The organism is Chryseobacterium sp. JM1, assembly GCF_000737715.1.
Classification (GTDB): Bacteria; Bacteroidota; Bacteroidia; order Flavobacteriales; family Weeksellaceae; genus Chryseobacterium.
In genome coordinates this window covers 173,015-230,685 of sequence record NZ_JPRN01000002.1, presented here as the reverse complement: position 1 = coordinate 230,685, position 57,671 = coordinate 173,015, and the positions used below count along the sequence as shown (strand labels likewise).

Below are 57,671 nucleotides of genomic sequence, written 5' to 3'. Positions count from 1 at the left end.
TATTTTTCGCTTTGCCCTCATAGCCGTAGGAACCGGTCAGTTCGTATGGCAGGAAGCCTCCCTTAGCTTTTTATGGATGGTCATTGGCGGCGCGGGAATTGGTCTCGTGTTGGGGTGGATTTTCGTACAGGCTCATAAAAAACTCCCTACAGACGCCTCTTCTGATATTGCCATGACCCTTATAGAACCCTACATTATGTATTGGGTGGCAGAGCAGTTTCACAGTTCGGGAGTACTTGCTGTAGTCTGCGGAGGCCTGTTTATGTCAACAAGACGGCTCATATTTTTGAATAGTGCCAGCAGAATAAAAGGACACAGTGTGTGGGAAAGCTTTGTATTCATCCTGAATGGGATCGTTTTCTTACTCATCGGTCTCGAGCTTCCTGAAATTGTAGGAGGTCTGCGTTCTGAAGGAATTCCTTTAATGACAGCCATACAATATGGGATACTGGTAACCGCTGTTCTTATTCTGGCAAGAATCATCAGTGCCTATGCGGCCATGGTGGCTACCTATATCTTTCGGCCAAGTGTTGCTCCAAGGGCATCTACCAGAAGGAGAAGTCTGCTCATGCCTCTTTTTCTTGGTTGGACGGGGATGAGAGGTGTGGTTTCTCTGGCAGCGGCACTTGCTATTCCTATTACCCTTAGCAATGGTGAGCCTTTCCCTAACAGAAATTTAATATTGTTTATCACATTTGTGGTCATCCTGCTTACTTTATTGGTACAGGGCCTTACTTTGCCTTATATTATCAACAAAGGAAAAGCATTTCGGGATTTTATGAATGAAGAGGAAGAAGAAAAGACCAGATTGAAAATAAAGCACGAACTGAAACAGCACGTCTATCAGTTCCTTAAAACAAAGCACGAAAACGAACTTCAGGGACATGCGGGAGTAGAAAGAATGCTGAAACACTGGGAAGAAAAAACAAAAGCCAATGATGACGGCTGGATGAATGAAAAAAATAAAATCATCTTTGTTGAAATGCTGGAAGTGCAGAGACAATATCTTTCAGAACTGAATAAAGATGTTACCATCAATGAAGATGTGATCCGTCAGCAATTGTATCAGATTGACCTTGAAGAGGAGCGTCTGAAGATGATCTAAACTGAGAACCCGGCAGCAAATTGTTTGTAACAGTCCCCCTTAATTACAAAAATATTAATTATCAAAATTCTTCGGTTTAAGATCCTCTGATACTACATCAGAGGAATATTTCCGTTTTTCTGAATAAAAAACGATGATTAGAATATTGGATTTGAATTTTTCCTCCCTTGTCTCTTAAAAAGCGTATTGTATCTGGTAAAAATGATATTGATATTAATTATATCAACTTTAATAATTGATTTGATATAAAAAGTATCTAATTTTGTAACGTGAACCGAGCAATTGTACATATGGACCTGGATACATTTTTTGTATCCTGTGAGAGGCGTAATAACTCGCAGCTTGACGGTATTCCCTTAATCATAGGAGGGGGCGACCGTGGAGTGGTGGCCTCGTGTTCCTATGAAGCAAGAAAATTTGGGGTTCGCTCAGCGATGCCAATTCGTATGGCGTTAAGGCTTTGTCCCGATGCAAAAGTGATTCGTGGCGATCATGAAATGTACTCTAATTTATCACATACGGTTACGGAAATTATTCAGGAAAAAGTTCCTGTAATGGAAAAAGCCAGTATTGATGAATTTTATCTCGATTTATCCGGGATGGATAAGTTTTTTGGATGCTATCAATGGACAAAAGAAATTGCTGAGGCGGTTACTAAAGAAGCCGGGCTTCCCATAAGTTTCGCGCTGTCAACGAATAAAACCGTTTCCAAAATTGGTACCGGAGAAGCAAAACCCGTTGGGAGAATGGAGATCAATGAAATGGAAATTAAGCCATTCCTAAACCCCCTGTCAATCAAAAAAATTCCAATGGTGGGTGACAAGACCTTTCAATTGTTATCAAGAATTGGAATCCGTACCATTCATACATTGTCAGAAATGCCGGTTTTGGTCTTGCAGCAGATGATTGGCCTTAACGGAAAAGAATTATGGAAAAAGGCCAACGGAATTGATGAAAATCCTGTAGTTCCTCATTCCGAAAGAAAATCTATATCAACTGAAAGAACTTTTACCTCCGATACCATGGATATGATAGAACTGAAAAGACTGATCTCGGGAATGGCAGAACAGCTGGCTTATCAGCTGAGACAGGAAAAATGGTTGACATCAACGGTTGTTATAAAAATACGTTATGCCAATTTTGATACGGAAACCAAGCAGAGCAAAGTATCCTACACATCTGCCGATCATACTTTGTCGAGAGTGGCATTGGACCTTTTTAATAAAGTCTATACAAGGAGAATGAGGCTTCGGCTCGTAGGCTTGCGGTTTACAGGATTGGTACATGGGAATCATCAAATGAATTTATTTGAAGATACCGAGGAGCAAATGAGCCTGTATCAAACGATGGATTATATCAAAAACCGTTTCGGTGCCGATGCTGTAGGACGGGCCTCCGGATTCGATTTCGGAAAATAAGGTTTAAATTTTTCAACATGTTTATTAATTGTCATTCCTTTCACAGTCTCCGTTACGGAACTTTATCAATTGAAGAATTGGTAAGGCAGGCGCATGAACTGGGGGTAAAGCAATTGGTATTGACTGACATCAATACAGTGACCGGAATCTATGATTTTAAAAAAGCATGCGAAGATCTGGGTATAAAGCCTATTCCCGGAGTTGAGGTCAGAAAAGACGGAAAACTTCTGTACGTGGCAATTGCCAGAAGGTTTTCAGGAATTGGTGAAATTAATAAAGTAATCACTGATCATAATTTTGATGATAAAGAACTCTTTGAAACGGCACCTGAATGTAAAGAAGTATTTGTGGTGTATCCGATGAGTAATATTCCTGCAGAATTGAAAGCGAATGAGTTTATTGGAGTCAGAATAGAAGAGTTAAACTTTCTGATCCGTCCGGAATACAAAAAGTATATTTCTAAAATGGTCGTCCTTCATCCTGTTACTTTCAGCACAGATGAAGAATATGGACTGCACAAAATCCTCCGGGCTATTGACAATAACATATTGCTGTCAAAATTAACAAAAAGAGAGGTTTGTCGTCAATCTGAATATTTCATTTCCGAACAGCATATTGTAAAGACATTTGAGAGATATCCCCAAATTATTGAAAACACAAAGAACATTCTTGAACAATGTGATTTTGAATTTGATTTTAAAAAAGTTAAGAACAAACAGTTCTATACAAAATCTAAAGAATCTGATGTACAACTTCTCCGCAGGCTGGCGTATTTAGGTTTGGAAAAAAGATACGGATTCGGTCATGAAGTGGCTCAAATAAGAGTTGAGAAAGAGCTGGGAGTTATTGATGAACTCAATTTCTGTTCTTACTTTCTGATTACCTGGGATATTATCCGTTACAGCAATAAGATGGGGTTTATGCATGTAGGGCGGGGAAGCGGAGCGAATTCAATAGTCAGTTACTGCTTGGGAATTACCGATATCTGTCCGCTGGAGCTGGATCTGTATTTTGAAAGATTCCTGAACCTGAACCGGAAGACACCACCGGATTTTGACCTCGACTGGAGCTGGCAAAACAGAGATGCCATCTTGGAATACATCTTTGACAGATATGGGAAAGAACATGTCGCCTTTTGTGGAACCAATGTCGAGTTTAAATACAGATCTATTTTCAGAGAAGTAGGTAAGGTATTCGGTTTACCCAAAGAAGAGCTTGATGATTTGTCGAAAAAACCGATGGAGAGCCATGACCGGAATTCAGTGGTACGACAGGTTCAGAAATACGGTAAATTATTGGAAAAGTTTCCTAATCAAAGAAGTATGCACGCATGCGGAATTTTGATTTCAGAAGAACCTATTACCCATTATACAGCATTAGAAATGCCTCCCAAAGGATTCCCGATTGTTCAGTTTGATATGAACGTAGCAGAAGATATTGGCCTTGAAAAGTTTGATATTCTTTCACAAAGAGGTCTTGGGACCATTAATGACACTGTAAATCTGGTTAAAAAAACAAGAGGAATCACCATTGATATCCGGGACACAACCTTGTCAAAAAATGAAGAACAGGCAAATGAATACTTAGCGGTAGGAAAGACAATCGGATGTTTTTATATAGAATCTCCGGCCATGCGTGGGCTTTTAAGAAGACTGAAATGTGACAATTACAGAACCCTCGTCGCAGCTTCTTCCATTATCAGACCGGGAGTCGCACAAAGTGGAATGATGCGGGAATACATTTTCAGGCATAATCATCCCGATCAGTTTGAATATTTTCATCCGGTGTTTGAAGAACATTTGAAGGAAACCTATGGCATTATGGTGTATCAGGAAGATGTGATTAAAATTGCCCAGTACTTCGGAGGGCTGTCTTTAGCAGATGGAGATATTCTGCGAAGAGCCATGAGTGGGAAAGGCCGCTCTATTCAAAAGCTACAGGAGGTAAAAGATAATTTCTTTGAATTGTGTAAGAAAAAAGGGCATTCTGAGGCGTTGACGGCCGAAGCTTACCGGCAAATTGAATCTTTTGCCGGATATTCTTTCTGTAAGGCACATTCAGCATCGTATGCCGTGGAAAGCTATCAGAGTCTTTATCTGAAAGTATATTATCCCTTAGAATTTATGGTTTCTGTGATCAATAATCAGGGAGGTTTCTACCGCACTGAAGTGTATATCCATGAAGCAAAAATGTCCGGAGGGAATATCCAGACTCCTTGTGTGAATACAGGTGAATATCAAACCACACTGAAAGGAGCAGATGTTTATTTGGGTTTAATGCTTTTGGAAGGGCTGGAAACACGAATTGCTCATGCAATTGTTGAAGAACGGGAAAGAAATGGAGATTATAAGTCACTAGAAGATTTTATCAGACGCATTTCCATTGGTATTGAAACCGTACAGATTTTAATTTTTATTGGAGCATTCAGATTTACGGGTAAACCCAAAAATGAATTGCTGGTTGAAGCGCGGCTGTTATTAGTCAATTTTAAACCCGAAAATAGGGGGCTTATGTTAATTGAAGAACCTGTTCAGGAATTTAAATTACCTCAATTAAAAAGAGAAAATTTCGAAGATGCTTTCGATGAAATTGAACTCATTGGTTTTCCGGTTTCCTGCAGTCCATTTGATCTGCTACAGACGAAATACAGAGGTTCTGTTTTTGTAAATAATTTATTGAAATTTCACAAAAGACAGGTGAAGATGCTGGCTTATCTGATTTCAAGAAAACATGTTCCTACTAAAAAAGGGACGATGTATTTTGGAACCTGGATAGACGTCAATGGTGAGTATTTTGATACTGCCCATTTTCCCGATAGTTTGAAGCAATATGATTTTCAGGGAGGAGGGTGTTATTTGCTTTTAGGAACGGTGGAAGTCGATTTTCATTTTCCAACCATCACCATCCATAAGATGGCTAAAATGCCCATGATTCCTGATCCCCGTTATGCTTATGATAAAGAAAAGCAATATGATATTCACAGGCAAATTAAAGAAGATGTGAGTATGACATCCAGAAAGCCTTATCCGCAGGCACATGAGATTGGGTTGCCAAGAGGACGTTTAATATAATGTCAGCTTCCTTAAGGTTTTTGGTACTTCCAATTTCTGGATTTTCCCTCTGCAAGCCATTCCAAAGCCTGTTCCATTCTTTTGTTTCTGGTTGCTTCGGTTTTGGCCTCGGTGATCCAGTTGATATACTCCTTTCTGAAAGACGGAGATCCTTTTTCAAAAACCTCTGAAGCTTTTTTATTCTCATTCAAAGCAGCCTGAAAATAATCGGGGACCTCGGTTTCCACTTTGGACGGTGCCGCTTTTTTCATAGTAACACCCATATCGGTAAGTTCCATAGCTTCTTTCATCATTTTTTTAAGCTGAACTTTAGAGGGAAGATCCTCCATTTTAGTAAGCTTTCCTAAACTGAACATTGAACTTTTTTCGGCGGTCGTTTCCATTTCCTTTAACGTTTTCATCTCCCCATGTAACCAGAATCCAAGGCTGCAATATTGTTTGAAAGAGGTAACGGAACATAGAATTTTTCCCTTGTACATAAAAGTGGGAAATTTCCACTTTATAGCTTCTTCTGCTTCGGGACAGCATTCATGAACGATTTCCCGTAGATAGCTTAAAATGGGTTGTGCAAAATCAGGGGATTTTTCGATGTATTCATCAACCTGTATATTGTATTTTTCCATAGTTTTTTACTGAAATAATTGAACGGATTCATTGACAAGGAATTTCACCTGATCCGGTCTTCCCCTGTCATTTTTAGGGTTGTTGCTGTAGCTTCCGGTTCTTACGATCACCATATTGTGTTCCGGAATCATAATGATATACTGCCCCTGTAATCCAAGGAAATAATAATGTTTAACGGGATTATCATGATTGATCCAAAGTCCCATTCCATAGATATCCTGAGATTTTTCAGTAGGCGTTCTCATCTGCTCGATAAAATCCAGGTTGAGGATTTGTTGTTCCCCAACTTTTCCATCATCTAAAAAGAGCTGTCCCAGTTTCGCATAATCTCTCGCATTCGAGTGGATGCAGCAATATGTTTTTTCCATCCCGTGATTGTCGGTGCTCCACGAGGCGTTCTGTTCCATTCCCATCGGGATCCAGAATTTTTCGGATAAATAGCTGGCTAATGTTTGATTCAAAGCCTTTTTTAAAGCAAATCCGAGAAGTTGAGTCGCTCCGCTTTGATATTGAAAACGGGTACCGGGCTGTTCCTGAAATCTTCTTGAGAATACGGCTTTGACGAGGTTTCTGCCGTAATACGCTTTGGCATTGGGCAGAAATGGATTATTGTAATCCTCATCCCAGTCGAGTCCGGCCTCCATCTGCGCTAAATTCTTAAGCGTAACCTCACTTCCGAATTCTTTTTCTTTAAATTCAGGATAGAAATCAGAAAGCCTGTCATCTATATTTTTAATGATACCCTCTTCCAGTACTTTCCCTAAAAGCATTACCGTAACAGCTTTTGCCATTGAAAAAGAATTGGTCTGAGAAAGCTGATTGTAGCCGTCCCAATACTGCTCATGAAGGATTTTTCCGTTTTTTATAACCACAAAAGCTGCGGTTTTGGAATGTTTCAGATTTTCAAGTACATGTTCAGGCAGTTCCTTCTTGTTGTAGTCAGGATCTTCCGTCCAGAGTTCCGGTTCCTCCGTAGCGATGAGGTTTCCCGGAAAAAGCTTTCCATCATCGATGTAGGCGCTGGATCTTCCTTTAAGATACGTTTTCGAAATTCCGCTGAATAAATAGTCGTATCCCAAAAGATAAACTGCGGCTACCCCTACGGCTGCTCCGCCTATTACATATTTTAATGCCTTCATATGATCATGAGTATCAGTCTCAAACAAATTTAAAATAATTTTGATAAGAAAAGGAGAAAGGAACGGTAAATAAACTATTTTTGCGATTATTGATGAAAAATATGACCAGAAAACTCATTGTATTCGTGTTTTTCATTTTTTCAGTGATGGGAGCCGCCCAGACCTATAAAATGATCGACACCGCAGACTATTTGCAGAGAAAAGAATTTTTAAAAAGTTTTGCCGGAAATAACGAAATTTTTATAAAAAAATTAAGATCGCAGTATTCCGGGAAGACTGGTTCTGAACTGTCTAAAATCTATAAGGAATTCGGCACTGATTTTGAAAAACAGGTGAAAAACAAAGATTTTATTTTTAAATCTGAATTTGAAACGGAAATAAAATCCCTGATCCAGCGCCTGAGAAAAAATAATCCCAGAATTCCTCAGGATCTTAAAATTTTGGTAGCAAGAGATAATACACCCAATGCCTATTGCCTTGCGGACGGAACTTTTGTCATCAATATGGGACTGTACAACTGGCTGAATGGTGAAGACCAGATCGCTGCCGTGATTACCCATGAATTAGGTCATAAGATCGATGAACATTCCCTAAAAACATTTTTAAGCATTATCGAACAGAATCAGCTGGATAAAATAACCGTACAGAACCTGAAAGAAACGACGGAAAATCGTAGTCAGACCCAGAATAAGAAAGCTTTTGATATCCTTAAAAACCGTGCGTATAAAAAAGGCGTGGAAAGAAGAAAGCAGGAAATGCAGGCAGATTCGCTGGGCTACGTGATCTTTAAAAACAGTGATTTTAAAAAGAATGAATATGTAAACGCGCTTCAACGACTGCAGGATTTTGATACCATTTCTCCGCGCCAGCTGAAGATAGAAACCTATAAGATGCTTTTTGATCTTCCGAAACAGGCCTTCAATGAAAAATGGATGAAGAAGGAAGATTTCTCACTGTACAATTACAATTTTTATAAAGAAAAACTGGATAAAGACTCGCTGGCCTCGCATCCCGAAATGTCCAGGAGAATTGAAAATCTGAAAAAAATATTTCCTGAACTTAAACCATCGGTGGAATCGGAAAAACCTTCTGAGACTTTTACAACTCTGAAAAAAATGGCAAGAATGGAGATTCTTCCCAATTATTTTCACTCCGAAGATTACGGGTTGGGAATTTATGCCTCAATGCAGTTTCTGCAGGATGGAGAAGAGGACAAGTATTACAAAGGCTGGTTGGGTAAATGTTTCTCGAAAATATACGAAGCCAGGAAAAATTACAACCTGAACCGTTATCTGGACAGGATAGAACCTAAAAATCAAAGTGAAAGTTATCAGCAGTTCCTGAACTTTATGTGGAACCTGAGTCTTGATGACATCAAAAATATAGCAGACTTTTACCAAAGCAATTACCAAATAAAAGAATCCTGATGCATCATCAGGATTCTTGTTTTTTTAATAGTTCAGTTTTTCTAAACGGAGCTTATTGAATTTTTCTTTTTCGTTGTATTCACGGAGGAGAATGTAGCCCTCTTTTCCTACGTAGGGCGTAACGGCGTAATTGTCTTTCTCAGAAATAGGAATGATTTCCTGCTTGAATTTTCCATCGATCACCGTATTAATGAAAAGGTTCCATTTTTTCTGTCTGGTGACTTCATCTTTCTGATAGTCGCGGTAGAAGAATACTACATCTTTTCCACCGTTGAGGTATTGGGAGAAAAGGTAATCGCTGTTGACCCATTTTGACTTTTCTTTCTCAAAAACCTGGATATTTTTAATCTTGAAATCCTTATCCGTATACACATAAACGAGATCCGTCGTTTTAGGAGCATTGTACTGTCCGGCAGGTTTGTATTTTTCTGTAAGAATTCCTACACTTCCGTCATTCATAAAGTACATATCTTTGGTTTGAAGCATATAACCGCTTTCTACCATACCATTGGTGTTGATTTTCGGAAGATAGGACGCAAAATCCGGCTTGAAATTGATTTGTTTTGTATCTACCGTAAAATCTGATTTGTTCACCATCATTCTGGCATATCCAATATAATCATTCTTGGCAAAATTTCTTCCCAGAAGAACAATCTTGTCGTCAAATGTCTTATCATTATCAAGGCTGCTGTCATAGCCCACAGCGAAACTGTCGATGAGGTCTATGGTGGTGTCGGAAAGTCCTGTAATCGGCTTATTAGAGGCTTCTTTTCCTGTCTTCATATCGATTACGACCATGCTGAAAGATTTTTTATCGTCGTCCTCCTTTTTCATGATGCAGTACATGTATTTCTCGTCTCTGTCCAGAACGGATAAGGTGGAGAAAACCTTTTTGGTACCATCAGTATTGTATTTATAGCGCCACAATTCTTTTTTATTATCATCGAATTTAATGATGCTGTTGTTGTTCACATACTTTCCGAAGTCTTTGTATTCTACGGCAAAGTAGCCACCTTCTTTTACTTCTCCAACCGCGGAAACATAATTGTAACCCTTTTCCTTTTTCTCTTCCCGGTTTTCTTTACGCTGTGCTTTCCAGTTTTTAGGCTCGTTAATTTCCTTGAATGTTCCGTCTTCAAGATAATCGTAATATACTTTTCTTTTGATGGTATTGGTTTTCGGATCGATGACCATAGAAACCGGAGTGAAGACCTCTCTTGATTTTACCAGAGAATAATCCATCATGGAAGGTCTTAAGATGATCTGTCCCTTAAAGTCAACATATCCGCGGTAAGAAGCGGCTGTAATGTCGCCTTCAAATTCTTTATTGGCAACAGGATTAAGGTTTTTATCCAGAATTACATATTCGAATTTCTTGGTTCTGTCACCAGTTTTTCCGTAAGAATAAAGGGATACATAACCGTAAAGATTGTCTTTGTCATCGAAGAGGGCATTCATTCCCACATGATCACCGGCAGCCAGTGCAGTAAGGTCCTGAGTCTGGGAATAAGCCAGCATCTGAACAAGCCCGAATACCAGTAAACTTATTTTTTTCATAGTTATTATTTTGCCAAAAATAATAAATTAACGAATACGCCGGAGAAGTTTCATTTTCTTTATTCATTTTCTAAATAAAACAGTTGAGCAGAAAAGGTTTTATCTGATGATGAATTTTTCTAAATATTAAAAACCTTATAGATCTCGAAGACCTATAAGGTTTATATGATGAATATTAATAGAAAGAATCAGCGTTATCTGCAGGATCAGCGAGCGTTAAAAAATCTCATGCAGATTGTACAGATTAAACAGATATTTATGCTGATAAATAGCAATAAAAAAGCCCCAAGTAATGGGGCTTTAGTCTATAGTTTAGAAAGTAAATTTCTGAAGTTTGTTTTTTCGTCGATGATTCTTCTTAATTCAGAAACAGGAACTCTTTCCTGCTGCATCGTATCTCTGTCTCTTATGGTCACTGTGTGATCTGTCAGAGAGTCGTGGTCGATGGTGATACAGTAAGGAGTACCGATCGCATCCTGTCTTCTGTAACGTTTTCCGATCGCATCTTTTTCTTCATAGAATAAGTTGAAATCATATTTCAGGTCGTTGAAGATCTTTTCAGCATATTCAGCAAGACCATCTTTTTTCATTAACGGAAGAATCGCTGCTTTGATTGGTGCCAATGCCGGTGGTAAAGATAAAACTGTTCTTTCTGAACCGTCTTCCAATACTTCGTCTTTAAGACAGTGTGAGAAGATAGAAAGGAATAATCTGTCCAGACCTACAGAAGTTTCCACTACGTACGGTACATAGTTTTCGTTTCTTTCCGGATCGAAGAACTGAAGTTTTCTTCCTGAGAATTCTTCATGCGCTTTTAAGTCGAAATCTGTTCTGGAGTGAATTCCTTCCAGTTCTTTGAAACCGAATGGGAAATTAAATTCAATATCAGCCGCTGCATTCGCATAGTGGGCCAATTTCTCGTGATCGTGGAATCTGTAGTTGTCATCTCCTAAACCTAAAGCAAGGTGCCAGTTCAGACGTTTTGTTTTCCACTGTTCGTAGAATTCAAGTTCAGTTCCCGGAGCTACAAAAAACTGCATTTCCATTTGCTCAAATTCACGCATTCTGAAGATAAACTGTCTTGCAACAATCTCATTTCTGAACGCTTTACCGATTTGTGCAATACCGAAAGGAAGTCTGTGACGTGACGTTTTCTGTACATTCAGGAAGTTAACGAAGATACCCTGAGCCGTTTCCGGTCTCAGATAAAGATCCATGGCGCTGTCTGCGGAAGCTCCAAGTTTCGTTCCGAACATTAGGTTGAACTGTCTTACTTCCGTCCAGTTTTTAGAACCTGTGTCAGGATCAGCGATTTCAAGCTCTTCAATTAAAGCTTTTACATCAGCAAGGTCTTCATTTTCCAGAGATTTGGCCAGTCTTGAAAGAATAGCCTCTCTTTTGGCGCGGTATTCCAGAATTTTTGGATTCGTTGCTACAAACTGAGCCTTATCAAAAGAGTCACCGAATCTTTTCGCTGCCTTTTCAATTTCTTTATTCTCTTTATCTTCAATTTTCGCGCAGTAGTCTTCTACCAGAACATCTGCTCTGAAACGTTTTTTAGAATCTTTATTGTCAATCAATGGATCGTTGAAAGCGTCTACGTGGCCTGATGCCTTCCATGTGGTAGGGTGCATAAGGATCGCGGAATCAATACCCACAATATTTTCGTTAAGCTGTACCATAGCTTTCCACCAATACTGTTTGATATTGTTTTTTAATTCGGCACCGTTCTGTCCATAATCATAAACAGCGGATAAACCGTCATAGATCTCACTGGAAGGGAAAATAAAACCATATTCTTTAGCGTGAGAAATCACTTTCTTGAAAACATCTTCTTGCTTTGCCATAATTTTTTTACGTCTGATGTGCAAAAATATGAATTTGGATTCCAAATTCATGAAATTCAATAAAAAAAGCAGAAAAAAAGCTTTTGAATATCTGTTAAGAAGAATAAGTTTTTAAGAACGCCAGTTTTCTACTTCTGACCATAAACATAATAATGAATGTATAAATATTGATTATAACGCGACAGCTTTTGTCGTTTTCCGCATTCATATTTGCTTTAATAGATAATGTAAGTTTTAAAAATCAATGATTTCCTTGTATATAAATCAGATTTGTAATCAGTAAAAACACACCAATGAACAGAAAAAAATATTTTCAAGATTATGATGATTTTTACGAAGAGAGCCAAAGAATGCTTTGGGCTTTTCAAAATAAAGTATTGAAAGAAATTCCGCAGCAAAACAATTCATTAGCCAAAGCCACGCAAACAGCAGATAAGGTTAGCAATATTTCAGAATCATTTTCGGATGTTACAGACTGGATCACAGATGAATATGTTGATCTGGAAGCTTTTGTTCTTAGAATAAAGGCAGCAAACAGTGGAATGAATGATTATCAGTTTTCTTATAATCCACAAGAATTAGAATCCAACATTGAGCATAAAAGTGTTCAGAATAAGAATAATGGATTTATTCAACTTAAGATATATAGAAACCCTAAAATAGGCAATGTAAGTGTTAAATGGAAAGATTCACGGATCACCCAAAAAATAGATCTGCGCAATAAGAAAGTCTATTACAGGCTGCATTTCTATTATGTAAACAGCCGGGAAACAGCTTTTGTTCTGGAGACCTTCTTGTATCAGGACTTCAGAGATCTGAATATACTACTAAACTATGGAGATGTGGATCAGTACGAGGCAGATTATAATTACTTTCTTCAAAATTTCGCCAATGCTTTGCGCAATGAGAAAAGTGCAGAAAGACTAAAATTTATCTATGAAAATATTCCGGAATCCATTTTGTCAGGTATTTCCCGTTTTGTAGATCATGAAGTGTTTTTTGAGCATCTGGATATTCTTTCAAAAGATGATGATTCTGATATCTTCAAAGACAGCAGTACAGCGGTGATACAGATCTTCAAGGCATTTGGAAACCCAATACCTATTCTGAATTATTTCAGGGAGAATCCTTCAAAACTGAACAGAATCTATTATAACCTGGATAAAAGCAGTGAACATAACGGAAAGCTTTTAAGTAACCGTATGATTCTTGCCAATATCATGTTAGTTCTTTCAATATTTTCGAAAAATGTCCAACAAAAGAAAACAGCCCAAACTTTTACGATTGGAAAAGGATTTAAAATTAACAGTACTATTCTGGAGGGCGGAATTTTCCAGAATAATGATGATAATTACCGGGATACTTTTTTCCTGCAGCAACAGAAAGAAGAACAACGGAACGTAAAAGTTATTCCAAAAGAGGGTGATCCTGATGAGAAGGAAACTGTAATCACTGATTTAGACGACGGAACACAATATCACCCTTTAGATATGGTGTACCTTATTGATATTAGTGGTGAAAAGGAAGTCTCTTATTTTGTTCCTGCTATTTATATAAAAGCACTGGCAGATGAACAGGAATGGGAAGTTGTGTTACAGAATATTCGGATAGCAGCGGATATTGTAGCTGTGATTCTCGGAATATTAACCCTCCCAACAGGGAATCCATATTTTCTTTTACTTGCTATTGCTGATATTTCCCTTGCAGGAGCGGATTTTACGATACAGGCTTTTAAAGAAGAAATTTTGAAGTATGAAGGAGGGAAAGAGTTTTTGGAGGTTTGGGAGAAAATATATGTCTATGGAGGTTCTGCTTTAATAGCAGCTAATATTGCAGGAGGTTTTTATTTAGGAGCAGCCAGAATTCTTACTAAAATAACGGAAGGAGAGGTTAAAAATTATTTGAAGTCTTTAGTTATCAAAGTTGTTTTAGAAACGAATATTACTAATTTTACAGAAGACTCTATAAAATTATTGTCTTCAGGTAAAGAAGCTTTTTTTGATTCTAATTACCTGCTAAGACTGGTTCCAGTACAAAGGCTTATAGATAAAGGTGTTCTTATAATTTCCGGAAAAGCTGTTGAAAGCAAAAGCTATCTGAAAGAGTACGTTTTTATTTATAAGGGAGAGAAAATAGCTGCCGGTTCTGCTGCTGAGGTGAATAAAAAGCTTGCTGGAGCATTGAAAGCAGGCGCTAAGGATGAGGAGATTACGGCTTTTCTGGATAATTTAGAAAGACTTTCTAAAATAGAATCGGGAGAAGCATTCAAACATCTTTATGAAGTTCTTCCTCTACTTAATAAGAAAATAATAACTTTTGATGGTAAAGAAGTTTTAGTTGAAGTATCGAATACACATTGTGTAAATATGGTTATAGCAGTTGATGAGTACCTAAGAACAGGAAAAATTTCATTAGCTCTTCCTTCAGGTAATCAAAAGATTGAAGTTCTATCCGATTTTTACAACAAAAAATATAATAGATTTACATATTTTCAAAGGATTGATATTAATCAGCAGTTAAAATTAAAAATGAAGGAAGGGGAAATGGGAATTATATTTGGAGAAAGAGATTATCCTGAAATCGGACACGTCTTTAATGTAATTAAAAGAGAAGGGAAATTATATTTTCCTGACGGGCAAGCAGGTAAAGAAGCAAATCTTAATGATGGGTTTATATTTTTTAAATATTTAAAATTAGAATAACTATGTATACAGAGCAAGAAATCTTGAAAATAGCAAAAGAGTATGTTTTAGACTCAGAAAAAGTATTTAAAATGCCAATGATTTTGTTAGAATTATATACTATAAAGAAAAGTTATGGATATGTCTTTTTTTATAATAGTAAAAAGAAGTTTGATAATCCAGAAAGTGAGACTGAAATTTTAGGGAATGCCCCGTTCATAGTTGAAACTAAATCAGGCCGAGTAATTGAATTAGGAACAGCAAGGTCTTCTGCATATTACATAGAAGAATACGAAGCAGGCAGATGGCCGAAATAAATATAGCAGACTACTTTTTTTGTAGTCTGTTTTTCTTTAAAAAAAGTAATGAAAGAAGGAGAAAGAGGAATTATTTTTGGAAATAGGGGGGCTGAGATTCCAGGACATGTTTTTAATGTCATTAAAAAAGATGAAAAGTTTTTATTTGTGGATGGACAAAGTTGGGGTAATGCTAACTTAACAGATGGTTTTATATCATTTAAATATTTAAAAACGAATTAATATATGCTAACAGAAAATGAAATATTAGAAATTGCTAAAAAGTATATCGCTTTGATTGAAAAAGAATCAAAAATAGAGATAGTACTTATTGATAAAAAAATTGCAAAAAAATCATATGGAACTATCTTTTTTTATACAAGCAAAAAATGGCTTGAAACAGGAGATGATAGATATGCTATTGCTGGAAATGCTCCTTTTCTTATAGAAAGTGAAACAGGAAATATTATTGAATTTGGTACTGCTCATATGCCTAATTATTATATTGAAGAATATGAAGCTGGAAGATGGCCAAAATAAATACAACAGACTGCTTTTTTAGTCTGTTTTTATTTGCAAAGTAAATAGAAAAGAGAATTATTTTGGTTTATAGGATACTAAACCTAAAAACATAGGAGGCTAACACTTACGGGCAACCTCCTTTTTCTTCCTTAACGGTAAGGTTTTATGTTAATAGTCTTAAAGATTAAACATATTACGCGGGCTTTAGAAACTATAAGTAATCCCAACACTGTTTCCGCTAAGGTCAAGTTTATACGAGGTTGTTTTCGTTTCGCCTGTACCACCAGTCTGATTCTGTGTATTGATAGCCTTTTTCATGTTTTTTCCTGAGCTTATGGCAAAAGGAATTCCTATTCCGATGGCTCCCAGACCGATTCCTACCAATCCCCAGCCGCTTTTATCTTTTTGTTTATAAGCAACACCGTTATGATACGCCGTTTTCGTCCTGAATATTTCTTTAGCCAATCCAAACCCTACAAAACCACCACCTATAGCTCCAAAGATCTGTGCTATCGTACCGTTGGTATTCGCTTTTTTCATGTAGCCTAAAGCTTCAGGGTTAGTGAATACCTTTTTGTATTCAGAGAACTTGAATTTCTGATCTCCTTTGATAAAAAATTCACGGTTATTCTTCCCAAGTTTAAGAGAATCTGAAACCTGTGCAGAGGTCGAAATAAAGAAAAAGGCCATGAATAAGGCCGAAAATAATAGTTTCATAAAGTAATTTTTCCGCGAAAATAGAAAAATAAAATAAATATCTGCAAAACCTCGTATTCTTTTCAGGAGCCGGGAACCTGCTTTCGCTACTCGCTCTTTTTTGGATTTGGCGCGGCGGCAGAGCCGCCGCGCCAAATCCAAAAAAGGAGCTCAAACATGCCGCTCGATCAGGGCTAAATCGGTCAAAAATATCTACTTTTGTCCCATGTTAGAAATTCTGTATCGTGACGAGCATATTATCGCCATCAACAAACCCAGCGGATTACTGGTACATAAATCTTTTTATGCGGGAGAAGCTGATACTTATGCTATTCAGGAATTGAGAAACCAGATTGGACAAAAAGTGTTTCCTGTGCATCGGTTAGACCGGAAAACTTCGGGTGTCCTGCTGTTTACTTTAGATAAAGATACCCTTAGAATAATGAGCGAGCAGTTTGCATCGCGCAACGTGGAGAAAAAATATCTGGCCATTCTTCGGGGTTGGACAAAAGAAGAAGAAACGATTGATTATGATTTAATTAATGAAAATGAAGTCAAACAAAATGCAGTTACGTATTACCGTCTTTTGCAAAAATCAGAAATCAATTTACCTTTTTTAAAACATCAGACTTCAAGATATTGTTTAGTGGAAGCTACTCCTGAAACGGGAAGATTTCATCAGTTGAGAAAACATTTTAAACATATTCTGCATCCTATTTTAGGTTGTCGTAAACACGGTTGCAATAAACAGAATAAATTGTGGCTTCAAACATTTGGCATTACCAAGATGACACTTCACGCCCATCAATTGGTTTTTAGTCACCCAACTTCTAATGAAAGAATTACGGTAAATGCCACTATAGATGAAGAGTTTAAAAGAGTAGGAGATATTTTGAATTTCGATTTCAGCGCGTATTCATAATTTAAAAACAAAGCTTAAATGTCAGCTTCATCAAATCAATTTGTTGATTCATTATTTGTTCACTCAAAATAATACATCTTAAATTAAAATCTTTGCGAAAAAAATATCTCGCAGATCCCTCTGATATTATTATTAGTGTCATTTGTGAAAACCATTCGTGCTATTTGTGTTGAAACTATCTCACATCAAGATTTCATTTATTTTAAAATGAGTATTTTTGTAAAACTTTTTTTCAATGTACAAAAGTATCATCAGACCCATTCTCTTCAAATTTGATCCCGAAGAAGTTCATCATTTTACATTTTCAATGCTTAAAAAATTTGGATTTCTTACCAAATTATTTTTTCCAAAACCTATTGAAGACAAACGTTTGGAAAGAGAAGTTTTCGGATTGAAGTTTAAAAATCCTGTAGGATTGGCAGCCGGTTTCGATAAAAACGCCGTCCTGTTCAATGAGCTGGGAGATCTTGGTTTCGGATTTGTAGAAATCGGAACCGTAACACCAAAAGCTCAGGCAGGGAATCCTAAGAAAAGACTGTTCCGTCTCATTGAAGATGGTGGGATTATCAACAGAATGGGATTCAATAATGATGGTCTTGAAGCAGCAATCGAAAAGCTGAAATCCAACAAAGGAAAAATAATCATCGGAGGAAACATTGGAAAAAACACCCATACAACCCCTGAAAATTACACCCAGGATTATCTGGACTGTTTTGAAGGCCTTCATCCCCATGTAGATTATTTTGTATTGAATGTAAGCTGCCCGAATGTGGGAAGCCACGCCAAGCTGGAAGATGTAGACTATCTACGTGAACTAATTACGGAAGTAAAGAAAATCAATCAGTCAAAATCGGTACAGAAACCCATACTACTTAAAATTGCCCCAGATCTTAATAACGCTCAGTTAGATGAAATAGTTGAACTGATTGCAGAGACAAAGATTGATGGTGTGATTGTTTCCAATACCTCTGTCAACCGCGAAGGTCTGAAAAGCTCTCCTGAAGTTTTAGAACAGATAGGAAATGGCGGACTGAGTGGAAAACCCATCCGTGAAAGAAGTACAAAAATGATCAAATACCTTTCCGATAAAAGCAACAGAGCGTTCCCGATCATTGGAGTAGGAGGAATTCATTCGGCTAAAGATGCGATCGAGAAATTGGATGCAGGAGCTAGTCTGGTACAACTTTACACCGGATTTATCTATGAAGGCCCGGAACTGATCAATGAGATCAACAAAGAAATTTTAAAGAGAGCCAGCAGGCTTCCGAGATAAAGTAAAAAGAGAGCTTAAGGTTCTCTTTTTTATTTTGCCTTTACGACAGAGGCATTTTTTATATCTACCGTAAGACTGTACGCTGCTGTAGATGAGGATTTTTTAATTTTATACTTTAAAATTTTCCGATCCTGGGATTTTGTTTCTGTAGTGTCATAAATGTTTTCCAGACAGCTTTCAGTCAGGAATTCTTCATAGTTTTTATAATTCCAGTCTTTGGTGAAGTACAGAATTCTGTAGCCTTTTTCCCCTTCGCTGGCCCCGCATCTTCCGCATGCATTGAAATTGGAAGAATGTTCAAAATATAGTAAAATACGGTTTCCATTGTCTCCTGATGCATAAGAAATCAATTGGTTTCCTCCATGTTTATTAATGAAATCAAACGTATTGATCTTTTTGTTGTTGGGTAACGTCAGGTAATTGTTATAACGGTAAATCATATCATTTCCGGTAAACAGTTTGGCCGGTTGTGTTTTTTTATCCATATAAAAGTTCCCGGTGATAGAATTTTCTTTAGGGTTATCTGTCGTAAAAGTAATAGACTCTTTGGGATTCAGGGCTTCCGCAATTTCTGCAGTTTTTTCCACTTTCTGAGGCGAAGTGATCTGATCTTTCAACAGTTTGGAATTCTGCTTTTGTTTGTTTCCAAAATGGTATAAAGACAGTTTCCCATAATCATAAATACCCGTCAGAGGGATCTTTTTCTGATATTTATCGTAATAATACCAGCCGTCTACAAAATATTGATACAGGCTGCAATCTGCAATCCCTGCGAAATGAAGCTGCATGGTAACGGGAACTCCCGCAATTTCGCCTTTGAAAATCTGTGAGGAATCGGTTACGGCCTTGAGTTCAACCTTCTGGCAGAAACAGAGGACAAAAAGAGGGAGGAATAATGTAATAAAAAGTTTTTTCATGGTTTGGTTGGTGAATAGTTTTTTAAATGAAGAAGTTGGCAATGGTGTAGATGATCAGTCCCACCAATCCGCCGACGAGTGTTCCGTTGACCCGGATAAACTGCAGGTCTTTTCCCACTTCCAGTTCCAGCTTTTCGCTCAGTTCTTTGCCCTGCCAGTTTCCAACAGTAGAGCTGATGAGGTTTCCGAACTGATGGGTATTTTTAAGGATATATTTGTAAGCCGTCACTCTGACCCAATGATCAATTTTATTCTGAAGATTTTCGTCCGTTTTTAAATTTTGGGAAAATTCATTCAGATTTTTAGTAAGATAGCCTTTGAGTGAAGACTGATCATCCTGAAGCTCTTTCATTAATGTTTTCTTGATAGAAATCCAGATATCACTGGAATATTCATCTAACTTATCACTTTTCAGAAGACCGTTTTTAATGGTTTTAAATTCATCATCCCATTTCGGATCTTCCTTCAGATCAGTAGAGAATTCATGGATTTTTTGAGTAATCAGATTGCGGATTTCATGTTCCGGATCTTCTTCTATTTCTTTGAAAAAATCTGAAAGCCCACTTGCAATTTTATCAGCGATTTTATTGTCAACAAAAGACGGTATGAATGAATAGCTTCCCTTTTCAACGCGTTCTTTGATCATTTCATCATTCTCGATAATATATTCTTTGATCTGTTTGGAAAGATTGGTAATGATTCTCTGATGATCATTTTTCTCCAGAATATAAGTGATCCCGTTTCCAACCACTTTATTCAGCTTAATGTCATCCGTCATTTCAGAAACTTTCTTGCTGATAAACTGGCTTACTGAAGTATCATCAAGCTTATTGAGAATGTCCAGAACAATGTCCGAAAGATTCCTGATCAGGATATCCTGGCTTTTTTCCTTCGCAAGCCATTCGCCGACAAAGTTTGAAATTTTAAGCTTCTGGATATAAGGACGGATATTTTGTGGCGAAAGAAAATTGCTTACCACAAAGCTGCCAAGATTGTCACCTAACCTCTGTTTACTGTTTTCAATAAGATTCGTATGCGGAATCGGAAGACCCAGCGGATGCCGGAATAAAGCGGTCACCGCGAACCAGTCTGCCAAAGCCCCTACCATTGCTGCCTCGGAAAAAGCCCTTACATAACCTAACCAATGCGAAGGGTTTGATTTCTGAAGGAGCGTAGTGGCAATGAAAATAATGGCCATCAGGACAAATAATCCGGTGGCAAATGCTTTATATTTTCTCAGTTGTTTTCTTTTGGCTTCATCATTCATATTCTCAAATTTACTAAATTTGGTCATGAGATGAGTTTAATTGAAAGTAAAACTCATCATGAAATGTTTAACTTTCATTATATTATTAATCATTCTGCAGGCGTGTCCGCAGAAATTTCAGCCTGTTAAAACTGTTCCTATGGAAAATAAAGAAGCAAAAAACAATCCATACTACTCCAGAACCGATACTTCAAAACTGGATATTCCCAACGAAGAATGGAAAAAAATCCTTGCTCCCGACTTATATGCAATATCGAGAGAAGCTGCTACGGAAAGAGCTTTTACCGGAAAATACAATGAGTTTGATGAGATCGGGGACTATTATTGTGCCGTTTGCGGTAATCATCTGTTCCGGTCCACTTCGAAATTCAGCAGCAGCTGCGGATGGCCAAGCTTTTTTGAAGCCGATAAAGAAGGCGTATATTACAAAAGAGATACAGCCTACGGAATGGAAAGGGTAGAAGTGCTCTGCAAACGATGTGATTCCCATCTGGGACATGTTTTCGATGATGGTCCGAAACCTACGGGACTTCGGTATTGTATGAATTCTGTCAGCCTGGAATTTGTTGGAGATTCAGAGAAATAAGCCCTTTTAATTCACGAAATCAGGAAGTTAAAGTTTCTTAAATTCAGTTAAACTTTCCGCGTTTATAACAGGCTGGTAATTATGTTTTTATAATTTTGCCTCACTAATTTGGAATTTAATAGTATTGAATGAGAGGAATTTATAGTGTATTAGGCCTTGTTTATATGGTCACGACTTCATTCTATCTTTCGCCGGGAAAGGCAGCAAAGACTGGGAATGTGAATACAGCAAAAATTGAAAAAGTAGCTGACACGAAATCTGAGAAGACTGCCGCCAAAGCATCTTCATCAGAAGAATTGTACAAATCAATTCCATTTGATCCTGAGCATGAATTGAATTATGAAGTATTCTCAAAAGCATTAACAGGATTTGAAAATTTAAAAAAAGCAGGATTGCTGAATCAGGACTCGCATTTATTGACTATCTGCGATTTTTCTATGTCTTCGAATACAAAAAGACTTTGGGTGATTGATACCAACGAGAAAAAGGTACTGTTCAATTCACTGGTAGCACACGGAAAAAATACAGGCGAAGAATTTGCTGCGAATTTTTCTAATACGGAAAGTTCGCTGCAGAGCAGTTTGGGATTTTATATCACGGATGCCACTTATCAGGGAGACAACGGATATTCTTTGAAACTGCTGGGAATGGATAAAGGATTTAATGATGCAGCCTACAGAAGAGCGATCGTAATGCACGGAGCAGATTATGTAAGCGATGAATTTGCATCAATGCACAAAAGAATCGGAAGAAGCTGGGGATGTCCCGCCGTACCGAAAGCATTGACACAACCCATCATTAATACCATAAAAGGACGTAACTGCCTTTTCATCTATTATCCCGATCAGAAATACCTTTCTTCTTCGGAATGGCTGAAATCTTAATTGAGAGTAATAACCGTATAAAAATAGTATAATTTGAAAAGCACAAGCGATTCTGTACCTGCCATAAGGTTACTTAATAATCCCGATGGCACAAGTACTTTCGAGATAGGAAAAATTCCTACTTTGAAGCAGATGAACATAAAAACTTTTTGGATCAGTACTACTACTGAAGAATGGGAAAAAGAAGTGCACACTGCCCCAAGAAAGCAATATGTAGTAACGCTGAAAGGAAAGATCCGGTTTAAGGTAAGTAATGGTTCCACATTTCATATCGAACCTGGAATTATCCTTCTGGCAGAAGATGTAGAGGGCGAGGGGCACAGTTGGGAAATAGAAGAAGGAGAACAATGGGAACGGTTATATATTCCAATGGCAGACAATGCGGATGATTTTTTTATACTGGATTCTGAGTAAGAATCTGCCATCTCAAGTAAGAAAGGTAAAAGCAAAAAGCAGTCAATTTTGACTGCTTTTTGTTGTTTATTGGGTTTCTATCCTGATGATTTTCTTTCCGTTTTCTCCCAGATAATGAGCAAGTAATTTATCGAATACTTTGTAACCGTTATCTGAATTGGTGAAAATCAGAAGTCCCTGTTTGGTTTTCGGAAAAATCATCGTAAGGCAAAATGTTCCTGAGTCAGAACCACCATGTGACAATGCATATTCTCCATTACCCAGGTCGTAAATAACAAAGCCTAATCCATAGTATTTGTTTTTCCTGGTTTGAACCTGTCTTTTCATCATCTGCAGATAAAGATCATGGTTAAGATGTCCTCCGTTAAGAATATCAGCGAGAAAGTTTCCATAATCTTCTACTGTTGTGTGCAGATCATCAGCTGCATTTTCCAATTTATTTTCCTCTGTTTTATAAGGTTTTCCATTTTTGTCGTAGCCTGTGGCAAATCTGTTTTTATCTGTGTTTTCATCCCAAATATAATTGGTGTCATTCATTTTTAGAGGTTGAAATATAAATTCTCTTGCTAATTGTTCCAGTGGTTTTTTGAATTTGTTTTCAATGGCTTTTCTCAGATATTCAAAACCTTCTCCTGAATATTGAAATTTTGTTCCCGGGTCAAAATCAAAACTTAATTTTTTGTTTTCTTTCATGTATCTCCAGTTGGGAAAGCCTGTTTGATGACTTAATATTATTCTTGTCGTCAACTGTTTGTTCCTTGGATCATTGGCTATATCCGGATCGGTCCAATATGTATAAACCGGTTCATCAAGATCCCATTTTCCTATATTCACCAGATGTAATGCTACCATTGCAGTAATTGGTTTGGTAAGTGATGCTACATTGAAAATCGTATTGTAAGGTGCTGAAATATTGTCTTTAGTTTTTCCGAATACTTTAATCTGTTTTAATGTGCCGCCTTCTATAATGCCAAGCCCAAGAATGGGAACTTTAAGTTCGTGGAGCCAATTTTCAATTTCTTTATCACGATCAAAAATTGAATCTGTAATGTAATGGCTGCTTACTTTTTCTGCCTGAGCATTGGTATTCGTAGAAAACATGAGGAGAAATAATAAGGTAAAATAAAAGAGTTTTGTCATTGTCTTATTTTTTTTGACAAAGATTAGGTTTCTTATTTTTAGCACAAAAAATAGAACCTGACAAAAACCCGACAATCATCCGACAAGGTTATATGAGGCTGAAATTCAGTTTGTAAAGAAGTTCTTTGTTTCTGTCTATTTCAGCTGAGTTTCTAAGGATAATAAAAATATTGGACAGGAAAATCAAGATGATCATGATAATCGTAAGGGCAGGTCCGGGTTTTAAGAAGATGCCCAATAGAAATGTGACAGGTGCAAATATGGTCCAAATGATCTGAACAGAAATTATTTGCTTTACGATGGCGTTTTTCTGTTTTAGTTTAAACATCAGAAAAAGAGGGACCAAAATATTTAATGGAGGTAGAAACATACAAGGGATAGAAGAAAGATTGATCACCTTTATTAAAGAATAATTCGCAGGAATTTGATCTTCTTTAATTTCAAGATCTTTTGTCTCGATTTCTATGTTTTGAAACTCGCTTTCGGTTGTTTCTAAAGCTTTGGCCAAAACCCGAAGCGTATGACCTTTTGGTTGGGTTCCTGCTTCTATCCGTTGTATTGTCCTGACAGAAATACCAGAGCTCTCGGCCAACTCTTCCTGAGTCAGATTTTTTCTCTCTCTTATTTCTTTCAATTTGGACATGTTACTGTATGTATAGTACGAAATTAATTAAATTTCTTGAAAACCAAAGTCGCATTGTGTCCTCCGAATCCAAAGGCATTGCTTAGCGCGAAGTTGATGTTCTTCTCTTTTGCTTCTCCAAAAACGATATTCACATCCTTAGGAATGCTTTCGTCGATAGTATGAAGATTGATTGTAGGTGGAATAATTCCCTTTTCTACAGCTTTAATAGAAAGAATAGCCTCCGCCGCACCTGCCGCACCCAATAAGTGTCCGGTCATGGATTTTGTTGCACTGATATCAAGTTTTTTGTTTCCTCCGAATAATTTGCTGATCGCTTTTAATTCTACCAGGTCTCCCAGCGGAGTAGACGTAGCGTGAGGATTAAGATAATCAAGATCATCTAAATTGGCTCCTGCTTCTTTCATAGCCAGCTGCATCGCTTTAATCGCGCTCACTCCATCCGGATGAGGTGCCGTCATGTGATAAGCATCTGCAGTCATAGCAGCACCTGCCAGTTCAGCATAAATCTTAGCGCCTCTTGCTTTGGCGTGCTCATATTCTTCAAGAACAAGGGCTCCTGCACCTTCACCCATGACAAAACCGTCTCTGTCTGTGTCATAAGGACGGCTTGCGGTGGTAAAATCATCATTTCTGGTAGACATGGCCTTCATAATGGAGAAACCTCCTACAGAAGCCGGTGTCACAGCAGCTTCAGAACCACCACTGATGATTACTTTGGCCTTTCCAAGACGGATATAGTTGAAAGCATCCATTAATGCTGTATTTCCCGTTGCACAGGCTGAAATTGTAGTGTAATTGATTCCCTGAAGACCAAACTTCATAGAAATCATTCCCGAAGCCATATTGGCGATGAACTTAGGAACAAAGAAAGGATTAAACCTTGGTGTCCCGTCACCTTCTGCAAAATTCATGACTTCAGTTTCAAAGGTGAGCATACCGCCCTGTCCGGTTCCCCAGATCACTCCGGTATCAAACGGATCCATTTTTTCCAGTTCCAGTCCGGAATCCTGAATAGCTTCTGTGGAAGCATACATCGCATATTGTGAAAACAGGTCGCTTCTTTTTATTTCGTTGTGGGTCAGGTGAATTTTCGGGTCAAAGTTTTTCACTTCACAGGCGAAGTGTACCTTAAATTTTTCTGAATCAAAATGGGTAATTAAACCTGCGCCGCTCACCCCGTTAATACTGTTTTGCCAAAAATCTTCGACATTGTTCCCCAAAGGCGTCACAGCGCCCATTCCTGTAATGACAACTCTTTTCATATCTAGTTATTAATTTTGAATAGATTAGAGGTTCCCCTGGCAATCAGTCTTGTTTTGTCTGCGTTCCATATTTCGCATTGCGCATTGACAAACTGCCGGCCTCTTTTTATAATTTTCGTTTCGGCTACAATATTATCATTTTCTTTTGCAGTTGAAAAATAATCGATCACATTATTGATGGTTGTTATGAAAGAATTTTCGTTCAGAGAGAACATCGTGGCTCCAATGATGTCGTCAACGATGGCTGCGGTTACCCCGCCATGAAGATTTCCTATCGGGTTCAGCCATTCCGGTCTTACTTTATACCGGAACTCGAGATGTCCTTCTTCCACAGAAAGTACAATAGGATTGAGCCATTTCATAAACGGTGATGGTGACTGGTCAAACTCCTTTCCGATGAATTGCTGCAGTTGTGCTAATCTGTCCATATTTTTTGTTTTATTTTTCTAAAATCATAGTGACACCCTGTCCGCGTGCTGCGCAGATGGAGATAAATCCTTTTCCGTTTCCTTTTTCGTGGAGCAGTTTGGCCAGAGTACCGATAATTCTTCCACCTGTAGCTGCAAAAGGATGCGCTACAGCAAGACTTCCGCCTTTTACATTTAGTTTGCTTCTGTCAATTTTTCCCAATGCTTTTTCCAGACCGAATTTTTTAGCGAGATCATCATTTTCCCAAATCTTGATGGTGGCCAGAACCTGAGCGGCAAATGCCTCATGAATTTCATAATAATCAAAATCTTCAAGACTCATCCCAGCCTTTCTAAGCATTCTGTCAGCTGCAAAAACGGGCGCCAGAAGCAGATTTTGCTTGTTTGCCACATATTCAATTCCTGCCACTTCTGAGAAAGTTACATACGCTAAAATAGGAAGGCCATTGGCATTTGCCCATTCTTCGCTGCCCATTAAAACGGCTGATGCACCATCTGTAAAAGGTGTTGAATTTCCGGCGGTCAATGTTCCGTTTTCTTTATCAAATGCAGGTTTCAGCTGGGAAAGTTTTTCAATGCTAGTATCTCTGCGGAGGTTATTGTCTTTATCAAGGCCGAAAGCAGGAATAATCATATCATCGAAAAATCCTTCGTCGTAAGCTTTAGCCATATTCTGATGACTTTTTAAAGCCAATTCATCCTGTTCTTCGCGGGAGATGTTGTAATATTTGGCTGTGATCTCTGTGTGTCCACCCATCACCAGACCTGTTTTGGGCTCCTGTCCTTTGTAGGGAATCGGCATCCAGTCTTTCAGTCTTGGGCTTAGAAGCTGTTTTAACTTTCCAAATACTGATTTTTCTTTATTGGCTTTTAACAGGGCTTTTCTTAATCTTGGAGCAGATTCAAACGGGATGTTACTCATGGCTTCTACACCACAGGCAATGCCGCTTTCTATCTGTCCCAGTGCAATTTTATTTCCAATATAAACGGCAGCTTCAATTCCCGTATCACAGGCTTGCTGAAGGTCGCATGCAGGCGTTGCAGGATCCAATGCTGTATTCATTACGGTTTCTCTAATGAGGTTGCTCTCGGAAATATGTTTGATCACAGCTCCTCCGGCTACTTCACCCAGAAGTTTTCCCTGTAAATGATACTTGTTGATCAGTCCGTTGAGCGCAGCTTCCAGAAGTTCCTGATTATCCAGGTCCGCATAGGCTGTATTGATTCTTGAGAAAGGAATTCTGCTGTATCCTACGATAGCCACTTTTTTTGTTTCCATATTGAAAAATTTATGAGGGAAGTATTTTTAATTCTTTGTCGATCATGAATAATATCCTGTCTAAAGCCATATGCAGATATTTTTCTTCTTCTGTGGTTTTGGCAAGCAGGATTCCGCCTTCTACCATCATGATGAATAATGATCCGTATTCGTCTGAATCTATGGTCTGATGGATCTCTCCGTTGTCCTGCCCGTCTTTAATGACGGATGCTATTTTTTTGATCCAACCTTCAAACGATTGGGTCACCTGTTTCTTCAGACTGGGAAAAGTATCATCAGCTTCTGTGGCTGCGTTCATCAAAGGACAGCCTCCGTTTTCAAAGACTGTTTTCCAGTTTTTCCGGTAAAAATTGACAAATGCATTGAGTTTATCAATGGTCGTTGGAAACTCTTCTCCTAAAGATCTGGCCATGTTTTTGGATAACAGGCTGGAATTGTATTTGTAAACTTCCAGTGCCACTTCATCTTTGTTGCCGAAGTTTCCATAGATGCTTCCTTTGGTCAGACCTGTAGCTTCCGTGATGTCAGATAAAGACGTAGACGTATAGCCTTTAGTATTGAACAAAGACGCTGTTTTCTCAATGATAAACTGTTTGGTCTTTTCTGCTTTTGACATTTAAGTGTTTAATTTCAATGCAAATATACAAAAATATACCGATTGGTATATTTTATTTTAAAATAAAACCCGAGTCAAATCATAACCCAGATTTTTATAATTTACATAAAAACTTTACTCTTTATGTGTCCAGCCTCTTTGAGTTGCTAGTCCTTTTAAACGCTTTGCCTTCTTTTTTATTTGATTAGTATTTTCAACCATACTGTAATCTATAATTGAATGGCCATCAAAAGGATTATTGTCTTCCTGTACTTTTAGATCTCCAATAGAATCTACTTCAGAAACAGTAACTGATAATACCCCTGCCGATTGAAGAGTTGCAGTGTAATGTGTAAAAGATTGTTCAGCAGAAAACTTTTCACCATTATAAACAGATAATTTTTTATGATCCTTTTCAGAGGGGGTAAATGCTAATGAAGCAATATTGTTTTCTGCTAAGAATGCTTGCGAAGAAACTGTATCATTTTGAACCCAAGATGGATGTATTTGTCTATGTAATAATGTTTTTTCAGTCATCAAATAATATTTTTTGAGATGATGTCATTAATTTCTTCCCAGCTAGAATCAATGCTTAAGTCAATTCTTTTTTGAAAATCCTCATTATCATTATTCATATCAAAATAAAGTAATTCTGCATTTAAATCATGTAAACTCACTTCTAGGGAAATTTCGATATCGTTTTTTTTCCATTCGAGTACAATATCACCATTTAACGTGGGAAATATTGCAGGAAGCTGTAAATTGGAGTTGAAATAATTTTTGAAATAACTTTCAAAAATGTTGGTTTTTTCTCGGTCTAAGGCCTTACCCTGTACTCCATCGTACCATTTTTCTTCTAACAAAAGAAGATCTTGTAATCTTACATTAACATCATAAGGGTCTAATATATCCATTGATTGTATATCTTCAATATGTACAAGTTTAAATTGTTCATTATATACACCTGTGGCTTTTAACGATACTAATGTTTTATTTTCATATTCTTGAAATGCTAAATTGATGGTATCAAAAAAATCAGTGACTATCGGATGCTCAAAAGTTGAACTATTTAATTCGATATTAAAAATTTGATTTTTTTTATCAATTGAAGATATTAGAACATTTTCATGAATAATCTCGGAATATCCAAGTTTTTCTTTTCTCGATAGTAATATCTTTCTTCTGGTATTTCTACTAAATTTGACATTTCTTATTGAAGAGTTTAAAAAATCAATCGATTCATCTTCTTCTAAATTTTTACCAATTCGATTAAAATAATTGAGAAATTTACTGTCAATAGTCGCCGACTTACCAGAATTTGCATCTTCAACTAATTCAAAAACCTTATCTCTGGCTTTTTCAAAGTAACTAAAATACTCATCATTAGCAACCTGTATAGTAGGGTTTGTAAGACTTGTTGTAACAGCAATTAATATTTTGGTGATCGTACTCCCCTCTTCAATTTTAGAAAGTTTTAAATATACATTATCAGAAAATCCCTTGGGAACTCTTTTTCTCTTTGGATTCTCTTTAAGATATATTGTTTTTGCAAGTTCAAAAATTAACTCTTCAAAAGCAGAAAAGTCTTCCATAAGGCTAACTGGAAGTGTGTGGTCATTGAAACGATGACCTTCGAGTTTTGGCGATATAAAAATTTTTTCTGTTGACATATCTGCTTAAAATACAAATTTATACAAATTTAACTCTTGGCAAAAAAATTGAAATGAAATTTTTGAACAGTATTATTTATCCAAATATGAAAATAATATACGACAAAACCTGTCGTATATTATTTGGAAAATTCTAAGCATTTTTATTGTTGCAAAGTAGCATTCAAAGTAATTTCAAAGTTGAAAGCTGCACTCACCGGGCATCCTTCCTCTGCTATTTTAGCGAATTTCTGGAATTCTTCTTCTGAAATTCCCGGAACTTTTGCCGTTAAAGTCAGTTCAGATTTTGTAATTTTTCCTACGCTTGGATCAAGAGTGATGACGGAAGTTGTTTTTAATTCTTCAGGAGTGAAACCTGCCTGAGAAAGTTCAGCACTCAGTTTCATCGTGAAGCATCCTGCATGTGCAGCAGCAAGAAGTTCTTCAGGATTGGTTCCCACTCCGTCTGCGAAACGGCTGTTGAAAGAATACTGGGTTTCGTTTAAAGTTGTACTTTGAGTAGTTAAATGTCCTTTACCTTCTTTGATGTTACCGTTCCAAACGGCTGTTGCGTTACGTCTCATAATGTTTGCTTTTTGTTATTTTTAATATATTGATTTTGATGATACAAAGATAGGGTGGTCGGAAGCCGGATTCAATAGATAAAAAGGATTAAATATTGTACTTTTTTCCCGACGTGTAGTTTTTCTTGAAATTAGCGGGTGTATTTCCCGTTTTATTGGTGAAAAGCCGGTTGAAATAAGCCGGATCCTCATAGCCGAGATCATACGCGATTTCTTTCACAGGTTTATCGGTGTAGAAAAGGAGTCTTTTCGCTTCCAGTAAAATTCGGTTGATGATCAACTGGTTGGGAGATTCTATATTCAGGCTTTTAAACTTATGTGTTAATGTTTTCGGAGCCATATGAAGGAGCTCCGCATAATCTGCTACATTATGTTTTTCTCTAAAATGAATTTCCAGATACCTGCTGAAGTCTCTGAAAACATCCAGTTCAGTGCCCGGAATTTTCACCGTATCATTATTAAGATGCTGCTTTTTCCAGTTTCTGGTCGCACGGATGATGATCTGTTTTACATACGTACGGATCATTTCCTCAGCAGAAGAATCTTTCCATTGTAGCTCATCTTTTATATGCTGGAATAAATTTTTAATGTCGGAAGTTTCAGAATCGGTCAGCTCTACGAAAGGAATTTCAAATACATTATGGAAAAGAAGTCCGTCACAGGCTACTTCTTTATCATGAATTTGGATGCAGTAAAAATCACGGTTATAATACAGAAGCATAGATTCCTCCTGTCCTTTTTCTATTTTCAGATGTTGGCTGGTGAGAAAGAACAGGGTAGGTTTTGATACCTGATAATGATTAAAATCTACAGTGAGTTCATAGCCTTCCGGAATGAAAAGAATTTTGATGTCATATCTGAATTGAGTCCCATTGATCTTCTCCAGATTGTTCTGGGAGAATAGTTCAAGGCCGAGTTTTTTATAGTGATCTTCAAAAATAAGCTGCTGCTGCATACAATTACTTTAGCTTAAAGATACAAAAAAGAAGGTTTTGGCAGTATTAATAAATAGAAAGCTGTTCCTGATGACCGGATTTCATAGGTCTAAAAAGGTTTTTATTATCCATTTCAAGCCTTACTTTCAACTTTTGTTTCGTTTTTTTAATCAAAAACATAGAAAAAATAAAAATTATATATTAGTTGATTGGTTTTTTATCAATTTTGTAAAAACGTACTGTATTGAATTATAACTTTAATTTCTTCAAAGATTAGATGAGTAAGCTAGAAAATATTTTGAGAGAAATAACGCCATTATCTCCCGAGGACAGTTTTCTTGTGTTTGACCGGATAAAGGCATCTTTCGATTTCCCCTATCATTATCACCCGGAAATTGAGATCAATTTTATCAGCAAAGGAAAAGGATACCGCCGGATGATCGGGGATCACACAGGAGAGATCGGTGACATCGAACTGGTGTTGGTAGGTCCGAATCTTCCGCACTGCTGGGCCAACCATAAGTGCAAAAACCGGAAAACCCATGAGATCACGGTGCAGTTCAATCAGGATTTTTTTAACCAGTCGATGATGGATAAAAATATTCTGAAACCCATCAGCAACCTGATGAAGGACTCCATCCGGGGCATTTTGTTTTCTCAGGAAACGGCAGAAAAGCTTAAAGACTCCTTTTTCAATTTATCCAAAATGAACAGTTTTGAGTCATTCATTGAGATCATGAAAATTCTGAATGAACTGGCCATTGCCGAAGATAAAACGCTTTTATCCTCGTACAGCATCGAATCGGAAACCTTTGCAGATAATGATAAAATGAAGATTGTACACGATTTTGTGCATAAGAATTTTGAAAGTAAGATTACACTTCACGATGCAGCTTCTCTGATTAATATGAGCAGTGTTACTTTTAACAGATTCATCAAAAAAAGAACGGGTAAGACTTTTGTGAATTATCTTAACGAAATCAGAATCAGCTATGCTGCAAGGTGGCTTATGGAGAAGAATCTGACCGTTTTTGAGACTGCTTTTGAAGCCGGCTTTAATAATATTGCCAATTTCAATAAAGTTTTTAAATCTATTAAGAAAACTACGCCTACTGAGTTTAAAGAGCTTTTTAAAGGCGTGAAGAAAATAGAGTAACCCTTTTTAAATTAAGGAAATACATTGTTTATATACTCACAATCCGGATCGTTTTATCCGGATTTTTTTATGAATATCAGATGCATTTTAATCAAAAAGTGTTAAAAAAATGTCATATCAAAGGCTGAAAAGTAATAAGTTGGAAAATGGCCTATTTTACTGCAAATCAGAGGATAAATGAGATGCGTGAAAAAGACCTGAATAAATAATATCGTTTTATGATAAAATAACATTATATCCAGCTGTTAACAAAATTTAGATTTGCTAATATGAATTAAATCTTATCAAAACTTTAATTATTTGAGGAGTATAGAACAGAATGTTGCGGAAAAAAGAAGATAAATAATGTTTTATACCGTTACCAATATTTAAAGGGATGTCGTTGATTCTCAAATAAATCTTAATAAAACTAACCTTATGAGAAAAACTGTTATACCGGTTTTATTAGTTTTTTCTTTGTCTGCTTACGCACAGGAAACTAAAAAGGCAGATACTGCTAATACAACTAAAATAGAAGAGGTGGTGGTGACCTCTTTGGGGATTAAAAGGCAGGCTCGCTCCCTTACGTACTCCAGCCAGCAAATAGGTGGAGATGAACTGACGGAAGTGAAAACGCCCAATTTTTTAAACTCTATCAGTGGAAAAGTTTCCAACGTACAGATCAATAGAACCAATGGTGTAGGAAGTTCGGTGAGGGTTTTAATGAGAGGAAATAAGTCTGCCAACAACAGCCAGCCGCTTTATGTGATAGACGGAATACCTATTATTAACGGGGTTGGAAAGTCCGCGGAAGCCAGCCAGTATTCTACAATGCCTGATGCAGGAGACGTTTTAAGCTCCATCAATCCGGATGACATTGAAAGCATGAACTTCTTAAAAGGGGCTTCTGCCTCCGCTCTTTATGGCTCTATGGGAGGTAACGGGGTTATACTGATTACCACTAAAAAAGGAAAATTAGGGAGAAGTTCTATAACTTACAATACGAGTCTGACGGTAGATCAGGCCTATAGTCTTCCCAAGCTGCAGCATAGCTATCTTTCTTACGATCCTGCAGTTTCCGGTCAAGCTCCTGGTGTTTCCAATGAAAGCTGGGGTGCAAAAGGTGCTTCTAAGGACCACCTGAAAGATTTCCTGCAAAATGGAACGACATGGGTGAACAGCCTTTCTTTCCAGTCAGGAACTGAAAAATCTACGAATTATTTCTCAATAGGAAATACCACTAATAAAGGGATTATTCCTTCTTCTTATTTCGATCAATACAATGTTTCTTTCAGAAATTCCAGTAAGTATCTGAATGATAAGTTAACGTTGGATGCTAATTTTATTGGCTCTTTACAAAACAGCATCAACAGACAGACTCCCGGTATTTCTTTTTCGCCTTTAGTGAGTTTATATTGGCTGCCAAGAGGAGTAGATTTTGACCAATATAATAACAGCAACTATTCTTATATAGACAAATCAAGATTATTACCTGGTCAAAACTGGTGGGCTGTAGGACCGGACGGAAAATTCAACGGAAATCCTGCAACACAAAACCCGTATTGGATATTAAACAGAAATAGAGTTACTGTTAATAACAAAAACACATATACCGCTGTATCCCTGGCCTATCAGATCAATCCTTGGTTATCTGCAAGGGTAAGAGGAAACTATAGCTGGAACATTACCGACAGCCAGAGAGGGGTCGCAACCTATTCAGATCCAAATCTCATTACGAGTAACGGAATTAATGGAAGACTTCTTCAGAACAAATACGAAAACTCTTCTACTTATGGTGATGTTTTATTAATAGGTAGTCCAAAACTGAGCGAAGACTTTTCATTAGACTTTACAGTTGGGGGAAGTATCAATACCTCAAGAAATACAGTAACAGAAATTGATAATGCATATTTGGCGATTCCGAATTTGTTTACCCTCAGTAATCTGCAGTGGAATGTAGATAGGGGTGTAGGAGATGGATTTCATAATATAAGTTACAGTACCAAAAAACAAATACAGTCGGTTTTTGCAAGTGCATCATTAGGCTATAAAAATATGGTGTATGTAGATATGACCTTTAGAAATGATTGGGATTCTACATTGGCTTTAACAGGAACTAACGGGTACGATTATGAATCTGTAGGGGTGAATGCGGTATTATCCTCCATCTTCAAACTGCCTGAAACCATTAATTTTTGGAAAATAAGAGGATCGTACGCTACCGTAGGATTAGGATTGCCTGCCAATCTAACAACGGCAACTAACCTATATGATACTGTTTACGGATATAACGTAGATGCCGGTCAGATTGTAAAACCTAAATACTCACTTGTGACAGATCCTGCTTTCAAGGAATTATTTGTAAAGCCGGAACTCAATAAAACGTTTGAAGCCGGAACTGAATTAAGATTGTTCAAAAACCGTTTAAGTTTTGACATCACGTATTACAATTCAAATGCTTCCAACCAGCTTTTGGCGCTTGATATTTCTTCTAACTTAGGAGGTTTACCATCCGGTTCCTATTATGTAAATGCCGGAAAAATACAAAATACTGGTTTTGAATCTTCTCTGTCCTATAAAATATTTGATTCAGAAAAATTCGGCTGGACGGCTAATTTAAATGGGTCTACCAACAAAAATAAAATTGTAGAATTATTTCCATCCAGTATAAACGTTCCGGAAAGTCAGCTTCTTGCACTTACCGGGGGTGGCGCTTATACGAAACTTAAATTGGGTGGCTCTTTCGGAGACATCTATGGGATCAAATTCCTGAGAGATGACCAGGGGAGAATTTTAGTTGATGCTGATGGAAAACCTATGGCAGATAAAAACCTTGGGTATTTAGGTAACCCGAATCCTAAATTTATGTTAGGGTTTGGCAACACTTTTAATATTGGAAAATTGGGAATTTCTTTCCTGGTTGATGGGAAATTCGGAGGCAAAGTTCTTTCTCTTACAGAAAAAGCAAATGATCTGCTTGGGGTAAGCCAGAACAGTGCTTCTGCCAGAGATGCAGGCGGAGTAGCCATCCCGAACGCGGTATATGCACCGGGAACTCCGAATGCAGGAGCTGCATACACCGGGTTGACCGATGCTAAAGCTTATTATAAAACTGTAGGAGCCAACCAGGAAGGAGCCGGAATTGATGAAGCCTATATCTACAGTGCAACCACAGTAAGACTGCGTCAGGCGTCTATAGCCTATACTTTTGATATCAACTCCGCTTACCTGAAAAATGCAACCGTAAGTATAGTGGGTACCAATCTATTTTTCTTTTATAAAAAAGCACCGTTTGATCCTGAGCAGGTTTCAGGAAACACACCTGGTGGTGTAGGAGTGGATTCTTTTGGGATACCAATTACCAGATCTATCGGATTATCATTAAAAGCTAACTTCTAAATATACAATACTGAAATGAAAATAATTAATTTTAAAACTTATATACTTGGAGTAGCCGTGCTTTTTTCTGCCTCCAGCTGTATCGGAGACTTTGAAGAGTTTAATCAGCAAAAAGTAGGAGGGCCGGAAAATTTTTATGCAGATTTTACAGCTATTACAGAACCTATGAAAGCCATACAAAGAGGTTTTCAGGCAGATTATCAGTTAGCCACCAACCTCAATGCAGATATGTATAGTGGAATGTTCAGTACAGCATCACAGTTTAATGGGGGGACCAATAATCTTACCTATTTAATGATGGATGGCTGGAACAACAGAATCATCGCAAGACAGCGGGATGTCTTTAATAATTCTATTGTCATTGATGGTGCAGCAAAATCATACTATGCCGGGATAGATTTCACAGCCACTTTTGCGATGAAAAAAGTATTGAAAATTCTTATGGCAGCAAGAGTTTCAGATCGTCACGGACCGGTGGTGTACAGCAAGTATGACACCCCTAATGCAAACGGCATTACAGATTTCGATTCTCAGCAGGACGCCTACAACAATTTCATTCATGATCTTACCGCTGCCATTGCTGATTTGCAAAAAGTACAAAATACTTCAGCGACGCAGAATGTAGAAGATAAAAGTGTTGTGAAAAAATCAGACTTGATTTATGGTGGAGATATAGCAAAATGGGCAAAATTGGCCAACTCTCTTAAACTGAGATTTGCGTTGCGTATGAGCTATGCTGATCCCGCAAAATCAAAACAATATGCTGAAGAAGCGCTGGCCTCATCCGCAGGATTGATATCTGATAATTCAGACAATGCATTGATAAGCGTTGGGCAGCACGAATTAAGTTTTATTATCTATTCGTGGGGTGACTGTTCTATAGGAGCACCCATCATGGCTTATATGAATGGCTTCAAGGACCCAAGACTTCCTGCGTATGCCAACCCGGCAACTGATAATGCGGTTAAAGGACAATACATAGGAATACGTCAAGGGATTAATTTAATAAATGGACAACCTACTTATGGCGGTTATTCTCAACCTGCAGCAAGAGCAGCCAGCGGAGATTATTTTTCCGGTGTAAACGGAAAGTTCAAATTGTTTACGGCTGCTGAAACCTGGTTTCTAAAAGCTGAAGCAGCCTTGAGAGGTTATTCGGGGGCAGGTGATATACAGGCCAATTATCAGGCGGGTGTCAGCCAGTCTTTTGGGGAATGGGGTAAAAGTTCCGATGTAGCTACTTACCTTGCGGATGGTGTTTCTACAGAAGCTCCTTATATTGATCCTAAAAATACAGATAATAATGTACTGGCCGGAGATCCACAATTAAGCACGATTACAATTGCATGGAAGAGTAGCGATTCTAACGAAAAGAAACTGGAAAGAATCATCACTCAAAAATGGCTGGCTCTTTATCCGGACGGTCCTGAAGCATGGGCTGAACAGAGAAGAACAGGTTATCCGGTTTTATTCAAAGTGAGAAAAAATGATAGTGGCGGATTAATCAATACAGATCAGATGATCAGAAGAGTTCCGTTCACCAATGATACCAAAAATTCAACTTTTAATTACGCACAGGCAGTTCAGCAATTAGGCGGTCCTGACAACGGAGGCACCAAACTGTGGTGGGATAAAAAGTAATAATTTTAAGCAGATCAAAAATAAAGATAGAGAGGCCATCTCAAAAGTTAGATTTAATTTGGTTTTTTTCATTCCGGGAGGAGAAATTTCTTAAAACGTTTGTTTCAGAATTCTTCAATTTTAGTTTCGTTTCAATCCGGAATGCCACTTTTGAGAGGTCCTCTTTTCTTTACTATTTTAATTTGAATATGGGAAATAATAAGTCTGAAATTCGCTCAGTAAAGCCGATCTTCTGGATCTCCACATTATATTTTGCAATGGGAATACCCTTTGTGACCATTAATGCGGTTTCCGGAATTATGTATAAGGATATGGGTGTTTCAGATTCCAAAATTACATTCTGGACGGCACTTATTATGTTTTCATGGACCTTAAAACCTCTCTGGAGCCCTTTTCTGGAGATCTATAAGACTAAAAAGTTCTTTGTTGTTGCCACTCAGTTTGCTATAGGAATTCTGTTTGCTTTGGTTGCATTAACGCTGCCTTTGCCGGATTTTTTTAAATACAGCATTGCCCTTTTTGCGGTGGTCGCATTTTGTGGTGCCACGCATGACATTGCTGCAGACGGAACCTACATCAATTTTTTAACGAACAAAGAACAGGCTAAATACATTGGCTGGCAGGGAGCTTTTTACAATCTTGCCAAAATCATAAGCAGCGGAGTTCTGGTTTATTTTGCCGGCGTTTTAGAAAAAACAAAAGGAGTTGTCAATGCCTGGATGATCATCATGGGTATTTATGGCTTTCTGTTTTTGGTGTTGGCTATTTACCATTATGCTGTTTTACCGAAAGAAAATAAACAGGAAAAAGAAACCAGAAAAGCAGGAAACATTCGTAAAGAGCTGCTGGAAGTGATCATCTCTTTCTTCAAAAAGAAAAACATCATGTGGGCCGTCCTCTTCATTATCCTCTACCGTTTTGCGGAAGGATTTGCGATCAAAATTGCCCCTTTATTTTTCAAAGCTCCTAGAACTTCAGGTGGGCTGGGATTGTCTACTTCAGAGATTGGACTTATTTATGGGACCTACGGTTCAGCGGCATTTATTTTAGGATCTGTACTGGCCGGTTATTTCATTGCTGCCAGAGGACTGAAAAGATCGCTGATATGGCTGTGTTCGGCCTTTAATATTCCATTTGTAGTCTATGCATTACTGGCCTATTTCCAGCCGACAGAACTGCTTCCGGTTGGAATTGCCGTCGTAGTGGAATATTTTGGTTACGGATTCGGTTTTGTAGGGCTGATGCTTTACATCATGCAGCAGATCGCGCCGGGTGAACATAAAACCGCTCATTATGCTTTTGCAACCGGGATTATGAATCTTGGGGTAATGATTCCCGGAATGTTCAGCGGAATGATCAGTGACTGGATAGGATACAAGATGTTTTTTATCTGGGTTCTGATTGCTACCATACCGGCTTTTGTCGTGACATTACTTGTTCCTTTCTCTTATCCTGATCAGCCGAAAGAACATTAAATCATTCATTAAACATACAAATAAAAGTAAAAATACTTTATGACATTTCAACCAGCAAAGATCCCTTGGCAGGATCGTCCGGAAGACAGCCGGGATATCATGTGGCGTTACTCTGCAAATCCGATTATCAACAGATATGCAATCCCTACGTCCAACAGCATTTTTAACAGTGCGGTGGTTCCTTTTGAAGATGGGTTCGCGGGAGTTTTCCGTTGCGATAATAAAGCCGTGCAGATGAATATTTTTGCAGGTTTCAGTAAGGATGGGATCAATTGGGAGATCAATCATGACCCTATTGATATGAAAGCCGGAAATACTGAAATGATAGAATCTGACTATAAATACGACCCCCGTGTTGCCTTTATAGAAGACCGCTACTGGATCACATGGTGTAACGGATATCATGGCCCAACGATCGGAATAGCCTATACTTTTGATTTTAAAGAATTCTTTCAGTGCGAAAATGCATTTCTTCCTTTCAACAGAAACGGAGTTCTTTTCCCTGAAAAAATAGACGGTAAATATGCTATGCTGAGCAGACCTAGTGATAACGGACATACGCCTTTCGGAGATATCTACATCAGCTACAGCCCGGATATGAAATACTGGGGCGAGCACCGTTGTGTGATGAAAGTAGCACCTTTTGAAGACAGTGCGTGGCAGTGTACAAAGATAGGAGCAGGACCTGTTCCTATTAAAACGGATGAAGGATGGCTGCTTTTCTATCATGGAGTAATCAATACCTGCAGAGGGTTCCGTTATTCTATGGGAGCATCGCTGCTAGACCTTGAAGATCCGTCGAAAGTACTGTACAGAACGAAACCTTATTTACTGGCTCCGGCAGAACTGTATGAACTTACAGGAGATATTCCCAATGTGGTGTTCCCATGTGCTGCCCTTTCGGAAGGAGATAAGGTAACCGTATATTATGGAGCAGCGGATACTGTTGTGGCCATTGCGTTTGGATATATTTCTGAAATTATTGATTTTATGAAAAAGAATTCGCTGTAAGCTGATTCAAAATATAAAGAATATGCCGGTCAACTTTATTTTCCTGCTCGTTGAAATCATTGTTTCGGTTTTTATATTGTTAAATAAACTCCTATCTTGAGAAATTTTTAAGATTTCCCTATTATGATTATGAAAAAAGAACTGCTTATATTTTTATCAATGATCCTGTTTTCTCATGTTGGAAATGCCCAGCAGCGGAAAGATGATGTCCTTTCATGGGTAGATCCTTTCATAGGAACAGGAGGGCACGGCCATACCTTTCCCGGAGCAACTACACCTTTTGGAATGATCCAGCTCAGCCCGGATCAGAATACCAAAAGTGGCGACTGGGACTGGTGTTCAGGGTATCATTACAGCAGTAAAACCATTATGGGATTCAGTCATAATCATCTTAGCGGAACAGGCTGGGCAGATCTTGGAGATATTTTAGTAATGCCAACCGTCGGGAAAATAAAGATGCTTCCGGGTTCGGAAGACCAACCGGAAAGTGGCTACCGTTCTACATTCAGCCACGAAAGAGAAATCGCTTCACCGGGATATTATTCCGTAATGTTGGACAGCTATGGAATTAAAGCCGAGCTGACCGCTTCTCCGAGAGTAGGTTTCCATAAATATACGTTCCCAAAAAGTGAGGAATCTAATGTCATCATTGATCCTACCAATAAAATCTTCGGGAATATTTACCATACACTGGTAAGCATAGAAGGAAATAATAAAATCAAAGGATACTGCTACAGCAACGGCTGGGGCGGAAAACGTTTTGCTTATTTCGTAATGGAATTTTCAAAACCGTTTAAATCCTATGGAACTTATGCTGAAGGAAAATTAAAAGAGAACGAAAAAATTGCTCTTGCCAAAGATGCCAAAGCTTTCGTGAGATTTTCAACTGAAGAGAATGAAAGCATTGAAGTAAAAGTTTCTCTATCTCCCGTAAGTACGGAAGGTGCTCAGGAAAACTTTGATGCAGAAGCTAAGAATGTAAATTTTGCACAGGCTAAAGAAAAAGCTCAGAATACCTGGAGAGATCTTATCAACAGATTCCAGGTGACGGGTGGTACGGATGACCAGAGAAAAATCTTCTATACCGGAGTGTATCATACATTCATTGCGCCTAATCTGTATATGGATACCAATGGAGATTATGTCGCCGCTCAGGAAAACATGAATACCAAATGGTTTACGAACTACAGTACATATTCCTACTGGGATGGTTTCAGAGCAACTCACCCTTTGCTGACCATTATGGATCAGAAACATACAAAAGAATTCGCCAACTCTCTGATCAGCAGATACACAGACCGTAAAGACCACATGCCGATCTGGGAATTGTGTGGATACGATAACTTCTGTATGCTCGGTTACCACAGTGTGTCGGTAATTTGGGACGCGATTTCCAAAGGGGTGCCGGGAATTGATGAGGAGAAAGCATTTGCCGCGATGAAAGATGCTTCTTTAACAGACAAAATGAGCAGCAGCGATGGCGGAGGAGGCCTTAATGATTATATTAAATTAGGCTACACCCCATCAGAAAACGGAGCTTCAGTTTCTGCAACGCTGGAATATGCGTACGACGACTGGTGCATTCAGCAGCTTGCTGAAAAATTAGGTAAAAAAGACGAAGCGGAAGTGTATAAGAAACGTTCTATGAGCTTCCTTAACACCTTCAACAAAGAAAATAAACATTTCTGGCCAAGACAGAAAAACGGAGAATTCCTTCCTGATTTTACGCTCAACGACTGGAAAAAACTTCAGCCGCACTGGGTATCCGGAAATATTTGGGCTTACGATTTCTTCGTTCCTCATCAGATCGATGAAATGATGAATTTATACGGAGGAAAAAAAGGATTTGAAGAAAAACTGGATAAAACCTTTACCGAAGAACTTAAAATGATCGGTGAGCAGCATGTAGATATTTCAGGATTCATCGGTTCTCTGGGATTCGGTGACGAACCGGGACATCATGTTCCTTACCTGTACAACTACGCAGGAGCTCCTTACAAAACTCAGAAAATGATCAAATTCATCCGCGATAATATGTACGCAGCAAAACCGGACGGTATTGTCAATAATGAAGACTGCGGTCAGATGTCTGCATGGTATATTTTCTCTTCATTAGGATTCTATCCGGTGACTCCCGGAAAACCTGTATACGCCATTGGTGCACCACAATTTCCGAAAGTAGCCTTAAAACTGGAGAATGGAAAAACCTTCACAGTCATTGCAGAGAAGATCTCGGATAAAAATATTTATGTTCAGAAAATGTTCCTGAACGGAAAAGAATTCAAAAGCTGGGAAATCAATCACAGCGATATTATGAATGGGGGCGAACTGAAATTTGTGATGGGAAGCAAGCCTGTAAAATAGATCAAAAAAATAACGAAATATAAAAGTATAATGGAAAGGAGAAAATTTATAAAGACAAGTGCACTGGCAGGAGCAGGATTGATGTTTACTCAAAATGTTTTCGCAAAAACGTTGAGCGTAGAAAATTTCCCTGTAGTCCGCGTTCCGAAAGATAAAAGACATTTTACAAGTGAAGCGGTAGAAAGTGCAATTGAGGCTTTTAAAAAGAAAGTGAAGAATAAAGAGCTGTCGTGGCTTTTTGAAAACTGCTTTCCCAATACTTTAGATACCACCGTTTTTTATAAAGAAATTAATGGAACTCCGGACACTTATGTGATTACGGGAGATATTGATGCTATGTGGCTTCGGGACAGTTCTGCACAGGTTTTCCCATACCTGCAGTTCTCAAAGAAGGATGAAAAACTTCACAAACTCATCTCCGGAGTGATTCACAAACAAACCGAATTTATCCTGAAAGATCCTTATGCGAATGCTTTTTATAACGATAACAATAAAATAAGCAAGTGGAAAGAATACGATCATACGGATATGAAACCCGGAACCCACGAAAGAAAATGGGAGATCGATTCACTGTGCTATCCGATTCGTCTGGCTTACCACTTCTGGAAAACTACCGGAGATACGACACCTTTTGATAACAATTGGCTGCAGGGAATTAAACTGACCTTACAGACTTTCATAGAACAGCAGAGAAAAACCGGTTTAGGCCCTTATCAGTTCGAGCGTACGACAGCCTGGGCTACAGACGGAATTCCGATGGGAGGTTACGGTTATCCGACAAAACCTGTAGGACTGATCAATTCTATGTTCCGTCCGAGTGATGATGCTACGATCTATGCTTTCCTTATTCCTTCCAATTTATTTGCAGTTGTGAGTTTACGTCAGGCAGCAGAAATGGTTTCGCAGATCAAAAATGACAAAGCGCTGGCTCAGCAGCTGAACAGTCTGGCTGATGAGGTAGACGCCGCTATTAAGAAATACGGAATCTACAATCACCCTCAGTATGGAAAGATTTATGCTTTCGAAACCAATGGATTCGGGAGTTATAATCTAATGGATGATGCCAACTGTCCAAGCCTTTTAGGCCTTCCTTATCTGGGTGCGGTAAAAGCTGATGATCCGGTTTATATAAATACCAGAAATTACGTTTGGTCAGAAGACAATCCTTTCTTTTTCAAAGGAAAACTGGCAGAAGGAATCGGTGGACCACACATCGGTCTTGATATGATCTGGCCAATGAGCATCATTATGAAAGCCCTTACTACGAAAGACAGAAAGGAAATCAAATGGTGTATAGATACTTTACAGAAAACCCATGGAGGAACAGGCTTTATGCATGAGTCCTTCCATAAAGACAATGATAAAAAGTTCACCAGAGAATGGTTTGCATGGGCCAATACATTATTCGGAGAACTGTTATGGAAAACCTTTAACGAGAATCAAGATTTACTGACTTAGACTCGATATTTGCAGAAGGCGGCAGCATGCCCTTTATTCCCGTTTTTTTAGTTGCAGTGTTTTACAAAGAATTCATTGAGGGAAAACCTTATGAAATTCTCAGGCATTAACTGATCATTTTTCTTCTTTTTGGAAGAGAATGAATAGATATAAATACATCAAAATAACTTAAAAAAAACATTATGAAAAAAGCCATTACTACTTTGATCCTCATGATCATCCATGCAATGCCTGTGCTTCATGCACAGCAGCTTAATCCTACGGGAATATGCTATGTGGAGGTGAATAACAATAATATCCTGAATGCCGGAGCCTATAAGCTGCAGACTTCAGGGAATTATCTGTTTAATGTCGTCAATATTTTTGCTGCCAATATTAATTATGATGCTGCCCGCGGAAGAGCCTACCTGAGCAATAATAACAATGTAACCAAAGTGCTCACCAATGCCAGTACGTATATAAAACCGCTTCAGGATAAAGGGATGAAAGTGGTTTTAACGATTCTAGGAAATCATCAGGGAGCAGGGTTCTGTAATTTTCCAACCCGTGAAGCAGCGCGTGATTTTGCACAGCAGCTTGCCCATACGGTAAACACTTATGGTCTGGATGGAATCGATTTTGATGATGAATACTCAGATTACGGACAAAACGGAACAGGCCAGCCCAATGACAGCTCTTTTGTGATGCTGGTTCAGGAATTGAGAGCATTGCTTCCGGATAAAATCATTTCATTCTATTATTATGGTCCCGCAGCCTCAAAACTTTCCTGGAACGGATTAAGAGTGGGAGATTTTATCAATTACAGCTGGAATGCCTCATATGGAACTTTTTCTGCGCCTAATGTTCCCCCTCTTACGAAAGCACAGATTTCTCCTGCAGCCGTATGGATGGGAAATACTTCCAATTCTACAACAACAAGCTTAGCCAGCCAAACCAAAACCGGTGGATACGGACTTTTCCTTTGGTATGACCTTCACGGAACCAATGAAACAGCACAGCTTTCCGCAGGAACACAAACTTTATACGGACAGCAGACGGTTTTAAGCACTCCTTTGCAGTCATGGACGGCTGGAGCCAATTGTGATGCCCCAATCGGATTATTCACCAGCAACCTTACCGGAACAGGTGCAAAACTGAACTGGTCAGCAGTAGGAACCAATACCTATGATGTAGATTATAAATTAGCTACAGCTACGACATGGACAAACGCGGCAACGGCGATTTCTGCTACTTCTGTCACCATATCCGGATTGACAGCCAATTCAGAGTATGACTGGAGAATCAGAACGAACTGCAGCGTGAAAAGTACCTATATTTTCGCTCCGAGATTCAAAAGTGTAGGTGGGACAATTCCGTCAGGATCAACTTCACTTTTATTGGATGGTACCAGTGAATCCGGCTCAGCAGGAAGTATGAATTTAAACGGTTCAGCATTATCTTTTGAAGGCTGGATCAAACCGTCGTCTTTTAAATCAGCTGCTCCTTACATTTCTTCTGTAATGGGAACAGAGGTAAGCGACAGTAATTCAGCATTTTTAAGACTTGGAGATGCCAGTCTTGCCAACAACAAGCTTCAGTTTGTGGTAAGTATCAATAATGTTCAGCAAAAACTGGCGTCAGTTACAGCATTAAATGCCAACACCTGGTATCACGTTGCTGCAACGTATGACGGTTCTGCTATGAAGATTTATATCAATGGCGTTCTTGACGCTACCAAATCCCAAACCGGAAATATTGCTTCCAATGGAGCTTTCAATGTGGGATATTTATACAATACATCCAGGAATTTCAATGGTAAAGTAGATGAGGTCAGAGTTTGGAAAAGAGCATTAACTCAGACGGAGATCAGTCAGAATATGTGTAATGTAACGCTTCCGGCTTCCTCTCTTGCTGCGTATTGGAAATTTAATGAAGGGAGCGGTTCATCAGTTCAGGATACTTCGGGAAACGGATTGGCATTAACGCTGACAGGTGTGGATGCCTCTAACTGGGCAACAGATATTCCATGTCAGGCAGGAAGTCAGAAGGCTTCGGTAAATGCTAAAAATCAGAAAACAACAAGTTCAGAACTAACATCAGCTAAAAAACAGATCAGATTATACCCAAATCCTGTGAGTGCATCGTCACCGCTTACAGTTTCTGTTCCTGAAGAATACAATAGAGGAAAATTATCGGTTTATAATTTTAATGGAGGTGTTGTGGAAACTAAAATACTACAAGCCGGAGATCACGCGTATGATTTGTCGAAGCTTTCGATGGGGAATTATATCATTCAGTTCGAATCTCAGGATAGTAGCTTGAAACAGACAGAAAAATTAATTATAAAATAAAAAACAGTCATTGGGCTTCGGCCCGATGATTTTATCAGCCATTAAAACTTATAGACTATGAAAAAAAAATCCATTCTTACCGCCCTGATCGCCCTGGTCATTCAAGCGGCATCCGGACTTCATGCACAGCAGCTCAATCCTTTGGGTGTATGCTATGTGGAAGTGAATAACAGCAATATGCTGAATGCAGGATCTTATACGTTACAGAACACGAACAGACAACTTTTTGACGTTGCCATTATTTTTGCAGCCAACATCAACTATGACGTTTCGAAAAGCAGAGCTTATATTTCCAATAATAACAATGTAACCAAAGTATTGAATGACGTCAATACTTACGTAAGACCTCTACAGCAAAAAGGAATTAAAGTGTTATTGGATATCTTAGGAAACCATCAGGGAGCGGGTATTTCCAATTTCCCGAATCGTGAAGCGGCCCGTGATTTTGCACAACAGATTGCTCACACGGTCTACACTTACGGTTTAGATGGGGTAGATCTGGATGATGAATATGCAGGCTATGGAAATAACGGAACAGGACAACCGAACAACAGTTCTTTTGTGATGCTTCTGCAGGAACTTAAATTAGCGATGCCTGATAAGCTGATCACTTTTTATTATATTGGCCCGGCGATATCAAGACAGAGTTACAATGGCGATGCAGCCGGAAATTATATCAATTATGCCTGGAATCCGTATTACGGGACGTATAGCGCTCCTTCAGTACCGCCACTTACCAATTCCAAACTTTCCGCTGCGGCTACATGGATTCAGAACAGTAATCCTCAGTCAACGTCTCCTGCAACACTTACGACGCTTGCTACCAATACCATAAATGATGGGTACGGAGTATTTATGTGGTATGATCTTAATGCAGCCAACAATGCCAGCTACCTGAGTACCGGATCTAATATTCTGTACGGCGAAAATACTTTGCTTAGCGGTCAGTTGTATTCCTGGACTCAAGGTGATGCCTGCGATCCGCCTTTAGGACTTGAAGTAACGAATACCACAGGAACTTCAGCGAAATTAAACTGGACGGGTAATGCTTCCCAGACTTACAATATTGATTACAAACCAGCCAGTTCAACCACTTGGGTAAATGTGGCGACCAATTTGTCCGGGAACAATACCATCATCAACAACCTTACTCTGAATACTGACTATGACTGGAGAATACAGTCGAACTGTTCGGCAACTATAAAAAGTACTTATTTGTTTGCTCCCCGTTTTAATTCAGGAAGCACATGCGGAACGCCTTCAGGCATGAAGTCCGAAAGCTACCTTGGAACTACGACTAAATTATCCTGGGATGCCGTAGGAACTGCTACTTCTTACAATTTACAGTATAAAACATCTGCAGCCACGACCTGGACTGATGTTCCTAATGTTGCTACTAATTCTTACACACTGCCGGCTTTAACGGAAAATACAAGCTACGTATGGAAAGTACAGGCTGTATGTGGAGGAACAACGACCAGCACATATTCCGGAGAATCTACATTTAACAGTGGATTTGCTCCTGTACAGAGTCCTGGTGCCAGATCACTTTCGTTCAATGGAAGTACAAATTATCTGAATGCAGGACAGTTTAACCTTAGCGGGAATGCTGTGACCTTCGAAGGATGGGTGAAAGTAAATGCATTCAAACCCAATTTTCCGTATATCTCATCCGTAATGGGTATTGAAGTAGGGGACAGTAATTCTGCAATGCTGAGGTTTGGAGATGGAAATTTGGCTAGTAATAAATTGCAGTTCATATTAAGCTTTGGAACTTCTCAGATAAAGCTGAATTCTGTAAGCACATTTAACACCAATACATGGTATCATATCGCGGCGACTTATGATGGTTCGGCAATGAAAATTTATATCAATGGTGTTCTGGATGCGAGTGTTGCTGCAACAGGTAATTTCACGGCAAACGGTATTCTTTATCTGGCCAGAAATTATGAGAACGGAAGAACCCTTAACGGATTCTTAGACGAATTCAGAGTGTGGAAAAGAGCATTAACCCCAGCGGAACTTCTTGCCAACAACTGCAGTGTTCCGGCCAACTCACCGAATCTTGAAGCGAACTGGAGAATGAATGAAGGCAGCGGAAACGGAGCTTTGGATGCTACAGCAAACACGCACTTTGCAACGCTGACCAATATGACCAATACCAACTGGAGAACAGATGTAGCGTGTACTGCGCTGTCAACACAGGATATTTCTTCGGAAAAAAATCAGGTGGGTTATGTGTATCCAAACCCGGTTAAAAAAGGAAATGACATTCATTTTACCATCAAAGACAAATCTGCCAGTGAAATCACGTTATATGATATGGCAGGAAAATTAATAGTCAGCAAAAAAATAGACAAAAATGATATGGTGATCAGCAGTCAGAATTTATCTGCGGGAACTTATATCTATACCGTACAGTCAAAAAACGGCAAGACACCATCTTCCGGAAAAGTGATTGTAGAATAAAAAAGTAATCCTCATTAGGCGTATAAAAAGTAAAAATAAATTAGGGGATTTTATGATGGGCAGACAGGGAGCCAACCGGCTTTCTTGTCTGTCTGTTTTAATAGAAAAAATTATAGTTTAGATCTTAGAAAGGTCATCTGATGTCTGAAATCTAACATCTAAAAAAATATCATAGAATAATGCAAAATATAGTAGGAATAGACATTGGCGGTTCGCATATTACCATGGCGCAGGTGGATCCGGAAAAGCGTGAAATCATCAGTTCTACATATGTGAGAGAACATGTGTATTCTTTTGGGGCGAAGGAAACTATTTTTTCTGCCTGGATCTCAGCCATTGAAAAAGTAACCCATGATTTGGTTAAAAGTGAGCTTCTCATCGGTATAGCGATGCCCGGTCCTTTTGATTATGAAAACGGGATCTCGCTGATGCAGCAGGGGAAATTTATCGATATGTATCAGGTCAATATTAAACAGGAACTGATTGAAAGGCTTGCTATTTCATCCGATCAGATTTATTTTGTGAATGATGCCGGAGCTTTTCTTGAAGGAGAGGTTTTCGGAGGCTGCGTACGGGATTACAGTAAGGTTTTTGGAGTTACTCTGGGAACAGGCTTGGGAACAGCTTTTTATGATGGAGAAGTAGCCTCAGATGAAGATTTGTGGGATTCACCTTTCAAAGATTCTATCTGTGAAGATTATCTTGCCACACGTTGGTTCGTGAATCATTATAAAGCTTTAACCGGCGGGGAAATATCAGGAACGAAAGACCTTTTGGATCAGCCGGAAGACATCCAGAAGAAAATCTTTGATGACTATGCAGATTCTTTTGCAGACTTCATTATACAGTATGTCAGAAACTACAATCCTGAAGTTCTGGTCATAGGCGGGAATATTGCAAAAGTCTATCCTTATTTTAAGAAGAGGTTAAATCAGCATCTGGAAGCGCATAAAATCAAGCTTCCTATTAAAATTTCCGCTATTTTTGAAGATGCGGCCATTCTGGGTGCTGCAGGTTATGCTTTGAAGAAAAGCAACAGATAAATTAACAAAACGATATCATGAAGTCTTTATTTTCAACTTTTTTTATTGTACTCAATATCTTTGCGCTGGGCCAGGGAATATCGCCTGCGGATTATGTCAACCCTTTAATGGGAACCCAATCCAAGCCATCGCTGTCCAACGGGAATACCTATCCCGCCATAGGACTTCCATGGGGAATGAACCTATGGACGCCTCAGACCGGAAAAATGGGTGACGGATGGGCATATACCTACGATGCAGACAGGATCAAAGGATTTAAGCAGACCCACCAGCCATCTCCATGGATGAATGATTATGGTGCTTTCGCCATCATGCCGGGAGTCGGTAAACTAAAATTTAAGGAGGAAGAACGGGCAAGCTGGTTCAGCCATAAAGCCGAGAATGCAAAACCTTACAGTTACAGTGTTTATCTGGCTGATATCAATGTAACGACAGAGCTTACCCCAACGGAAAGAGCTGCTTTCTTTAAATTTGACTTCCCCAAAACAGACAGCGCATATGTAGTGATTGATGCTTTAAACAAAGGATCCTATATTAAAATTCTTCCTAAAGAACGAAAAATTCTGGGCTACACCACAAAGTACTCCAGAGGAAAATATAATAATTTCAAGAACTATTTTGTCATCCAGTTTGATAAAGATTTTGATTTAACGACGACCTGGAAAGACAGCGTTTTTGTGAAAAACCAGTTGGAAATTACAAGCGATCACGCCGGAGCAATTGTTGGATTTAAACTAAAAAATAAAGAAAGCGTTTATGCAAGAACAGCTTCTTCGTTCATCAGCTTCGAGCAGGCAGAACTCAATCTGAAAAGAGAAATCGCAGGCAGAAATTTTGAACAGGTAAAAGCAGATGCTAAAAATATCTGGAATAAAACCTTAGGCAGAATAGAGGTGAAAGGCGGAACAGATCAGCAGATGAGAACATTTTATTCCTCTCTGTACAGAACATTGTTTTTCCCTCAGAAATTATACGAAATAGATGCAGACAACAAAGTAAAACACTGGAGCCCTTACAACGGAAAAATTCTCGATGGAAAAATGTTTGCAGGAACAGGTTTTTGGGATACTTTCAGAGCTTTGTATCCTTTCCTGAATCTGGTCTATCCAAGCATCAATGTAGAAATGCAGGAAGGATTGGCCAATACATTCAAGGAAGGAGGATTTCTTCCGGAGTGGAGCAGTCCGGGATATTCTGACATTATGATCGGAAATAATTCAGCTTCGGTAGTAGCAGATGCCTACATCAAAGGACTTCGCGGATATGATGTGGAAACCCTTTGGCAGGCTGTAAAACATGGAGCCAATAACGAAGGTCCGATTGACGCTGTCGGCCGTAGAGGAGTAGAATATTATAATACTTTAGGCTACGTTCCTTACGATGTAAAGATCAATGAAAATGCTGCCAGAACGCTGGAATATGCGTATGATGATTTCGCCATTTATCAGTTAGGAAAAGCATTGGGAAAACCCGCATCGGAAATTGATATTTATAAAAAAAGAGCAGACAACTATAAAAACGTATTTGATCCGGAAACCGGATTGATGCGTGGGAAAAACAAAGACGGAAAATTCCAGTCGCCATTCAATCCGTTTAAATGGGGCGATGCCTTTACAGAAGGAAACAGCTGGCATTATACCTGGTCGGTTTTCCAGGATATTGACGGTTTATCTAAATTAATGGGTGGCAAAAAGAAATTCGAAGCCAAACTGGATGAGGTATTCTCCCTTCCACCGGTTTTTGATGACAGTTATTATGGAAGTGTTATCCACGAAATCCGCGAAATGCAGATCATGAATATGGGGCAATATGCCCACGGAAACCAACCGATTCAGCATATGATTTATTTATACAACTATGCCGGAGCACCGTACAAAACGCAGTATTGGACAAGACAGGTGATGGATAAGCTTTATTATGCAACACCGGACGGGTATTGCGGCGATGAAGATAACGGCCAGACTTCCGCATGGTATGTATTTTCAGCCTTAGGATTTTATCCGGTAACACCAGCCACAGATCAGTATGTTTTGGGAGCGCCGCTTTTCAAAGAAGCAGTGATTCATCTGGAAAATGGTAAAAAAATTGAAATAAAAGCACCGACCAACAGTGCTGAAAATCTATATGTTAAATCGTTAAACGTAAATCTTCGGTCTTATTCAAAAAACTGGCTCAGTCACAAAGAACTGATGAATGGAGCCGTACTGGAATTCCAGATGGACAGCAAGCCAAACAAGGAAAGAGGCTCGCAGGAAAAGGATTTTCCATACTCCATGTCGAAGGAATAATGATCAACAAACTTTATATTTGAAAATAATTTTAGAACAGGAATACATTATGAATGCAGAGAAAACAGAAATATTTGAGAAAGTAACAAAAATGCTGGAAACCCAGGGTTTCACTATTGCGGCAAAAGATGATACAAGACCATGGGGTGGCTTTTTCGTGATCGATGAAAATCAGGCTCAGGATTTTGCCAATCAGTATTTTGACGGAATCGATGTAGAAAGTCTGAAAATAGGCGGAAAACTGAGCCCTAAAATTCTTTTGGTGGCTCCAAATGCCCGTCTAAGCTGGCAATACCACCACCGCAGAGCTGAAATCTGGCAGGTAGTGGAAGGTACAGTTGGGATCAAAACAAGCAATACCGATGAAGAAGGCGAGTTGAAAGAATACCATCCGACAGATCAGATCAAACTTCAGCAGGGTGAAAGACACAGGCTGATAGGACTTGACGGTTGGGGTGTAGTCGCTGAAATCTGGCAGCATACCGATGCTTCCCATCCCTCTGACGAAGACGATATTGTAAGAGTACAGGACGATTTCGGAAGATAATTCTAAAATAAGTATATCAGACTCTGTCCGTCACTTCTCCATCTGAGAGAATGATGGACAGAGTTTTTTTTAACAGTAAAACCGTATGAATAAAAAATTACTATGCTTTTGTGTAAGTGTCCTGTTTGTAGTAATCACTAGCGGGCAGTCTTTTTCATCTCCTGACGGGCAATTGAAACTGAACTTTAAAGTGGAAGGAGAAGGCATTCCCTTCTATTCCCTGCACTACAAAGATAAGCAGGTGTTAAAGGACAGTAAGCTGGGATTTATTTTAAAACCCTTCATGTCTTACTTTTCAGAATTTAAGGTAGAGGCTGTAGAGCAGTCTTCTTTTAATGAAAGCTGGAAACCGGTTTGGGGACCCAACAAGGAAGTCGTGAATCATTACAATGAAATGCTGGTCCATTTAGTTCAGAATAAAACGGGATGGAAACTTGATATCAGGTTCAGGCTTTTCGACGATGGTTTGGGTTTCCGGTATGAATTTCCGGTTCAGCCTGAGCTGAGGCATTTTACCATAAATAATGAATTGACCAGTTTCAATTTAGGGAAAGATTATAAAGCCTTTTGGATTCCCGCAGATTACGATACAAACGAGTTTCCGGTAACGACTTCTAAACTGTCGGAAATTTCCAAATTAATTGATGACGTTCGAAAAGAATCATTAGCCGCAAAAGCTCCAAGTAAGGATCTGGCGGTGCAGACTCCGCTGATGCTGAAATCGCAGGATGGGCTGTATATCAATATTCATGAGGCGGCTTTGGTGAATTTCGCGGCTATGACTTTGAATGTTGATGAGAATAATTTTATTTTATCTTCTGCTTTAACACCCGATAAAAACGGAGATAAAGGCTTTATCCAGACAGGTTCTGTAAGTCCCTGGCGTACGATGATTATCAGCAGTGATGCCAAGAAAATTCTATCTTCCAATCTTATTGTGAATCTTAATGAGCCCAGCAGAATAGAGGATACTTCCTGGATCAAGCCGATGAAATATATTGGAGTCTGGTGGGAATATTTTACAGGAGGCGGTTCTACGTGGGCCTATTCTGACAATCAGGATATCAGGATCGGAGAGACCGATTACAGAACCCTGAAGCCCAATGGCAGACATGGAGCCAATACAAAACACGTTAAGGAATATATTGATTTTGCTGCAGAGAACGGATTCGATGCTGTTCTTGTAGAGGGCTGGAATGAAGGATGGGAAGATAATCAGGCGTACAGGAAAGAACGTATTTACAGTTTTACAAAAGCATATCCGGATTTTAATGTTAAAGAACTTCATGATTATGCCAAAAGCAAAAAGGTGAAAATCATCATGCATCACGAAACAACATCGTCAGTCGTTGATTATGAACGTCAGCTTAAAGAAAGCTTCCAGTTTATGAAAGATAATGGATACGATGCCGTAAAGACAGGCTATGTAGGCCCTATGATCCCCCGAAGTGAACACCACGACAGCCAATGGATGGTGAACCACTATAAATATGTGACAGAAACGGCTGCCCAATATCATATTATGGTCAATTCGCACGAAGCGGTAAGATCAACCGGGCTCCATAGAACTTTTCCCAACTGGATTGCTCAGGAGTCTGCACGGGGAACAGAATTCGAATCATTTAACGGAAACCGTCCCGATCATACAACGATCTTACCTTTTACCCGCCTGATAGGTGGTCCTATGGATTATACGCCGGGTATATTTGAAGGAGATTTGTCTACATATGGAAGCAATAAAGCTCAATTAAGTACTACATTAACCAAGCAGTTGGCATTGTATATCACGATGTACAGTCCGCTTCAAATGGCTGCAGATTTAATTCATAACTATAAAAAATATCCGGATGCCTTCCAGTTTATCAAAGATGTTGCGGTAGATTGGGATGCTTCGTATATTCTTGAGGCGGAACCCGGAGATTATATTACGATAGCGAGAAAAGCCAGAAATAAGAATGAATGGTTTGTAGGGAGTATTACCGACGAAAACCCAAGAGAGGCTACCGTGGATGTATCATTTTTACCAAAAGGAGAAAAATTTGAAGCGGTTATTTACAGGGATGGAAAAAACGCAAGCTGGAATCATAACCCTAAAAGCTATGAAATTTCTAAACAGACCATCAACTCAGGGTCTAAGCTGAAAATAAAAGTGGCTCCGGGTGGAGGATTTGCGATCAGTATAAAACCGTTGAAATAATGAAAACCAGCATCGACTTGATGCTGGTTTTGTTTTATGTAAAATATCCCTGTAAAGCTATATTGAGGGGGAAATAGTAAACCTTATAGGTTTCAAAAACCTATAAGGTTTGTTTGTCGTAAGTTAATCGTCTCCTTTATCAAATCAACTTTGAGTTTAAAAAAAACGACTCAATGATTAGAAAGTCACATCAAGACCCACATAAAAATTAGCCTTCATAATAGGCGCATATACCATTCCGCCATCAAAATAGTTTCCAAAAGGATTTCTGAAATCAACAATGGCATTTTTCTGATAATAAGATGTAAGGTTTTCACCACCTACATAAGCTCTGATCTTTTTATTAAAGTTTCTTGAGATCTGTGCGTTCAGTACCGCGTAAGAATCAGAATATACAGGTAACTGGAATTCAGCAGGATTGGTTGATGTGTCCGGAAGTCTCTGTTTTCCTACCCAGTTCAGGGTCGTATCAAAACTCCAGAATCCTCCCTTATTATTTTTATTCGTTGCATAGGCAAGATTCACAAAACCTCTGTGCTTGGCCATGAATGGAACTTCTCTTCTGCCATCGATATAATCTGCCTGAACATCGTAATATTTATAAGCCAATCTCACATCAAAGTTCTTGAAAGGCGTAAAATCCCACTGCGTCTGGAAAGAGTTCGCAAAAGATTTTCCTTCCAAATTATAGAAAGTCAGCTGCTGTGGAGAACGGTCAAGATCAACAAGCACCTGATCCTGGAAATCTGTTCTGAAAAAATCCGCCACAATGGATGACTTTCTTCCGAAAAGTTTGAATTCCTGCTGTAAGCTGGCTCCATAATTCCATGCAATTTCAGGTCTTAATCCGTAAATATTTCCACCGTTCTGAAGAATCTGAACGCTTCTGTTCGATGCAAAATACTGTTGGTTTTCCGCAAAAACATTAGCCGTTCTGAATCCTCTTCCCGCAGAAAGTCTTAAGATAGTCTGAGGCGTGAAATCATATTTAAAATTAAGTCTTGGCGTAAACTGAGTTCCTGCAAGATTATGAAAATCCGCTCTGGCTCCTGCGACTAAAGTATATTTTAATCCTGTCAACGTATACTCTGCAAAAATTCCGGGAACAATTTCATTTCGCTTCATATCATCCTTCAAATACGTTTCCTCGTAGCCGTCATACAAAAAGCTGGCCCCGGCTTTATACTTATGATTCGTATTTCCGATGATGCTTTCAAAGATTAAATTTGAATAATACGTATGCTGTTTTCCGGCATAATTTCTCAGTCCGAAAAAGCTGTCCTGCTGATGATACACATACTGGTTCATCCAGCCTAAACTCTGGTAAGGCTTTCCTTTAAATACATATCCTGTTTTATTCCAAACCTGAAATCTGGAAATATCAATTCCGACACCGTAGGCACCCTGCTTGTCCTGAGGAAGCTTTTTATCAAAACCGATCTGTCCGGCTGTCCTCTCATCCTTGATGAAATTAATCCCGAAATGAGATCCGAATCCTGATTTTTCAAGATCATTATAATTAAGGAGATAAGCTGCGTTAATCTGCGTTCCTTTCGGTCTGTCCAGGAAAGTATCGTGATTCATATCCGTATCTCCGAAAGTTCCGTTTCCATGCAGTAAAAAGGTCTGAGACCATTTATCGTTGATAGGAGAAACGCTCGTGATATTGGCTTCCGCTCTTCCGTTGAAATCAGCGAAAATATTTAATGAAGTTTCCGGTTCTTTAGCATTTTTCAAAAGTTCAGTATTGATCTGTCCTGTGATGCTTTCATAACCATTCGTCACCGTACTTCCCCCTTTTGTCAGCTGGATACTTTCAATCCATCTTCCGGGAATGAAATTCAGCCCATACGCAGAAGCAAGCCCTCTGATCTCCGGTAAAAGTTCCTTCGTTAAACTGGTGTATTTCTGATCCAGACCCAGCATTTTCAGCTGCTTGGTTCCCGTAATGGCATTACTGAAGGAAACATCTACGGTGGCGTTGGTTTCAAAGCTTTCCGACAGATTACAGCAAGCTGCCTTTAGTAATTCCTTTTTATCAATATTAAAGACAAGACCTGCTTCTTTCTTACTTAATGCAGTCGCTGCTTTTGACCCGGTAATGATAACGCCTTCAATGTTTTTTTCAGACGGTTGATGATCTTCAGTCTGAGCAGCTGCCTGATGTTCTTTGTGATCGTCCTGCTTTGTTCCTTCTTCGAAATGTACATTCGGATTGGCTTCTCCAAGAGGAATATCCCGGTCATACAGACAACATCCCGGAAGATTTTTGTAAACCGCGTCCGTTGTTTTGTATTTTTCATTGTCATGACCTGCATCGGCAATCGCTTTCAGAACCTTATCTGATGAGGTTTTCGAAGGATCAAAATGTAAAGTGACCGTTTGCTTTTCTGCGCTCCATTCTGCGGAATCTGCACCGGCTGTTTTAGCTGCTTTTTCTATTCTGGCTTTACATGAAGCACAGTTTCCTTTTACGTAAAACTCATTTTCGCTTTTAGCATGCTGCTGATGAGCTTCTGCAGGAGAAGGCTGAAGGTCCCTTTCATAATGACAGCATCCCGGAAGACCAGCATAAGCATTGTCCGGTGATTTGAATTTTTCATTATCGTGACCGGCATCGGCTACTTTCTTTAAGATTTCGTCTGTGGAAACTTTACCGTCGGTTTCAAGGGTTAAAGTCTGTAGATCAATAGAGTAAACTGCAGTTTTAGCACCCGCTTTTTTGGCAGCAGTTTCTATTCTGGTTTGGCACATTTCACAGTTTCCTTTGACCTTGAACTGGTTTTTTGAAAGATTTTGAGCGGCTATAAAATGTACAGACAGGATCATTAGACCAAGAATAAACTTGGAAATATATAATTTCATTTTGTTTAAAAATTTTGATTAATTAAAAACGGTCCATTAAAATTTTTAACGGACTCACGATGTGATAATTAACCTATTTTAGGCGGTTGCCAGATCTCTTTTAAACGGTCTGATAAATGAGGCGGTGAATAATGGAACTGAGGATTCTTATTGGCTTTGTAATAAGACAGTTCGAAATGTAGATTTTTAGAAAACGGTGTTTCTATATACGTGTAGCACGCCACGCACGTTGTACAGCAGTCGTCATTGCATGAAGATTTTGTATCGTGATTTTTGTGGTCTTTG

At 38.7% G+C, this 57,671-nt stretch carries 45 protein-coding genes (2 of these 45 running past the window's edge); 26 read left to right on the top strand and 19 right to left on the bottom strand.

The features are described 5' to 3' along the window. The 3 genes from IW22_RS03250 to IW22_RS03240 form a co-directional block, all read left to right on the top strand. A protein-coding gene (locus IW22_RS03250; protein ID WP_034724110.1) for a Na+/H+ antiporter crosses the window boundary here: on the top strand, positions 1-1,105 show its 3' portion. Its footprint begins 479 nt before the window's first position; 1,105 of the gene's 1,584 nt are visible here — the last part of the coding sequence; its start codon lies off the left edge, out of view; it ends in the stop codon at positions 1,103-1,105. Positions 1,106-1,374: 269 nt separating this feature from the next. Beyond that, entirely contained in the window at positions 1,375-2,523 is a 1,149-nt protein-coding gene (gene dinB, locus IW22_RS03245) for a DNA polymerase IV (RefSeq protein WP_034724107.1), read from the top strand. A gap of 17 nt (positions 2,524-2,540) precedes the next feature. Further along, the gene (locus tag IW22_RS03240) at positions 2,541-5,594 is read left to right on the top strand and encodes a DNA polymerase III subunit alpha (RefSeq protein WP_034724106.1); all 3,054 of its coding nucleotides are present in this window, start codon (positions 2,541-2,543) and stop codon (positions 5,592-5,594) included. A gap of 11 nt (positions 5,595-5,605) precedes the next feature. Here the strand turns inward: IW22_RS03240 and IW22_RS03235 are convergent, their stop codons facing one another. Both IW22_RS03235 and IW22_RS03230 read right to left on the bottom strand, forming a co-directional pair. Further along, a complete protein-coding gene (locus IW22_RS03235; protein WP_034724105.1) occupies positions 5,606-6,217 on the bottom strand; it encodes a YdeI/OmpD-associated family protein in 612 nt (203 codons plus the stop codon). 6 nt (positions 6,218-6,223) lie between these two features. After that, positions 6,224-7,357, bottom strand: a complete 1,134-nt coding sequence (locus IW22_RS03230) for a serine hydrolase domain-containing protein (RefSeq protein ID WP_034724103.1) — start codon at positions 7,355-7,357, stop codon at positions 6,224-6,226. 101 nt (positions 7,358-7,458) lie between these two features. On the opposite strand from IW22_RS03230, the gene IW22_RS03225 reads away from it, so the two are divergent. Next, positions 7,459-8,784, top strand: coding sequence for a M48 family metalloprotease (locus tag IW22_RS03225; RefSeq protein ID WP_228383987.1), 1,326 nt, complete (start codon positions 7,459-7,461; stop codon positions 8,782-8,784). Between the two features lie 24 nt (positions 8,785-8,808). Here IW22_RS03225 and IW22_RS03220 read toward each other — a convergent pair whose 3' ends face one another. Both IW22_RS03220 and IW22_RS03215 read right to left on the bottom strand, forming a co-directional pair. Continuing rightward, on the bottom strand, positions 8,809-10,341 hold the full coding sequence (locus IW22_RS03220) for a hypothetical protein (protein WP_034724101.1): 1,533 nt from the start codon (positions 10,339-10,341) through the stop codon (positions 8,809-8,811). Positions 10,342-10,646: 305 nt separating this feature from the next. After that, the gene (locus tag IW22_RS03215; RefSeq protein ID WP_034724100.1) at positions 10,647-12,188 is read right to left on the bottom strand and encodes a glycine--tRNA ligase; all 1,542 of its coding nucleotides are present in this window, start codon (positions 12,186-12,188) and stop codon (positions 10,647-10,649) included. A 293-nt stretch (positions 12,189-12,481) separates the two neighbouring features. Between IW22_RS03215 and IW22_RS03210 the strand changes: the two genes are divergently transcribed. From IW22_RS03210 to IW22_RS03200, 4 genes are read left to right on the top strand one after another with little or no spacing between them, the layout of a single operon-like run. After that, positions 12,482-14,890, top strand: a complete 2,409-nt coding sequence (locus IW22_RS03210; protein WP_034724098.1) for a hypothetical protein — start codon at positions 12,482-12,484, stop codon at positions 14,888-14,890. Positions 14,891-14,892: 2 nt separating this feature from the next. Next, positions 14,893-15,186, top strand: coding sequence for a hypothetical protein (locus IW22_RS03205; RefSeq protein WP_051891004.1), 294 nt, complete (start codon positions 14,893-14,895; stop codon positions 15,184-15,186). 48 nt (positions 15,187-15,234) lie between these two features. Continuing rightward, on the top strand, positions 15,235-15,408 hold the full coding sequence (locus tag IW22_RS24305; protein WP_165571861.1) for a hypothetical protein: 174 nt from the start codon (positions 15,235-15,237) through the stop codon (positions 15,406-15,408). Between the two features lie 3 nt (positions 15,409-15,411). After that, positions 15,412-15,705, top strand: coding sequence for a YrhB domain-containing protein (locus IW22_RS03200; RefSeq protein WP_051891001.1), 294 nt, complete (start codon positions 15,412-15,414; stop codon positions 15,703-15,705). 186 nt (positions 15,706-15,891) lie between these two features. On the opposite strand, the gene IW22_RS03195 is transcribed toward IW22_RS03200, so the two are convergent. Continuing rightward, complete coding sequence (locus tag IW22_RS03195; RefSeq protein WP_034724096.1) at positions 15,892-16,404, bottom strand: hypothetical protein; 513 nt, start codon at positions 16,402-16,404, stop codon at positions 15,892-15,894. A gap of 205 nt (positions 16,405-16,609) precedes the next feature. On the opposite strand from IW22_RS03195, the gene IW22_RS03190 reads away from it, so the two are divergent. Further along, positions 16,610-17,305, top strand: coding sequence for a pseudouridine synthase (locus IW22_RS03190; protein WP_034724095.1), 696 nt, complete (start codon positions 16,610-16,612; stop codon positions 17,303-17,305). Between the two features lie 235 nt (positions 17,306-17,540). After that, positions 17,541-18,578 carry a quinone-dependent dihydroorotate dehydrogenase gene (locus IW22_RS03185; RefSeq protein WP_034724094.1) on the top strand — a complete coding sequence of 346 codons (1,038 nt, stop codon included), beginning with the start codon at positions 17,541-17,543 and terminating at the stop codon, positions 18,576-18,578. Between the two features lie 29 nt (positions 18,579-18,607). Here the strand turns inward: IW22_RS03185 and IW22_RS03180 are convergent, their stop codons facing one another. Together IW22_RS03180 and IW22_RS03175 are read right to left on the bottom strand one after the other, a co-directional pair. After that, entirely contained in the window at positions 18,608-19,495 is an 888-nt protein-coding gene (locus IW22_RS03180; RefSeq protein WP_034724092.1) for a hypothetical protein, read from the bottom strand. Between the two features lie 22 nt (positions 19,496-19,517). Further along, the gene (locus IW22_RS03175; protein ID WP_034724090.1) at positions 19,518-20,762 is read right to left on the bottom strand and encodes a DUF445 domain-containing protein; all 1,245 of its coding nucleotides are present in this window, start codon (positions 20,760-20,762) and stop codon (positions 19,518-19,520) included. A gap of 139 nt (positions 20,763-20,901) precedes the next feature. On the opposite strand from IW22_RS03175, the gene msrB reads away from it, so the two are divergent. From msrB to IW22_RS03160, 3 genes are all read left to right on the top strand, one after another. Continuing rightward, positions 20,902-21,348 carry a peptide-methionine (R)-S-oxide reductase MsrB gene (gene msrB / locus IW22_RS03170; protein WP_228383986.1) on the top strand — a complete coding sequence of 149 codons (447 nt, stop codon included), beginning with the start codon at positions 20,902-20,904 and terminating at the stop codon, positions 21,346-21,348. Between the two features lie 128 nt (positions 21,349-21,476). After that, positions 21,477-22,232, top strand: coding sequence for a murein L,D-transpeptidase catalytic domain family protein (locus IW22_RS03165; RefSeq protein WP_034724087.1), 756 nt, complete (start codon positions 21,477-21,479; stop codon positions 22,230-22,232). Positions 22,233-22,265: 33 nt separating this feature from the next. Next, on the top strand, positions 22,266-22,646 hold the full coding sequence (locus tag IW22_RS03160; protein ID WP_034724086.1) for a hypothetical protein: 381 nt from the start codon (positions 22,266-22,268) through the stop codon (positions 22,644-22,646). Between the two features lie 66 nt (positions 22,647-22,712). Here IW22_RS03160 and IW22_RS03155 read toward each other — a convergent pair whose 3' ends face one another. The 10 genes from IW22_RS03155 to IW22_RS03110 form a co-directional block, all read right to left on the bottom strand. After that, positions 22,713-23,786: a serine hydrolase domain-containing protein gene (locus tag IW22_RS03155; RefSeq protein WP_081873880.1), complete on the bottom strand. Its 1,074-nt coding sequence runs from the start codon at positions 23,784-23,786 to the stop codon at positions 22,713-22,715. 88 nt (positions 23,787-23,874) lie between these two features. Further along, complete coding sequence (locus IW22_RS03150; RefSeq protein ID WP_034724085.1) at positions 23,875-24,429, bottom strand: helix-turn-helix domain-containing protein; 555 nt, start codon at positions 24,427-24,429, stop codon at positions 23,875-23,877. A 23-nt stretch (positions 24,430-24,452) separates the two neighbouring features. Further along, a complete protein-coding gene (gene fabF / locus IW22_RS03145) occupies positions 24,453-25,694 on the bottom strand; it encodes a beta-ketoacyl-ACP synthase II (RefSeq protein ID WP_034724084.1) in 1,242 nt (413 codons plus the stop codon). A 2-nt stretch (positions 25,695-25,696) separates the two neighbouring features. Beyond that, positions 25,697-26,122, bottom strand: coding sequence for a PaaI family thioesterase (locus IW22_RS03140; RefSeq protein ID WP_034724082.1), 426 nt, complete (start codon positions 26,120-26,122; stop codon positions 25,697-25,699). A gap of 10 nt (positions 26,123-26,132) precedes the next feature. Continuing rightward, positions 26,133-27,401: an acetyl-CoA C-acetyltransferase gene (locus IW22_RS03135; protein ID WP_034724080.1), complete on the bottom strand. Its 1,269-nt coding sequence runs from the start codon at positions 27,399-27,401 to the stop codon at positions 26,133-26,135. 10 nt (positions 27,402-27,411) lie between these two features. Next, a complete protein-coding gene (locus IW22_RS03130; protein ID WP_034724078.1) occupies positions 27,412-28,017 on the bottom strand; it encodes a TetR/AcrR family transcriptional regulator in 606 nt (201 codons plus the stop codon). A gap of 114 nt (positions 28,018-28,131) precedes the next feature. Next, on the bottom strand, positions 28,132-28,533 hold the full coding sequence (locus IW22_RS03125) for a hypothetical protein (RefSeq protein WP_034724077.1): 402 nt from the start codon (positions 28,531-28,533) through the stop codon (positions 28,132-28,134). Continuing rightward, a complete protein-coding gene (locus IW22_RS03120) occupies positions 28,533-29,666 on the bottom strand; it encodes a hypothetical protein (RefSeq protein WP_034724076.1) in 1,134 nt (377 codons plus the stop codon). The genes IW22_RS03125 and IW22_RS03120 overlap by 1 nt, the downstream gene beginning before the upstream one ends. Before the next feature lie 143 nt (positions 29,667-29,809). Further along, positions 29,810-30,229, bottom strand: coding sequence for an OsmC family protein (locus IW22_RS03115; protein ID WP_034724075.1), 420 nt, complete (start codon positions 30,227-30,229; stop codon positions 29,810-29,812). Between the two features lie 88 nt (positions 30,230-30,317). Then, the gene (locus IW22_RS03110) at positions 30,318-31,184 is read right to left on the bottom strand and encodes a helix-turn-helix domain-containing protein (protein ID WP_034724074.1); all 867 of its coding nucleotides are present in this window, start codon (positions 31,182-31,184) and stop codon (positions 30,318-30,320) included. A 257-nt stretch (positions 31,185-31,441) separates the two neighbouring features. On the opposite strand from IW22_RS03110, the gene IW22_RS03105 reads away from it, so the two are divergent. From IW22_RS03105 to IW22_RS03045, 13 genes are all read left to right on the top strand, one after another. Then, entirely contained in the window at positions 31,442-32,320 is an 879-nt protein-coding gene (locus IW22_RS03105; RefSeq protein ID WP_034724073.1) for an AraC family transcriptional regulator, read from the top strand. A 417-nt stretch (positions 32,321-32,737) separates the two neighbouring features. Beyond that, a complete protein-coding gene (locus tag IW22_RS03100) occupies positions 32,738-35,698 on the top strand; it encodes a SusC/RagA family TonB-linked outer membrane protein (RefSeq protein WP_081873879.1) in 2,961 nt (986 codons plus the stop codon). 15 nt (positions 35,699-35,713) lie between these two features. Further along, entirely contained in the window at positions 35,714-37,339 is a 1,626-nt protein-coding gene (locus tag IW22_RS03095) for a SusD/RagB family nutrient-binding outer membrane lipoprotein (protein ID WP_034724072.1), read from the top strand. Positions 37,340-37,527: 188 nt separating this feature from the next. Then, the gene (locus IW22_RS03090) at positions 37,528-38,814 is read left to right on the top strand and encodes an MFS transporter (RefSeq protein WP_034724070.1); all 1,287 of its coding nucleotides are present in this window, start codon (positions 37,528-37,530) and stop codon (positions 38,812-38,814) included. Positions 38,815-38,853: 39 nt separating this feature from the next. Next, on the top strand, positions 38,854-39,825 hold the full coding sequence (locus tag IW22_RS03085; RefSeq protein WP_034724069.1) for a glycoside hydrolase family 130 protein: 972 nt from the start codon (positions 38,854-38,856) through the stop codon (positions 39,823-39,825). A gap of 129 nt (positions 39,826-39,954) precedes the next feature. Further along, positions 39,955-42,189: a GH92 family glycosyl hydrolase gene (locus IW22_RS03080; protein ID WP_034724689.1), complete on the top strand. Its 2,235-nt coding sequence runs from the start codon at positions 39,955-39,957 to the stop codon at positions 42,187-42,189. A 30-nt stretch (positions 42,190-42,219) separates the two neighbouring features. Next, positions 42,220-43,647 (top strand): glycoside hydrolase family 125 protein, encoded by a 1,428-nt coding sequence (locus IW22_RS03075; RefSeq protein ID WP_034724068.1) that lies wholly within the window; start codon positions 42,220-42,222, stop codon positions 43,645-43,647. Positions 43,648-43,829: 182 nt separating this feature from the next. Continuing rightward, entirely contained in the window at positions 43,830-45,977 is a 2,148-nt protein-coding gene (locus tag IW22_RS23945; protein WP_117616556.1) for an endo-beta-N-acetylglucosaminidase H, read from the top strand. 57 nt (positions 45,978-46,034) lie between these two features. Further along, the gene (locus IW22_RS23940) at positions 46,035-48,446 is read left to right on the top strand and encodes an endo-beta-N-acetylglucosaminidase H (protein WP_081873877.1); all 2,412 of its coding nucleotides are present in this window, start codon (positions 46,035-46,037) and stop codon (positions 48,444-48,446) included. A gap of 179 nt (positions 48,447-48,625) precedes the next feature. Then, a complete protein-coding gene (locus tag IW22_RS03060; protein WP_034724067.1) occupies positions 48,626-49,489 on the top strand; it encodes an ROK family protein in 864 nt (287 codons plus the stop codon). Positions 49,490-49,506: 17 nt separating this feature from the next. Further along, the gene (locus IW22_RS03055) at positions 49,507-51,777 is read left to right on the top strand and encodes a GH92 family glycosyl hydrolase (protein ID WP_034724066.1); all 2,271 of its coding nucleotides are present in this window, start codon (positions 49,507-49,509) and stop codon (positions 51,775-51,777) included. A 19-nt stretch (positions 51,778-51,796) separates the two neighbouring features. Beyond that, the gene (locus IW22_RS03050; protein WP_228383985.1) at positions 51,797-52,324 is read left to right on the top strand and encodes a phosphoheptose isomerase; all 528 of its coding nucleotides are present in this window, start codon (positions 51,797-51,799) and stop codon (positions 52,322-52,324) included. 85 nt (positions 52,325-52,409) lie between these two features. After that, positions 52,410-54,521, top strand: a complete 2,112-nt coding sequence (locus IW22_RS03045; protein WP_034724064.1) for a glycoside hydrolase family 97 protein — start codon at positions 52,410-52,412, stop codon at positions 54,519-54,521. Between the two features lie 177 nt (positions 54,522-54,698). Here the strand turns inward: IW22_RS03045 and IW22_RS03040 are convergent, their stop codons facing one another. Together IW22_RS03040 and IW22_RS03035 are read right to left on the bottom strand one after the other, a co-directional pair. Next, entirely contained in the window at positions 54,699-57,386 is a 2,688-nt protein-coding gene (locus IW22_RS03040) for a TonB-dependent receptor domain-containing protein (protein WP_034724061.1), read from the bottom strand. A 68-nt stretch (positions 57,387-57,454) separates the two neighbouring features. Next, on the bottom strand, positions 57,455-57,671 hold the 3' portion of the coding sequence (locus tag IW22_RS03035) for a hypothetical protein (protein WP_051890990.1). It continues 152 nt past the right edge of the window; the window shows 217 of its 369 coding nt (coding positions 153-369); its start codon lies off the right edge, out of view — the gene reads right to left on this strand; its stop codon occupies positions 57,455-57,457.

What these genes read in the sequence shown, in the direction of transcription:
- IW22_RS03240 (WP_034724106.1), top strand. Translation starts at nt 2,541, where the DNA reads ATGTTTATTAATTGTCATTCCTTTCACAGTCTCCGTTACGGAACTTTA.
- IW22_RS03235 (WP_034724105.1), bottom strand. Translation starts at nt 6,217, where the DNA reads ATGGAAAAATACAATATACAGGTTGATGAATACATCGAAAAATCCCCT.
- IW22_RS03230 (WP_034724103.1), bottom strand. Translation starts at nt 7,357, where the DNA reads ATGAAGGCATTAAAATATGTAATAGGCGGAGCAGCCGTAGGGGTAGCC.
- IW22_RS03225 (WP_228383987.1), top strand. Translation starts at nt 7,459, where the DNA reads ATGACCAGAAAACTCATTGTATTCGTGTTTTTCATTTTTTCAGTGATG.
- IW22_RS03220 (WP_034724101.1), bottom strand. Translation starts at nt 10,341, where the DNA reads ATGAAAAAAATAAGTTTACTGGTATTCGGGCTTGTTCAGATGCTGGCT.
- IW22_RS03215 (WP_034724100.1), bottom strand. Translation starts at nt 12,188, where the DNA reads ATGGCAAAGCAAGAAGATGTTTTCAAGAAAGTGATTTCTCACGCTAAA.
- IW22_RS03210 (WP_034724098.1), top strand. Translation starts at nt 12,482, where the DNA reads ATGAACAGAAAAAAATATTTTCAAGATTATGATGATTTTTACGAAGAG.
- IW22_RS03205 (WP_051891004.1), top strand. Translation starts at nt 14,893, where the DNA reads ATGTATACAGAGCAAGAAATCTTGAAAATAGCAAAAGAGTATGTTTTA.
- IW22_RS24305 (WP_165571861.1), top strand. Translation starts at nt 15,235, where the DNA reads ATGAAAGAAGGAGAAAGAGGAATTATTTTTGGAAATAGGGGGGCTGAG.
- IW22_RS03200 (WP_051891001.1), top strand. Translation starts at nt 15,412, where the DNA reads ATGCTAACAGAAAATGAAATATTAGAAATTGCTAAAAAGTATATCGCT.
- IW22_RS03195 (WP_034724096.1), bottom strand. Translation starts at nt 16,404, where the DNA reads ATGAAACTATTATTTTCGGCCTTATTCATGGCCTTTTTCTTTATTTCG.
- IW22_RS03190 (WP_034724095.1), top strand. Translation starts at nt 16,610, where the DNA reads ATGTTAGAAATTCTGTATCGTGACGAGCATATTATCGCCATCAACAAA.
- IW22_RS03185 (WP_034724094.1), top strand. Translation starts at nt 17,541, where the DNA reads ATGTACAAAAGTATCATCAGACCCATTCTCTTCAAATTTGATCCCGAA.
- IW22_RS03180 (WP_034724092.1), bottom strand. Translation starts at nt 19,495, where the DNA reads ATGAAAAAACTTTTTATTACATTATTCCTCCCTCTTTTTGTCCTCTGT.
- IW22_RS03175 (WP_034724090.1), bottom strand. Translation starts at nt 20,762, where the DNA reads ATGAATGATGAAGCCAAAAGAAAACAACTGAGAAAATATAAAGCATTT.
- msrB (WP_228383986.1), top strand. Translation starts at nt 20,902, where the DNA reads ATGGAAAATAAAGAAGCAAAAAACAATCCATACTACTCCAGAACCGAT.
- IW22_RS03165 (WP_034724087.1), top strand. Translation starts at nt 21,477, where the DNA reads ATGAGAGGAATTTATAGTGTATTAGGCCTTGTTTATATGGTCACGACT.
- IW22_RS03155 (WP_081873880.1), bottom strand. Translation starts at nt 23,786, where the DNA reads ATGACAAAACTCTTTTATTTTACCTTATTATTTCTCCTCATGTTTTCT.
- IW22_RS03150 (WP_034724085.1), bottom strand. Translation starts at nt 24,429, where the DNA reads ATGTCCAAATTGAAAGAAATAAGAGAGAGAAAAAATCTGACTCAGGAA.
- fabF (WP_034724084.1), bottom strand. Translation starts at nt 25,694, where the DNA reads ATGAAAAGAGTTGTCATTACAGGAATGGGCGCTGTGACGCCTTTGGGG.
- IW22_RS03140 (WP_034724082.1), bottom strand. Translation starts at nt 26,122, where the DNA reads ATGGACAGATTAGCACAACTGCAGCAATTCATCGGAAAGGAGTTTGAC.
- IW22_RS03135 (WP_034724080.1), bottom strand. Translation starts at nt 27,401, where the DNA reads ATGGAAACAAAAAAAGTGGCTATCGTAGGATACAGCAGAATTCCTTTC.
- IW22_RS03130 (WP_034724078.1), bottom strand. Translation starts at nt 28,017, where the DNA reads ATGTCAAAAGCAGAAAAGACCAAACAGTTTATCATTGAGAAAACAGCG.
- IW22_RS03125 (WP_034724077.1), bottom strand. Translation starts at nt 28,533, where the DNA reads ATGACTGAAAAAACATTATTACATAGACAAATACATCCATCTTGGGTT.
- IW22_RS03120 (WP_034724076.1), bottom strand. Translation starts at nt 29,666, where the DNA reads ATGTCAACAGAAAAAATTTTTATATCGCCAAAACTCGAAGGTCATCGT.
- IW22_RS03115 (WP_034724075.1), bottom strand. Translation starts at nt 30,229, where the DNA reads ATGAGACGTAACGCAACAGCCGTTTGGAACGGTAACATCAAAGAAGGT.
- IW22_RS03110 (WP_034724074.1), bottom strand. Translation starts at nt 31,184, where the DNA reads ATGCAGCAGCAGCTTATTTTTGAAGATCACTATAAAAAACTCGGCCTT.
- IW22_RS03105 (WP_034724073.1), top strand. Translation starts at nt 31,442, where the DNA reads ATGAGTAAGCTAGAAAATATTTTGAGAGAAATAACGCCATTATCTCCC.
- IW22_RS03100 (WP_081873879.1), top strand. Translation starts at nt 32,738, where the DNA reads ATGAGAAAAACTGTTATACCGGTTTTATTAGTTTTTTCTTTGTCTGCT.
- IW22_RS03095 (WP_034724072.1), top strand. Translation starts at nt 35,714, where the DNA reads ATGAAAATAATTAATTTTAAAACTTATATACTTGGAGTAGCCGTGCTT.
- IW22_RS03090 (WP_034724070.1), top strand. Translation starts at nt 37,528, where the DNA reads ATGGGAAATAATAAGTCTGAAATTCGCTCAGTAAAGCCGATCTTCTGG.
- IW22_RS03085 (WP_034724069.1), top strand. Translation starts at nt 38,854, where the DNA reads ATGACATTTCAACCAGCAAAGATCCCTTGGCAGGATCGTCCGGAAGAC.
- IW22_RS03080 (WP_034724689.1), top strand. Translation starts at nt 39,955, where the DNA reads ATGAAAAAAGAACTGCTTATATTTTTATCAATGATCCTGTTTTCTCAT.
- IW22_RS03075 (WP_034724068.1), top strand. Translation starts at nt 42,220, where the DNA reads ATGGAAAGGAGAAAATTTATAAAGACAAGTGCACTGGCAGGAGCAGGA.
- IW22_RS23945 (WP_117616556.1), top strand. Translation starts at nt 43,830, where the DNA reads ATGAAAAAAGCCATTACTACTTTGATCCTCATGATCATCCATGCAATG.
- IW22_RS23940 (WP_081873877.1), top strand. Translation starts at nt 46,035, where the DNA reads ATGAAAAAAAAATCCATTCTTACCGCCCTGATCGCCCTGGTCATTCAA.
- IW22_RS03060 (WP_034724067.1), top strand. Translation starts at nt 48,626, where the DNA reads ATGCAAAATATAGTAGGAATAGACATTGGCGGTTCGCATATTACCATG.
- IW22_RS03055 (WP_034724066.1), top strand. Translation starts at nt 49,507, where the DNA reads ATGAAGTCTTTATTTTCAACTTTTTTTATTGTACTCAATATCTTTGCG.
- IW22_RS03045 (WP_034724064.1), top strand. Translation starts at nt 52,410, where the DNA reads ATGAATAAAAAATTACTATGCTTTTGTGTAAGTGTCCTGTTTGTAGTA.
- IW22_RS03040 (WP_034724061.1), bottom strand. Translation starts at nt 57,386, where the DNA reads ATGAAATTATATATTTCCAAGTTTATTCTTGGTCTAATGATCCTGTCT.